Genomic DNA, 57,671 nt, shown 5'->3' with positions numbered 1-57,671 from the left:
GCCTGGCTGCTGCGTCCCGAAGACAAGGACAAGAAGCCGGGGCGTCTCGCACGCTGGTCCGAAGGCGGCTTTGCGCGCGTGCTGCGCGTCTACGAGCATGCGCTCGACTGGGCGCTGGCCAGCAAGGTGCTGGTCATGATCATCCTGCTGTTTACGGTCGGCCTGAACATCTACCTGTTCACCAATGCGCCGAAAGGCTTCTTCCCGCAGCAGGATTCCGGGCAGATGAATGGCGGCATCCGCGCCGACCAGAGCATCTCGTCGCAGGCGATGCAGAAGAAGATTTACCAGCTGGTCGAGATCATCCGCAAGGATCCGGCCGTTGAAACGGTCGTCGCGTTCACGGGCGGCGGGCGCGCCGGCGGCGGCTTCATGTTCGTCAACCTGAAACCGGTGCGCGAGCGCGATGTCGCGGCGCAGGCCGTGATTGCGCGCCTGCGTCCGCAACTGGCCAAGGTCACCGGCATCACGATCTTCCTGAACCCGGTGCAGGACTTGCGCATGGGCGGGCGTTCGAGCAACTCGACCTACCAGTACACGCTCAAGAGCGACAACGCGGAAGACCTCAAGCTGTGGGCCGCCAAGCTGGCCGAGGCGATGAAAGCGCAACCGGCGCTGGTCGACGTCGACACCGACCAGGCCGAAAACGGCGTGGAAACCTACGTCACGATCGACAAGGAAAGCGCGGCGCGCATGGGCATCACCACGCGCGACGTCACCAATGCGCTGTACAACGCGTTCGGCCAGCGCCAGGTGGCGAACATCTACGATGAGCTGAACCAGTACCACGTCGTGATGGGCGTGGCGCAGAAGTATGCGCAGTCGCCCGAAGCGCTGAAGGACGTGCACGTGCCGGCGCGGGCCGCCGGCGGGAGCCAGAACGTGGTCTCGTCCAGCACCGGCACGGCCGCCGCCGCCGGCGCTGCGGGTGCGGCGACATCGGCGACCGCGAGCCTGACGGCGGCGCGCGATCCGTCCGGTGGCCAGGCGCTGGCCGACAATGCCGCGACGATGGTGCCGCTGTCAGCGATTGCCAGCTTTGCCGAGAGCGCCACAGCAACCTCGGTCAGCCACCAGGATGGCGAACTGGCCACCACGGTGTCGTACAACCTGAACGAAGGCTTCACGCTGACCGACGGCGAAGCCGCCGTGCGCCAGGCCGAAGCCGACATCGGCATGCCGATCAATGTGCGCGGCAGCTTCCAGGGCACGGCCGCGGCGGCGCAGGCATCGAGCCAGGAGCAGCCGCTGCTGATCCTCGCGGCCATCGTCGTCATCTACATCGTGCTTGGCATTCTGTACGAAAGCCTGATCCACCCGATCACCGTGCTCTCGACGCTGCCGTCGGCGGGCGTGGGCGCGGTGCTCGCGCTGTTGATGTTCAAGATGGAATTCTCGATCATCGCGCTGATCGGCGTGTTCCTGTTGATTGGCATCGTGAAGAAGAATGCGATCCTGATCATCGACTTCGCGCTGGAGGCCGAGCGCGCGCGGGGCCTCACCGCAATGGAAGCGGTGCGCGAGGCCTGCATGCTGCGCTTCCGCCCGATCCTGATGACGACGCTGGCCGCCGCGCTGGGCGCGTTGCCGCTGGCGATCGGCTTCGGCGAAGGCTCCGAATTGCGCCGCCCGCTGGGCATCGCCATCATCGGCGGCCTGGTCGCGAGCCAGCTTCTGACACTGCTTACCACGCCGGTCGTGTATGTCCTGCTCGACAAGCTGCGCACCCGCAAACCCGATGAACACGCGTTGAGCCGCCACCCGCACGACGTCGATCCGACGCCGGGTAGCGGCCCATCGCTCGCCAAACCATGATGCCCATGCAAATCTTTACCTCCCTGCGCCTGACCCTCCTTGCCATGGCCCTCGGCCTTGGCGGCTGCGCCGTCGGGCCGGCCTATGAACGGCCTGCGGCGCTGCCTGCCGGCCCGGTGCCGGCATCGTACAAGGGCGTCAACGCGCCCTTGCCGGGCTGGGCGCCTGCCACGCCCGCCGACGCCCTTGAGCGCGGCCCCTGGTGGCAGCTGTTCAACGACCCGGAACTCGATCGCCTGAGCCGCCAGGTGGAAGTGGCCAACCAGAACATCGCCGTCGCCGTGGCCAATTACGCGCAGGCGCGCTCGATCGTCGCGCAGCAGCGCGCATCGCTGTTCCCGGTGGTGTCGCTTGGCGCCGGGGGCGACCGCGCCGGTGGTGGCGGCGACAGCACAAATAATCGCGGCGCCGCCAGCGCCTACCGCCTGCAGATCGGCGCGAGCTGGGAGCCGGACGTGTTCGGCCGCCTGCGCACGGCGGTCGATGCGGCCGAGGCCAGCGCCCAGGCCAGCGCCGCCGACCTGGCCAGCGTGCGCCTCGCGGCGCTTGGCGAGCTGGCGATCAACTATTTTTCGCTGCGCCAGACGGATGCCCAGATCGGCATGCTCGCGGCCACGATCGAAGGCTACGAGCGCGTGCTGCAGATCACGTCGAACCGTTTTGCGGCCGGCGTCTCGGCGCGTTCGGACGTGCTGCAGGCGCAGACGCAGCTGGCCACGGCGCGCAGTGATGCGCTGGGCCTGCAGCGCTCGCGCGCCGAACTCGAACATGCGATTGCGGTGCTGGTTGGCCAGAGTCCATCGAGCTTTGCGCTGGCGAGCACGCCATGGCAGGTCGTGGTGCCGGCCGTACCTGTCGGCGTGCCGTCCACGCTGCTGCAGCGCCGGCCCGACATCGCCGCCGCCGAACGCGATGTGGCGGTGGCCAATGCCGACATCGGCATCGCCCGCTCGGCCTACTTCCCGACCTTTGGGCTGTCTGCTTCGTATGGCAACAACACGAGTCGCGTGGGCGATTTGTTCTCGCTGTCGAATGCGGCCTGGTCGTTCGGCTTGTCGGCGGCGCAGACGCTGTTCAATGCCGGCGCCACGCGCGCCAGCGTCGAAGGCGCCGAGGCGCGTCACCAGGCCACCGTGGCCAACTACCGCCAGGTGGTCCTGACGGCATTTGCCGATGTCGAGAACGGCCTGGCCGCTACCCGCGTGCTCGAGCAGCAGCAGCAGTTGCGGGTCGAGGCGGCCGAAGCGGCGGGCCTGGTCGAGCAGCAGATCCTGAACCGCTACCAGGCGGGGCAGGTGAGCTATACCGAGGTGGTGCAGGCGCAGGTCACGGCGCTCAATGCGCGCCGCCAGCTGGTGCAGGTGCAGGCCGACCGCCAGACGGCGGCGGTGTCGCTGATCCAGGCGCTGGGTGGTGGCTGGACCGATGGCGCGTCGATGGCTGTCAATTGAGCCGCGCCAGGGCTTACAATGACGCATCCGAGGCCCGACAGACATCATGAAAAAATGGATTGACCGTATGCTGGGCGCCGACAAGGCGCCGGCACCCGATGCCAGCGAACCGCCGGCTGGCGAAGCGGCGCACGACCTTGCCGTGCAGGTCGACGCTGCCTATTACCGCTGGCTGACTGCTTCGGCCGGCTACGAGGCCACGCCGGAAGTCGAAGAGCACCTGCTGGACCTGGTGCGCACGCTGGCGCTCGACCCGGGCGCGGCCAGCGGCCTGGTGCCGCGCATTCCCGAACTGATCCCCGAACTGCTGCGCGACCTGGCCGACGACGCCGTGTCGCAGGGCGCGCTCGCGCGCTCGGTCGAGCGCGACACGGTGCTGGTGGCCGAGGTCATCCGCGAAGCCAACAGCGCGTATTACCGCCCGCTGCAGCCCATCAAGTCGCTCGATGCCGCGCTGTTGATGCTCGGTCAGAACGGTCTGCGCATGCTGCTGGCGCGGATCGCGTTCCGCCCGCTCTTGCGCATGGCCGACACCGGCTTCGCACGCCACGCCGCGCCGCTGGTATGGCATCAGGCCGAGAAGTGTGCGCTGGCGTCGAGCCTGATGGCGCCGGGCATGGCTGCCGGCGTGTTCGAGGCCTACCTGGCCGGCCTGATGCAGAATCTGGGCTTGCTGGTGGCCTTCCGCCTCGCCGAGCGCGCAGCCGAAGCGGGCAAGATTCCCGGCTCGAGCGAATTTGGCGCCCGGCTGTTCGCCGTGAGCCGGGGGCTGTCGGCGGCGATCGCGGCGCACTGGGAGTTCCCGCCGGATGTCGTGCACGCCATCGCCACTTCCAGCACGCCAGCCGCATCGGTGCTGGCCCGGGCGCTGGAGCGGGGCGACCAGATCGCCAAGCTGCGCCTGTTGATCGATGCGCACGTCGTCGCAGAGGACGACAGCCTCGTCACCGCTGGCCTGGACAGCTTCGAACGGCGCTGCCTGGGCAAGCTGGCCGACAGCCGCGCTTAGTCAAGTCGCAGGGCAAATCCGGTTGCGCCCATCCTGCTTGGCCGTGTAGAGCATCGCATCGGCCTGCACGAACAGTTCGTTTTCGCTGCGCTGCGCCGGAAACGTGGCCAGCCCGCCGCTGAACGAAAAGCGCCGCTGGTCGCCTGGCGCCACCTGGAAGGCGATGGCGCCAAAGGCAGTGCGCAGCGCGTCGAGCCGCGACCAGGCCTGCGCCAGCGTGCAATCCCAGAACACCACCACGAATTCCTCGCCGCCAAAGCGGCTGAGCAGATCGCGCTCGCCCATCTGCGGCGCCAGGCACAGGCATAACCGCTTGATGACGATGTCGCCGAAATGGTGGCCCCAGGTGTCATTGATGGTCTTGAACTTGTCGATGTCGATGACGCCGAAGGCCAATGGCTTGTCTTCCAGCGTGGCCTGGCGGATCAGGTCTTGTGTTTTACGCCGCAACCCGACCTTGTTGAGCAGGCCCGTGGCGCGGTCCTTGCCGATCAAGTCCTTGTTGACGCGGATCTTGGCGGCGCGGTTGGCCAGTTGCGCTTCGAGCATGCCCGAGCCGGTGTCGGGCAGGACCGCGTCGAAGCCATCGCCCAGCGCGCGCCGGGCCAGGGCATCGTCCGGGCGGCGCTGCAGCAGCACGATTTCGCGCACCGGATCGGCCTCGATATTCTTTTGCATCACGCGCGCCAGGGCGTCTACCCGCAGGTAATCGCTGTCGGGGATCAGCACCAGGTCGGGCTGCAGTTCCTTGACGCGCAGGTGCAATGTGGACGGGTCGGCGTGGTAGCTGACATCGATGCGCTGGTCGCGCAGCGCCGCGTCATCGAGGCTGCCGGGCAGGCCCAGCGTGATCAAGGTGACGGCGTCGCCCCGCTTGCTCTGCACGAACAGGTTGAACAGCTTGTCGACCAGCACATCGTTGGCGATCGGCTTTTCGGCATACGCCAGGCAATGGCTGTCGACCAGCCGCTGCTGCAGCAGGAAGCGGCTGCCCTGGCGGCTCGATTGCAGGTACACGTAGCTGTGACCGGGCGGCAGGCGGGCCAGCAGTTCACCCAGCATCAGCGTCTTGCGCGCGTCGTGCAGGTCGGCCTGCATATTGTGCAGGGTATCGAGGTCGATCACGAACAGGCTGCTGCCGCGATCGGCGTCGACGGCCGCGATAAATTGCGCCAGTTCGCTGAAGAAGCGGATATCGAAATCGTATTTGTGCGCGTGCAGCAGCAACTCTGCCCGGTTGTCCTTGATGAAGAAACTCTGGCAGAGATACAGAACAGTATGTCGGTACAGCGACGCCTCGCTTGTCATGTTTGCATGCCTTCCCTGGATGCCTGTCTTGCAAAACGACAATATTACATCCTGCCAGACCAATATGACGGGGTGTTGACGCCACCGGTGCGGCGGTCGCATCACCATAAATCGCCACGGCCGGGATACAACGGCGATATACTCCCGCATTGCTTTTTTCATCCAGGGTGTTGTCTTGTTCAAATCGATTTTCCTGCCTGTCGCCCTCCTGGGCGCCGCGACCGCCGCCTTTGCCGACGAAGGCCAGTGGCAACCGCACCAGCTGCCGCAGCTCTCGTCCGAACTGAAACGCATCGGCATCACGATGCCGGCCGCGAAGCTGGCCGACCTGAGCAAGCATCCGATGAGCGCCATGGTGTCGCTCGGTGGCTGCTCGGCTTCGTTCGTCTCGCCCGATGGCCTGGTGGTCACGAACCACCACTGCGCCTACGGTGCGATCCAGCGCAATTCGACCCCGGAGCAGAACTACATCGTCAATGGCTTCCTGGCCAAGACCCGCGCCGAAGAACTGCCGGGCGGCCCGAACACGCTGATCTACGTGACCGAAAAGGTCGAGAACGTCACCAGGCGCGTGCTGGATGGTTTGAGCCCCACGCTGTCGGGCAGCGAGCGCCATGCGCTGGTGGCCGCGCGCGTGAAGGCCTTGATCGCCGAATGCGAGACCGACAAATCGACGCGCTGCTCGGTGCCGGCGTTTCACCGCGGCCTGGAGTATTACCGCATCAAGCAGCTGATGATCCGTGACGTGCGTCTGGTGCACGCGCCGTCCGACCGCATCGGCAACTTCGGCGGCGACATCGACAACTACGAGTGGCCGCGCCAGACGGGCGATTACTCGTTCCTGCGCGCCTACGTCGGCAAGGACGGCCGTCCGGCCGACCCGTCGCCGGACAACGTGCCATACCGCTCGAAGGACTTCCTGGTGGTGTCGGCCGAAGGCCTGAAGAATGGCGATCCGATCCTGCTGGCCGGCTACCCGGGCCGCACCAGCCGCTACAAGCTGCCAAGCGAGATCCGCTTCGCACGCGACGTCGATTTCCCGGCCAAGGCAGCCACGATCACGGCCGACCTGGCCATCATCGCTGCTGCAACCAAGGACAATCCGGCCTGGGACGTGCGTTATGCGAGCGTGGCCAAGAGCCTGAACAACGTGCTGAAAAAGACGCAGGGCCTGATGGACGGCTTCGCGCGCAAGGACATCGCCGCCATCAAGGACGTGCAGGACGCCGAGTTCCGCACCTGGCAGCAAAGCCACGCCGGCGCCAACAAGAACCTGCTGACCGAACTGGATGCCGTGATCGCCCGCGACATGGCCCTGCAACGCCAGGAAGCTGCCTGGAATGAGGCGACCCACAGCGACCTGCTCAAGAGCGCGCGCACGCTGTACCGCCTGGCCCTCGAACGCCAGAAGCCGGATGCGCAGCGCGAAGGCGGCTACCAGGAACGCGACCTGTCGTTCATCAAGGCGCGCCTGACGCGGCTCGAGCAATCGTTCGTGCCGAGCGTGGACGAAGCGCGCTACAAGGCCGCGTTGGCCCGCTATGCACGCATCGACGGCGCCGTGCGCCCGCAGGGCCTCGATGCACTGCTGCCGACCGAAGCGGCGCTGCCGGCAATGTACCGCAGCAGCGAGCTGGCCGATACCGCCAAACGCCTGGCCTGGATCGGCAAGGACCCGCAGGCGTTCCGCGCGTCGAACGACCCGTTCATCGCTCTGGCCGTGCGCCTGCACGACGCCGGCATGGCGCTGGAAAACGGGCGTAACGAGATCGACGGCAACCTCGAACGCGTGATCCCGCAATACATGGCGGCCGTGATCGCGTTCAAGACATCGCAGGGCAAGCCGGTCTACCCGGACGCCAACTCGACGCTGCGCGTGACCTACGGCACGGTGTCGCCGTACTCACCGCGCGATGGCCTGCTGAAAGGGCCGTTCACGACCGTCGAAGGCATTCTTGAAAAAGAAACCGACAAGGATCCGTTCATCGTTCCGGCCGCGCTCAAGCAAGCCATCCAGGGCAAGCGCTACGGCGTGTTCAAGGACAAGGCACTGGGCACCGTGCCGGTCAACTTCCTGTCGAGCGCCGACACCACGGGCGGCAATTCGGGTTCGGCCGTCATGAACGGGCGGGGCGAGCTGGTGGGCCTGAACTTCGATTCGACCTATGAATCGATCACCAAGGACTGGTACTTCGACACCGCCATCACGCGCGCGATCCACGTGGATATCCGCTACATGCTGTGGGTGATGAAGGAGGTCGACCATGCCGACAACCTGCTCAAGGAAATGACGATCAAGTATCCGAAGAAGTAAGCCGGCGACGTCCGCATGAACGAACCCCTTGTCCTCGCCGGCCTGGTGACGTCGCCACTCGAACTGATCTCGTTCCTGCTGGCCGTCACCACCGTCGTGCTCAACATCCGCCAGAAACACTGGGCCTGGCTGTTCTCGATCGCGTCCTCGGCCACCTACGCGGTGGTGTTCTTCGATGCGCGGCTGTATGGCGACATGGGGCTGCAGTTCGTGTTCATCATCGCGTCGGTCTGGGGCTGGAGCATGTGGCTGCGCGGCGCCGGCAATGGGCCGCTGGTCGTCAAACGCCTCAATCCCGGCACCCGCGCCTGGGTGCTGGTTGCCTGGTTCGCCGGCTTCGTGGTGCTCTCGACCTTTCTTGATCATTTCACCGACACCGACGTGCCGCACGCCGATGGCTTCCTCACCGCCGGCAGCCTGATGGGGCAACTGCTCCTGGCGCGCAAGAAGCTCGAGAACTGGCATATCTGGATCGCGGTCGACATCCTGTATGTCGGCCTGTATGTCTACAAGGGCCTGATGCTCACGGCCGTGCTGTATGGCGTGTTCGTGCTGCTGGCCATTGCCGGGCTGCGCGCCTGGGCGGCGCATGTGGAGCAGCGGGCATGAAGATGCCGGTTGCCGGTGTTGACGGAGTAGCCCGGATTGCGATCCTGGGCGCGGAATCGTCGGGCAAGTCCACCTTGTCCGAAGCGCTGGCGCGCCGCTACAGCACAGTCTGGGTGCCCGAATACTTGCGCGAATTCGTCGACGTCCATGCGCGCGTGCCGCGTGAGGAAGACCAGTTCGGCATCGCGCGCACGCAACTGGCGCGCGAGGACGCGGCCGCCCGCGTCGCCCAGCGCTACCTGTTCTGCGATACGACCGCGCTGATGACGGCAGTCTACAGCCGCGTGTACTGGGACCGTGTGGATGCGCAACTGGCGCAGCTCGCCGCGGATCACGCCTACGCCATCACGCTGGTGACGGCGCCCGATGGTCCGTGGGAGCCCGATGGCTTGCAGCGTGAATCGGAGGAGGTGCGCCAGATGGTGCACCGGCTGCTGCTCGAGACGCTCGACACGCGCGGCATCCCGTACACCTTGCTGGCAGGGGACCTGCCGCAACGTTTGCGGCAGGTGGAGCAGCTGCTCGGGCCACCGTAAGCGAGATCGTCGGCAGGCTTGCCACGACGTTTGATCACCATCATGTGCTTGTCTCGCGCTGCGCCGATAGGACAGAGACTGGCAGGGTGACGGTAAATAGTTTCATGGCGGCGTCATTTTGTTTCTTTGTGGCATTACAATATGCCACTTTCTGAACATGGGGCGGGACGCGATGAAAAATTGGATTGGTCGCTTGCTGGGCGGCGCCGAGAAGGAAACCGCCGCGCCAGCACCGGTCAGCGCAACGCTGACGTTCGACGACGGTCAAGCCATGGCGACCGAGGTCCAGGCCACGTATTACCGCTGGTTGACGGGCACCAGCCGCTGCACGGCGTCCCCCGAACAAGAGGCGCAGATCTTGCGCGAAGTGCGCTCGCTGGCCGCTGATCCCGTCTGCGCATCCGGCCTGGTGCCACGCATCCCTGAACTCATTGCGCAGCTTCTAACTTCGCTGTCGGACGAGAACATCTCGACCGGCGCGCTGTCGGCCCAGGTGGGACGCGACCTGGTGCTGGTCGCTGAAGTCATCCGCGAAGCGAACAGCGCCTATTACCGCCCGGTGACGCCGATTGAAACGCTGGAAGGTGCCGTCACCATGCTGGGCCTGAACGGCCTGCGCATGCTGCTCGCACGCATCGCGTTCCGCCCGCTGCTGCGTGTGACGGTGCAGGGCGTGGCGCGCCAGGTCGCGCCGATCGTCTGGAAGCATGCCGAACGCTGCGCATTCGCCGCCAGTGTGATGGCGCCGGGGCTGTCGGCCGGCGTGTTCGAAGCCTACCTGTCGGGCTTGATGCAGAACCTCGGCTTGCAGGTGGCGTTTCAGGTGGCCGACCGCATCTGCGAGGGCAAGGTGCCAGGGTCCGGCGAATTCGGTATCGCGTTCTTTGCCGCCAGCCGCGAGCTGTCATCGGTGATTGCCAGCCACTGGGATTTTCCGCCGGATGTGGTCAAGGCGATCGCGCATGCGCACGAGCCGGAGGGGTCACATCCGGCGCAGGCGCTGGCACTTGGGGACCGGATTGCGACGCTGCGCTTGCTGCTGGACGCTGGTGTGATCGGTGATGATGATCCGCTGGTGATGCAGGGGTTGAATGGGTTTGAGCGGCGGTGTCTGGGCAAGTTGCTGGAGTTGTCGGAATAAGTCCTGGTCCAGTTCAGGCGTGCAGCAGGAGGGCGCTGCGTTCCTGTCAAGTTTCTGTTCTGCCTCATCAGAAATTCACCCGTTATCTTGGGAACGATACGTCCCGTGATCAGGAAAATATGTGGTGCCGGATCGACACGCCCTCGTGATTTCTCTTCCTAACCAAGAGTTCGCTCAATAGTCGGCACGGCGGTATTCCCAGTGCATGGACAGTCAAATACCTCAAAGTTACGATCTCTTCCTTCTAGCCGACAAGAAGTTGACAGATCCTGCGCTCCTCATCGCAGCGACTTGACATGGCGGTGACGACCTCAATTCAGAGATGGAGGTTACCCAAGCATGGACGGTCCGCACCCATCCCAGTCTCTTCGCCAGGCACTGATTGCCCAGCACAACCGACTTCTCAAACTCACCACGATTCTCGGTGATGACATGATGCTGCCGCAGCGTGTGATGGGACATGACAGATTGGGTCGCAGCTATGAGTACGTGGTCGACACGGTCTCAGTGCGCAGCGATATCGAGCTAAAAAAGCTCATCGCGCAGCCAGTCACGCTGTGGATCCAGCAGGCGGACCGGTCGTATCTGCCAATCAGTGGTTATGTCCATACCGTCAAACGATTGGGAAGCGACGGCGAACTCACTTTTTGCCAACTGACGTTCGCGCCCTGGCTGCACTTTCTGAGATTCCGCCGCGATGCCCGGTTATGGCAAGAGAAGCCCGCCGACGACATCCTGGCCAGTGTCTTTGCCGCTCACCCGCAGGCCCGGGGGCATTTTCGTTTCGAGATCAGAACACCGGTATTGCGCCGTTCATATTGCACCCAGTATGAAACGGACTGGCACTTTGTACACCGCTTGATGGAAGAAGAAGGCTGGTACGGTCATCACGAACATAAAAGTGATGGCTCCGGCCATATCCTCGTGATCACCGATTCGCCCTATCAGTTGGATCCATTGGCGCAGAAGCGCGTTTTTTTTCATGGTGCCGCGACAGACGATGAAGCACACAAGATCGTGCATTGGAGCGCGAGTCGCTGTTTGACGTCGGCCCGGCTTACGACTCAATCGGACAATTACAAGTCCCCCAATTCTTCGATGCGCACCGAAAGTTGGGTGTTTCCGGAGCATGGCGACCTCCCAAGCCAGCTGGAAATTTACGAATACACGGGTGCTTATTCATTTTCAAAACATGATCAAGGCGTGTGGCGAGCGCGGGTTCGTATTGAGCAGTGGGAGTCGAGCATGAAACGCTTCTACGGCGTTTCGTCCACGCGTTCGATGCAGGTGGGTCGCTGGTTCATACTGGAAGACCATCCAGTTCACCGGTACGATACGGACGAAGATCGGGAGTTCATGATCATTGCGGTTGATTGGTGCATTGAGAATAACTTGCCGTTATCGAACCGGGTGCGCGAGTTTCCCGGTAGTCTCGCAGCGCAGGTCGAGGCATTCAAGGAGTCCATTGGGCGCGATGTCCAGAATGGACCAGCCAATAGCCCAAGCGCTACGCGTAGGGCGCAAACAGGCCATTGCTTCAATCGTTTCGAAGTCCAGCGCCGTAAAATTCCCTTTCGAAGCCCGTTCGAGCATCCGAAGCCGACGCTCCACCCGCAGACCGCAGTCGTGGTCGGGCCGGAAGGTGAGGAAATTTTTACCGACCAGCTCAACCGCGTGAAAGTCCGGATGCGCTGGGATCGGATCAATCCCAGCAATGAAAGAGCCTCATGCTGGGTACGTGTCAGCTACCCAAACGCGGGTCAGCATTGGGGTGCACTGAATGTGCCGCGCATTGGACAGGAGGTCATCGTCACCTTCCTGAACGGTGACGCAGACCGCCCCGTTATCACTGGTCGCCTATACAACGACCTCCAGGCACCGCAGTGGCATTCAAATGGCAGGCTGTCGGGTTTCAAGTCCAAGGAATTCGAGGGTAGCGGTTTCAATCAGCTTGTAATGGATGACACGAACTCTCAAAACCGGGTGCATTTGTATAGCACCAATACCCATGCACAGCTCAATCTCGGTTACCTAGTAAGTCAAAGCGGCAACGAACGCCGACGCTTTTTTGGGGCCGGTTTTGCTCTGAGTACCGATGATTACGGCGCAATCGTCACGCACAAAGGTCTGTATATCAGCACGTATGGTCGCCCCGGTGCGCAAGGTACCCAACTCGATGCGATCGAAGCGACAACCAGACTGAAGGCAGGCGCCTCGCTGACCAAAGCATTGTCTGACACTGCAAGCAAGGCAGGGGCCGACGCGTTGGTCGGGCAGGGCGCACTCAACCATTTTATTGAGGCAACGCAGGAGCGTTATCCGGTTCACGGGCAAGGCGACGCGAACCGGTTCAAGGAAGCGATATTGCTGGCCGCCTCCTCGGATGGACTTGGTCTCACGAGTGCAAAAGGCACGCACGTGCATGCTGGGGAAGAGGTGACGGTGTCGTCAGGCTTGGACACCAATATCGCCGTGGGCAGGAGCTTGCTTGCCAGTGTCGCAGAGAAGGTCAGTCTGTTCGCTGCAAACGCAGGCATCAAACTGTTTGCGGCGAAGGGCAAAGTCCAAGTCCAGGCCCAGAGCGACGATCTTGACATCATTGCGGAGAAAGTCCTGCGTCTGCTGTCAACCACGTCTCGCGTCGAGATTCATGCGAAAGATGAAGTGATGCTGTCTGCCGGTGGCTCGTCCATCAGAATCAATGCAAGTGGCGTCACTGAATCGACTTCCGGCACATCGACTGCACATGCATCGCTACACACCATGCTTGGGCCGGCAACGTCGAACTATGTGATGCCGCACGTGGAGAAGGCTGAAGTTGGAAAGACCGACTTGGAATTTCGGCATTTGACCGATTGGGGCGTACCCCTCGCTGGCGCCGCCTACAAGGCGACCTTGAGCGATGGAAGCACCCGCGAGGGCACACTCGATGCGATGGGCATTGCTCGTATCAGCGGCATGCCTGCAGGGGCGGCGGCGAAGATCGAGTACGACTATCGGCCGTTGGATGCCAGCTCGACTGTTTCTGTTGAACTCGATGACGATATAGATGAGTTGCTGAACTGGACAGCCGCAAATGCTAGCAAGAAGGGGGGCGCATGAATAAGCCAATCCCGAAGCCAGACGACGATTCGATTCTCCACGATGCTTGGGGCCGCGTTGTCGGCTGCATGACATGGCTGCAAGCGGTCCTCTACGGCGAGTTTGCCGATCATCGGCCACTGTCGGCCGTCATCGCAGACATGCTTCTCAGCTTTGCACCGGGGATAGTGATCGTCACCAGTGCACGTGATGCAGTGGCCATCGTCTTGCGACTGGCATGCCATCCTGAAAAACGCGAAGAGTTGATGGAGTGGGTACTGCTTTGCTCCTGCCTGATCGTGATTGCATTGCCGATAGCGATGGCAGCAGGCGGCGCACTAGCAGCAGGTGCTGGCGCCGCCGTCGGAGGAATCGTGGGCTCCGAGCTTGCTGCTGCCCTGCGTGCAGTCATGCTTTTGATGATCAGGAAGTCGTCGACGTTGGTTGAGCTTGTGCTGTTTTTGCAAAAGTTCATCAAAGGCGATGTGTTGAAACTTCTGCGTGCTGTGAAGTTTGTAACGTATGAAAAGGTTCTCCTTCAGGCACTGAATAAGATCATTGGCAAGCTTCGCGGCATTGTAGGCTCGCTTCGAGCGCATCTGGAAGGCCTTCGGTATTTTGATTCCGTCAAAGTCACGATTGCCAGATTAACGGAGTGGGAAGGCAGGTTCTACAGTCTCCAGCAGGATGCGCTACGGCAGATTCCGAGGGCGCTGGGCGAGCTCGATGCACGGTTGGCGAAGGTACTAACAGAAACCTCCCCAAAGGAAGCGCATACCATTGCATCCGGCGTTCAGGTGGAGAAGCAAGCTTTAACGGAGCCTCAACGTTATCGAGTTCATGATACGCCAGGCAAGATATTAGCGAAAGTCGACAATACAACCCCTGAGGCTGCCACTGCACTGCATCCGAATTCTGAACCCAAATCGTTGCTCAAGGGTAAGCCTAGCGCTGATTCTACTGCGCATGCCAGAAAAAATCCTGATCCAATCAAACCTCCTGAAGAAGGAGCGAATACCAAAAAGCAGGTTGCCGCTGATGCCGCCGCTGCAGCCGATCGTAAAAAAATTACCGAACTATCTGATGAGGCGCGCTCGGCAGAAAAAAGTGGTAATAAGGTACTGGCCGATGCAAAGATAAAACAAGCACGGGATATATTGGAGCCTTACTTGCCAAAGAATCCAGACGACAGTTGGGCTGAGGTGATCAAGCGGCTGGACGTGTCATCGCCAAAAGACCTTGCAGTTTTTTGGTCAGGTGATAACGCTGCAGCGAAAAGATTTGCGGAAAGCATCGGCGGAGTAACGTTGGAAACTACCGCAGGCGGACGAATAATAGATAATTGGCCCGCACTGGACAAGTACTCTTGGAGTGTTGACAATGGCGCACCTCCATATGCCCGTGACCTTTGGGCGGGAGTGTCAAGTGAATATGCGAAAGGTGCGATGGGTAGGATAAATGTGGTACAAACCACATATAAATTAACTGATAGTCGCACCTTATGGCACAATGTCGAAAAAAATATTTTGAAGACCAAGATGTTGTCAGGCGATATAAGCTCTATAAAAATACACGAAATAACCGATCAAGGAAAAATAAATATTTTGGACAGCGGTGTTATTAAATCTTTGTTGAATCTTAAGGGAACTGCTCCATTATGAATGCGAATCCAACTTCAGGATTGGAAAGGCTGTACAGGTTTTTTCAAAAAAAAGACTCTGAACGGTTGCATGGACTAGACGAAAGTTATTTTCTTGGTCTTGCCCCAATCGAAAAAATTCAGGCTTGGAATTTTATTTCAAACTCTTCTAGATTGTCAGACGAAAGAATAGGCGGATTATTTCTATTGGATCCAGATCGTGCCATTGAATTTTTTAAAAAGATTTGTTTAAGTCCTATCGAGGAATCTGATTTTCCGGCGGAGCGTAGGGCATTTGAACGGGCTCGCCTTGCGTTGTTGTATTATATAAATTTGGTTGAGCCAAGTGCCGAGTATATGAATAAAATGTGCAATTTCTCTTCAAGCAAATTCGAAGAAATCAGGATAATGTTTGCGACATCGGTGCCAGAAAAGGTGACTACCCCAGAGATCATCAGTGCGTTGAAAAGTATGATTTTTACTGAAACTGATGAGATGGCAGTAAGTTCTGCGGTTATGAAGTTTATGGCGATCTATGGAATGGAATTTGATGCTGACAACGAAGATTACAAGATAATTTATAATTCATTACTGGGTGGCGACGGAAGCGGAAAATTGGCTGCTATGAAACGGCTAGAGAAAATTAGTAATCCCAATTTTATTTAGCTATCGCTTGGATTTTCTGTCTGGATTTGGTTACATGACGCCGCTTTTCCCTGCTGCAGATTGAGGTGGTTTATGAGCCCGTATTCACTAAAAGAAGTGATGGTTGACCAAGATGTCTTTCAATATCCTTCGTTGCGATGCAAGCATTTTAACTGGTAATGGTGTCACGGGTCTTATACCAAGCTATTAGAGAAATATACGCCCGGCGTTGTATTAACTACGGTTATTTTAGAAACCGTAGTTAGGTATTCAATCAAATCAAAAATCAATCTGCGCCGACACCCTGAATGTCCTTGGCGCCCCTGGCAGCAAATACCCACCGAGCGACTGCGTCACATCGCGCCAGTAAAACTTGTCGAACGCATTGTCCATCCGTGCCCGGATGATCGCGTTCAACCCACCCGCGCGCAGCAGGTACGATGCGCCAAACCCGGCCACGTGGTACCCCGGCACCTTGACCCGGTTGGCCGGATCGAACACCTTGTTGCCCGAATACTGCCACTGCGCGTCCAGCTTGAGCCCAGCCACTTGCGGCACTTCGTACTCAATCCACGCAGACGTGCGCAGTTCCGGCACATTGGTTACGCGCTTGCCTTCAGTGCTGGCGTCGCCTGTGTCCTTCTGGTCCGTATCGAGCGCCATCAGCGACAGGTTGTAGTTCAGGCCGGGCAGGGCGCGGCCCTGGGCCGACAGCTCGACGCCGCGGTGCGTCTGCTCGCCCGCGCGCACGAAGACGTTGGCGGCATTCGTGTACTCAAGGCCCTGGGTGATTTCAAACACGGCGCCCGACAATGCCAGCTGCTCGTTCACATTGCGCTTGACGCCAAACTCGAACTGCTTCGAGCGGCTCGGCGAGAGCACCGTGTTCTGGTTGACCGTCTCCATCGGGGCGATGCCGCCGTATTGCAGGCCATGGCTGATCGAGCCGTAGACGCGCCAGTCCGGCGCCGGCGCATACACGAGCGCCACGTTCGGCAGTGCGAACGAGTCTTTCGATTTAACGCGTGCCTGGTCGATTTCTTCCAGCGCATCGAGCTTGAGCTGGACGTAGCGCACACCGGCGTGCAGCGTCCAGTCCGGTGACAGGGTCAGGATGTCCTGCACGAACAGCGAACGCTCTTCCGTCGCGCGGCGTTCCATCACCGGACCGGTCACGCGGCTGCTGTCCACCGGCGGCACGATCTGGTTCTGCCAGATATTGCTCGAGCCGACGTAGTCGTAGACGTATTCGCCGAAGCTGTCGTGGCGTTCGGCGTAAGCGCTGCCGATCGTCAACGCGTGGCGCACCGCGCCCGTGTCGAAGCGGCCCTGTAGCATCGCTTGCGCGCCCCATGGTGTCTTGCGCTCGCCGGTGCTCTGGAAGTCATACACGTCATAGTCGCCATTGGAGCAGTAGCCCGGATAGTAGCCGTCGCCCTCGTTGCTGCAGCCGTACGGGAACGCGGTGAAGTCGTCGCGCTTGAACCAGTGCTTGTTGGCGTTGACGGTCGCGGTCCAGGTGTCGCTGATGCGGTACTCGAAGCGCAGGCCAAGGTTGCTGCTGTCGGTGTCGACGGGGCGCGTCCATGGCTGGTCGTTGAGCAGCGTTTTCGCCGAGATCCCGGTGGGCAGGACTTCGTTGCGCAGCAGCTGGTAGCCGGGGGCGGTGACCTGCGCCTTGTGCTGGTGGTCGACGTCGATCTGGAACAGCGCATCGGGCGACATCTGCCAGTCGAAGGCGGCCGAGATGAACTGGCGCTCGCCGTCGGCGCCGCGCACATACGATTTCAGGTCTTCGGCAGCGGCATTGATGCGGTAGCCGAAACGGCGGTCGGCGAAGCGTCCGCCCAGGTCGACCGCGCCGTACACGGTGCCGCGTTCGCGCACTTCGACGGTGGCCGAGCGCAGCGGCGCATTGGTCGGGCGCTTGGTGACGAAGTTGAGCATGCCGCCGGGCGCCGCGACGCCGGCCTGAAGGCCCGCCAGGCCGCGCAGGACTTCGATGCGCTCCTTGTTCTCGAGCGGGATCTGCGTGTCGCCCGAGATCGCGATCATGTCCTTGCGGTAGCTGGTCGCGTTGTCCAGCGTGAAGCCGCGCACCGAGAATTGTTCGGCGTAGCCGATGGCATTGTAGGCGTCGCCGATCGAGGCATCGTAGCGGCTCGCATCGCTGACGCTGCGGATCGACAGGTCCTGCATCTGGCCCTGGCCGATCGAGGTAATCGACGCCGGCGCGTCGAGCAGCTGCGTTTCGGCGAAGCCGCCGACGCTGGCGCGGTCGAGCGCGATCCATTTGCTGCTGGTGACGACGACCGAGGGGATGGCGTCCTGCGCAAATGCAGCAGGCGTGACAACGAAGGCCTGCACGATGGCGCAGGCAAGGACTGGGTGCTTCAGAGTGAAGGTCATGGTGTGCTCGTGTTTGCGCGCCACGAAGGCGCGCCGCTTTGAAATCAAGCCGGAGCCAACGTGGGGGAAGGGCAAACGAACGGGAGGGCTGCTTTGCGCTTTCCTTCGCTGGCATTATCCAGATCAGGTACGAAGGGTATGTCTCACCCGGAACAACGTTCCAGGACCCCTAGCGAAGGCGCGAGTGTAGCACGGCGCTTGACCGCCGTGGTGAATCTGGCAAGCGTCGTGGCCGTGTCAGGCTTGTGCGATGGTGCGGGCGTTGGTGACGGCGGCGGGCGACGGGACCGACGCCATGCAGCGCAGCAGCGCGCTGTGGGCGGCTTCGGCAATCGCGCGCCATTGTTCGCGGCGCTGGGCGGCGCGCTTGCGGTGCTTCGATGGCATGTCGGCCAGTGGCTTGAGGTAGAACGGCAGCGTGATCTGGTAGTGGCGCGCATCGTATTCGGCGCCGCCGAGAATGCGCCAGAAGCCATCGTAGCCGCTCTCGAAGGTCGCGTGCTGGTCTGCTTGGTAGGCTGGATGCGCGGTGGCGCGCAGCGCGAGCACGCGGTCGATGCCCAGCGCCTGCGCCGCGCCCTGCAGGGCGGCAAACGCAAAGAAGCTGGGCGAGTTGTTCGGGAAGGCGCGTTCGAACGCATCGAAGGCCGGGCCGGCATTGCGCCACAGGCCGGCGTTGTGGGTCACCAGCGGCACGCTCGCCACCGGAAGCGCGAGCTGCGCACCGTCGGTCCAGGTCCAGGACAGGCGGTGCAACACTGCGTCATTGGCGAGCAGCGTCAAGGTCAACCCATTCTGCAAATCGTCGCGCTGCGCCGTGCGCAGTTGCAGCGCGAAGTGCCCATGCTCGCCATCGTGCTGCCACAGTATCAGGCCGGCGCTGCCATGCACCGCATCCCGGTACGTCCGGTTGAAGGTCGTCTCCTCGAAGCGGGCGTGGGAATCGAGGGACTGGTGCGCGCGCCAGTGGCGCAGGGCGTGCCAGCGTTGGGTCAATCGCGCGATGATCATGGGCGCTCCATTGGACAGAAAGTGATGGTCGAACTTTATTAAATTAGTTCCTCAGTGCAATTATGTTCCCGATTGCCAACGTGTGCTTGGAGAAAGTGTAATGATTCGTCAGGAACCAACAGGATTGGGGGCAGTCGCCCTGCTAACGAGGTTCATCCCCCTGGACGGCGTTGCTCAATAGCCACAATCGGTCCATGTCTGTGGCGCGCCACGCTTGTCGCGTCACGTTGACCGCCGCGAATACCCGCTTGCCATCGGGAGCAGGTCATAATGGCGGCACTTATTTATCAGCACGAAAGAACATCCATGACGCACAACCAGCCGCCAGAAGGCGCCCTCGCGCAGGGCCCTGTGACCGGGAAAGAATCTGTCGAAGATGGCGTGTCAGCAGCAAGCACCGCTGCGGACATGGCGCAGTCCCGCAGCATGCACCGCACGGCGTCCAGTCGCGTCGTCGGCCAGGCATCGCGCGCTGCGCCAGCCAGGACGGCCAAGGGCAAGGACAAGGACAGCACGGGCAGTCCGCAAAGGCCGAACGCCAGCCAGGTCTCGGCATGGAAGAAAGAAAACAAGGCCTCGATTGCAGAAACGGCCAAGCATTTCAACCTGCCGCCAACGATCGCCAAACGGTGGTGCGCCGTCGCCTGAAGACAGGCAAAGTCCGCATGGCCGGCGTACCGTGCTTCCCGGCCTTCCTGTTCGGTCTACCATGACTTTTCTCCATCAACAGGAAAAACAATCATGGTGCATCCCTACGAACTGTTTTACTGGCCGTCAATCCAGGGCCGCGGCGAATTCGTACGACTGGCGCTGGAAGAAGCGGGCGCCGATTACGTCGACGTGGCGCGCCGCGATGGCGGTGTCGATCTGCTGATGTCCGCGCTCGAAGTCGGCGACCATCCTTCCTTTGCCCCGCCATTCCTGAAAGCCGGTGAGCAGACCATCGGCCAGGTGGCCAACATCCTGCTGTACCTGGGCGAACAGCATGGCCTGGCGCCACGCACCGAACCTGGCCGGCTCTGGGTCCACCAGCTGCAATTGACGATCGCCGACCTGGTCACCGAGGCGCACGACACGCATCACCCGATCGCCTCGATGCTGTACTACGAAGACCAGAAACCCGAGGCCAAGCGCCGCGCGGCCGATTTTGTCGAGACGCGCATCCCCAAGTTCATGGCCTATTTTGCGCGGCTGCTGGCCAATCCCGAGCCGCGCGACTACCTGCTGGGCGAGCGCGTGAGTTACGCCGACCTGTCGCTGTTCCAGGTCATCGAAGGCTTGCGCTATGCATTCCCCAACGCGATGAAGAAGGTCGAGCAGGAGCATCCCGAGCTCACCGGCCTGCGCGACCGGGTGGCGGCGCGGCCGAAGATCGCGGCCTACCTGGCATCGCCGCGCCGCATTCCGTTCAACCAGGACGGCATCTTCCGCCGCTATCCCGAGCTGGACGCGTAAGCAGGTCAGTGCAGCGCGACCGTTGCGGTGGTCATGCCTCTCGCAGGCACGCCGTCGCGCCGGTCAAGCCACCCGGCCAGCGTCGTGAGCAGCAGGGCGCCCACGACCACCAGCGCGCCGATCCACGGCGTGGCCATCAGGCCGAGGTGCGCGACAATCAGGCCACCGCCCCAAGCGCCCAGCGCGATGCCGACATTGAAGGCAGCGATGTTCAAGCCGGACGCCACATCGACCGCCTGCGGCGCATCGCGTTCGGCGCGCCGCACCACATACACCTGCAGGCCCGGCACGTTACCGAAGGCGACTGCGCCCCAGGCCAGCACGGTGATCAGCACCAGCGGTTTGCTCGGTGCCGTAAAGGCCAGCACGAGCAGCACCAGCGCCAGCAGCGCAAACACGATCTGCAGCGCGCGCACCGGTCCTAGGCGATCGGCCAGCTTGCCGCCCCAGATATTCCCGGCCGCGACCGACACGCCATACACCAGCATCACGAGGCTGACGGTCGACGCGGCGAAGCCGGACACTTGCTGCAGGATCGGGGCCAGGTACGTGAAGGCGATGAAGCTGCCGCCGTAGCCAAGCGTCGTGATCGCATACACCAGCAGCAGGCGCGGCTTCTTCAGCACCGCCAGTTGCATCAACAGCGGCGCCGGCTTGCTGCCGGCGATATCGGACGGCACCAGGATGGCGCTGCCGATGACGGCAATCACGCCCAGCAGCGACACCGCGAGGAACGTCGCCTGCCAGCCGAAGTGCTGGCCGATGAAGGTCCCGAGCGGCACGCCAGTAACCAGCGCCACGGTCAGGCCGGTGAACATCAGCGCAATCGCGCTGGCGGCTTTTTCCTTCGGCACCAGGCTCGTGGCGATGGTGGAGCCGATCGAAAAGAACACGCCATGCGCCAGGCCCGTGAGCACGCGCGCGGCCATCAGCGCCGTGTAGTCCGGCGCCATCCAGGCCACCAGGTTCCCGATCGTAAACAGCACCATCAGGCCGAGCAGCAGCTGCTTGCGCGGCACGCGGCCCGTCATGGCCGTGAGCAGGGGCGCGCCGATGGCCACGCCCAGTGCGTACAGGCTGACCAGGAGGCCCGCCGAGGGTACCGACACCTGCAGGCTGGCGGCGATGGTGGGGATCAGGCCGACGATGACAAATTCGGTCGTCCCGATGGCAAAAGCGCTCAATGCGAGCGCCCAGAGTGCGAGTGGCATGGTGTTCTTTCTTAGAGATGGCAGGCGTGCAGTGTGCCGCCTTTGCCAGCCCGGAAAAACAGGTCCCGCTACAATGGACTTTTGATTCGGAGTCATCAATGATCGACGTGGATGCGCTGATTGTGTTTTCGGCAGTCATGGATGCAGGCTCGTTTTCACGGGCTGCCGAGCGTCTGGGACAGACGCCGTCGGGCGTCTCGCGCACTATCTCGCGCCTCGAGGGCAGCCTGGGCATGACGCTGATCCAGCGCACGACGCGGCGCCTGCAACTGACCGAGGAGGGCGCCTGGCTGCTGGGCCGGGCGCGGACCATCCTGGCCGACCTGGCCAACACCGAGGCCGAAGCGGCGGCGCGCCGTTCGCAGCCGGCGGGCCTGGTGCGCGTGAATGCCGCCACGCCGGCGCTGGGCCACCTGCTCGCGCCGCTGGTCGCCGAGTTTCTGGATGTGTATCCCCTGATCGCGCTGGAACTGGTCAGCGGCGAAACCTATGTCGACCTGATCGAAGAGCGGGCCGACCTGGCGATCCGTATCGGCGCGCTGCCCGATTCGACGCTCAATGCGCGGCGGCTGGGCGCGGCGCGGCTGCGGGTGCTGGCCTCACCTGCCTATCTCGAACGCCATGGCGCGCCGCTTGACACGGCGGCGTTGGCGGAGCATCGCACGTTGGGCTTCACGGCGCCGGCGTTATTGAATACCTGGCCGCTGCGCCATAGTGGCGGCGAAGGCTGGACGATCACGCCGCAGGTGGTGGCGTCGAGCGGCGAGACGCTGCGGCAGCTGGCGCTGCATGGCGCGGGGATTGCATCGCTGTCGGACTTTTTGACGCGCGCGGATGTCGCGGCGGGGCGGCTGGTGCCGGTGCTGGAGGAACACACCCTGCCTTGGACACAGCCCGTGTGGGCCGTGTTCTACAAGCAGGGTGCACTCGCGCCGCGGGTGGCGGCGCTGGTGGACTTCCTCGCCCACAGGCTGGGCGAGGTGCTGGATCGCTAACTCAGAACGCGTAGGTGGCGCGGCCGTAGATATAGCGGCCCGACCGACCGAACGGCGCATACGTCGAGAATGGCGTGTTGCCGGTGGTGTTGAGCGACGGCGGCAGTGTCTCGGGATACTGGTCGAACACGTTGTCCGCGCCCAGCGCCAGGGTCAGCTTCGGCGTGACCGCCAGGCGGCCTTCCAGGTCGACCGTGGTCCTGGCGCCCATCTCGAAGTCGAACGCCGCCGTGGTGCCCGGCGAGAGCACTTCGCCGTAGCGCGTGGCGCGCAGCGTCGCACCCCACTGGCCCAGCTTCCAGTTCACGTTGGCGCTGACCTTGTTCTTCGGCTGGCCTTTTTCCAGCGACAGCACGTTCAGGCGATCAAACAGCACCGGCGCCGGGCTCAGGTTCGAGAGCTGCTCAGTCGTCGGCGTCTTGGTCACTTTGGTGTCGGTGAAGTTGGCCGCCAGCGTGAAGTCCAGCTTGCCCGCGTCGCCGGCGTTGTACGGCATGCTCAGCACGATGTCGACGCCCTTGGTGGTGGTGTCCACGCCGTTGATGAAGAAGCGCCCGCCGCCCACGCCGATGAAGCCCTGGCTGGCGATGTAGTTGCGCACGTTCGTCTGCGTCAGGTTCTCGGACAGGATGATGCGGTCGTCGATGTCGATGCGGTAGGCGTCCACCGTCAGGCTGACAGCGCCCAGACGCATCACGGCGCCGAGCGACGCGTTGATCGATTTCTCGGCGTCGAGCGGCTTGGCGCCCAGCGCGACAGCGACCGGATCGTCCGGGCGGAAGGTGGTGATCTCGAACGGTACGCCGTTGATGAAGTTGGTCGAGGTCGCGGTAAAGTTCTGCTGCTGCGGCGAAGGCGCGCGGAAGCCGTTCTGGATCGCGCCGCGCACGGCGAAGTTCGGGTTGAAGTCGTAGCGCAGCGCGAGCTTGCCGGCCAGGCTGTTGCCGAAGTCCGAATAGCGCTCGCCGCGCACGGCCACCGATGCTAGCAGCTCAGGTGTGACGTTCGCTTCGAGGTCGATGAAGGCGCCAATGGCGTTGCGGTGCGCGTCGACTTCGTTCGATGGCCGGAAGCCCGGGAACACCTGGGCGCCCGGCGCCGTTGGCGTACCGTTCGGCAGCAGCGCGCCGCCGAAGCTGTATGACTGCTCTTCGCCCGCAAACAGCTCATAGCCTTCGCGGCGCGCTTCGATACCCACGGCCACGTTCAGCGGCGACGAGAAGGACGCCATCTCGACGCTGCGCACACCGGTCAGGTTCAGCACGGCCTGATCATACGAATAGCCGCCTGCGTAGAACGCCGTCTTGCTGGTCGGGCCAAGGGAGCGATTCAGCGTGTTCTCGATGGTGTACTCCATCTTGTTCTTGCCGTAGCCGAGCGAGGCGTCCATGTCCCATGCGCCGGCAACCCAGGTCACGCCGCCGGTGGCCGAAAAGTCTTTCACGGTCGGCGAGATCAACGGCAGGAAGCCGTCCGGGTAGATCGACTGGATGTTGCGCGCGTCCTGCGGGATGCGGGCATAACCGGCCGACGTGGCATCGCGGTCCTGGTAGCTTGCCCAGCCGTACACCTTGACGCCGCCGCCCATGTCGTTGCCGGCGTTGGCAAACAGCGTGGACTGCTTCATGTCGGGTTCACCGGTCCATGCATTAAAACGGTTGATCGTGTTCTCGCGCGGATCGAAGGCGCCGTTGACCAGTGCGTACTGCTGGCGCATGTCGTAGCCGGCACGCTCGGTGCGGTTCTGGTCGCGGAATTCGCCGGCGATCGTCAGGTAGCCAGTCTCGCCCAGCGCCAGGCCTTTCCAGATGCTGACCGTGGCGGTCTGGCCGTCGGTGCGCTTGCGCGAGGCCGGCGCGGTCCAGGTGCCGCCGGCCGGTGGCGCTGCGTTGTACAGATCGTATTCGGTCTTGTTCGCGCCATAGTTGACGGTCGCTTCGCCGCCCGTGCGGTCGGTGCGCAGGCGCATGTTGACGACGCCCGAGATCGCGTCCGAGCCATACTGGGCCGCAGCGCCGTCACGCAGCACCTCGACCGTTTTGACGATCGCGGTGGGGATCGTGTTCAGGTCGACCGCCGCCGAGCCGCGGCCAATCGAGCCGTTCACGTTCACCAGCGACGACGCATGGCGGCGCTTGGAGTTCACCAGCACCAGGGTCTGGTCAGGGGACATGCCGCGCAGGGTGGCAGGGCGGATGGTGTCGGTGCCGTCGGTCAGCGCTGGCCGCGGGAAATTCAGCGAAGGCAGGGCCATCGACAGCGCCTGCGTCAGTTCGGTGCTGCCCGAGTTCTTCAGGGTCTCGGCCGAGATCACGTCGACCGGTGCAGTGGTATCGAGCACGGTGCGGTTGGCTACGCGGGTGCCGGTGACGACGACTGTCGCGGACGCTGCGGTGGTTTCGGCTTGCGGCGCCTCCTGGGCATGGGCAAAGCCTGCGCACAGCGCGGCAATGGCAAGGGCAACTGCTGTCTTTTCCGTCTTGGCTCTCTGCATGGTGCAATCCTTTGATATTCAAACGCGGGTGTTCCACTGGGAAGGGCGAGGCCGGGACCTCGATTCCATACTGCTCAGCGCTTGCCATGGTGTCAATTCGTGCTAATCGCGAATGACGTAATTACAACAATGGCGGGATGTCAGGTTCATGTAAGTGCGTTACGCAACGCGCGGGCGAGCGCGTGCCGATGCCTGCTTCATAAGGTGATGCAGCGTGGTTGCCAGCGCGCTGGATTCACGGCACGATGGCAGCACGATCCAGCCTCTCCAAGCAATGAGCCAGCCAACATCAGCGCGCCGGGCCGAGCCCACATTTCCACCGGACCCCCAGCTTCATTCACTCCTCGGATGGGGATTTCTGCTCGTCGGCATGGCGATCAGCGTGTTCATGTGCATGACCCTGCTCGACAAGTACGCGGCCTGGGACTGGCCAAAGGCGCGGGCGCAGATCACCAGCAGCACGCTCTACAAATCCACAGGCCGCTCGACCCAATGGTGCATACAGCTGCGCTATCGCTACACTGTGGGTGGCCGGGAATTCACCGGCCGGCGCCAGGCCACGTCGTGGCTGAGCGGCGTGCAGTGCGACCGCGCGCACGCCGTCATGCAGGCGCGTTTCGCCCACCAGCAGCCGGGTGATCCGATCACGGTCCGCTATCAGCCCGGTAAGCCCGGGCGCGCCGTCGTCTACGCGGATGGGATGAGTCCCGCGGAGTGGTTTTTTGTGGCGCTGGCGATCATGCTGGTTGCGGGCGGCATCGGGACGCTGCGCGTTGCGGCCCGGCTGCGACGCGAGGCGCTCGTGCACGCGGCAGAGCGCACGGCAAGGATGCAGCGTGCCGCTGCGCTGCAGGGGCACCGGCTTGTATAGTGGTGGCGCTACGAAACCCATCAAGCTGCATATCAGCACGGCAGTAACGAGACGAATAACGAGACCAATCACGAGATACCATGACAGACCTGTTCCCCCATTTTCGCGCCCTGCAAGTCGAGGTCGATCCGACCGTTACCATCAACGCCAACGTCGGTGGATCCGGCCCGCCGCTCCTGCTGCTGCATGGGCACCCGCAAACGCACGCCATCTGGCACCGCGTTGCACCGCACCTGGCCGAGCACTTCACGGTCGTGGCCTGCGACCTGCGTGGCTACGGCGAGTCGTCCAAACCGCAGGGCGCGCCGGACCACGCCAACTACAGCAAGCGCGCGATGGCGGCCGACATGGTGGCGGTGATGCAGTCACTGGGATTTGCCACGTTTCGCGTGCTGGCGCACGATCGCGGCGCGCGCGTGGCGCACCGGCTGGCGCTGGACCATCCACAGGCCGTCGAGCGGATGGCGCTGCTGGACATCGCCCCCACGCTCGCGATGTACGAGCAAACGTCGGACACGTTTGCGCGCGCCTACTGGCACTGGTTCTTCCTGATCCAGCCGGCGCCGCTGCCCGAGCGCCTGATCGAGGCCGACCCGGCTGCGTACGTGCGGGACGTGATGGGCAAACGCAGTGCAGGCCTGGCGCCGTTCGACCCGCGCGCGCTGGCCGAGTACCAGCGCTGCCTGGCGTTGCCGGGCGCGGCGCACGGCATCTGCGAAGATTACCGCGCTGCGGCGACGATCGACCTCGAGCACGACCGGTCTGACCGCGATGCTGGAAACCGTCTGGCGCTGCCTCTGATGGTGCTGTGGGGGGAGCAGGGCGTGGTCGGGCGCTGTTTTGATCCGCTTGCGGAGTGGCAGCGGGTGGCGGCTGACGTGCAGGGTGGGGCGCTGCCGTGCGGGCACTATATTGCCGAGGAAGCGCCGGATATGCTGCTTGAACGGGTGCTACCGTTCCTCGCGCAACGCTGAACCGGAGGATAAACAGCATCGAGATAGGCAGTCGATATCTGCGCAGTAGTGACTCTCACCGAATGCGAGGCGGAGCGGCTTGTCGGCGAGCACGAAAAACTTGCGCGATCGCCCTGGCATTTCGCGATCACGAATGGTATTCGCGAAAACACGCTTGCTGTCTGCTTGAATAAAAAACTACAGCTAGCATGCGATTCTGTGCGAGCGCCTTGTTGGCCAGTAGATCCGTCGGTGGAAACCTGACCGGCCAGGCCGCCGTCGACCCCTTGCTCCGCGAGCACCAGGTCGACGTGGCTCAGTTCACCGCCAACGATGACGGTAGCGCTGACGACATAGAGGCCTGCTAAAGTGCACCTACTTGTTCTCCCGAGACCGCATAGTCCGGGTCCGGGTTAGGTGGGAGATAACTTTGACCATGTCGGCGTTGTTCTAACAGGGCACGCTAGGAATCCCCTTTCCACTGATTAGATCGACACCGACCCAGCACCGATAGCCCATGCCTGTCTCAGAAGCCTTGAGCGCTGTGAAGGTACACTGAACTGCCCCTTTCGCCCGCTCACGGTCGCCGTTCGACGTGCTGCACATATCTTGCGCACGTGCGTCGGGACCAATCGAGTCAAAAATTTCCTTGGCCGCCTGCCCCCTGAACAGGATGCTCAATTTGCGATCTTTAGCCGTAGGGGCCTCACTGTACGCGACAGTTTCGCCGGAAAATATTCGATAATTTGCCCCGGGTATCGGAGTCCACCCGCCTAGCGTATCGGACGCCAGCGCAGACAGCGTGGCCAATCCGCACACGGCGATTGCTGAGATAGCGCGTCGCATATCATCCCCTTAGTCCGACATGAAAGTGGTCGTGATGGCCCCGCATGGGGCGAACGAACGGTATCGACATGTCGTTGTACCAGACCACTTGGACTGGTGTGAACGCACGAAACAACTCGATAATTTTGGTAGTTGCTGCTCGGTCATACTGTGGAGAGAAGCAGCTTACCGGACATTCGACGCCGTCTTTGCGAATAGGCCGTAAGTCAACTTGTAGCCCATCCAAATGAGTAGCATGCTCGCCATCGTCGCGCATGTCGGCTCGGCTGATATTGCCAACACCAACGCGGCGCGGATCTATCTTCTGCCATTCGTGCGCTACACGCAGGATGGCGGTCATCATGATCGGGTGGGCGTATTGGTACCCGCCACGATCAGGTCTTTTATCCATCGTACCGTAGGTGTAATAACCAGCATCACGAGCCGCTCGCGGCAGCATGAAGAACCCGCGCGAATCTAGGCCGCAGCGGATCAGGTTTCGGGTCAGTCATGATCACTCCGGGTAAGCGCACGATTTGTTGCAGGACAGACCCCATCCATCAGCAGTTTGGCCGACGACGCCGCCGATTCTCTGCTGCGAGTTTTTCCATTTCACTTTGCTAAATTGCAGGGAGACGTGGTCAATCAGAAGCATCCCCTCGGTCGCCTAGATATGCAAATAGACGTCGATCGCCATGTTGAGCTTTCAAGAAATGGGGAGATAGCCAATTTTGAACTCATCCCTTGCAGCGAAATTTGGCGTGCCGCAAGGTAGTCCGCGTTGTTGCTCGGACTCCAGTCCGCCGAGATGCGACGCTTGAAGGTCGGTGTACTTCGCCAGAACGTCTGTATAAGGTACAACTTGATTGCTGAGCTACGCGACCAACTCTCGGTGCGGCGACTGTGCAAAGTCCTCGAAGCGCATTTGAAGGGCTTCCATGTCTGGCGGCTAAACCCTGAACGCAAGCGTGATCTCCGCACATTGATCACGAGTTCGAGCTGCACCAGCGGCTCGACAGCCATTGACGCCAGCGCTGGGCCCGGCAAACCGGTTACAGACCCAGCAGCCTGCGCAGCCGCAGTGCATCCATGCCGTCGTGGTAATACGCACCATAACGTCCGAACACAACGTAGCCTCGCTTGCGAAACAGCGCGAGCGAGGCGGCGTTGTCTGTCCGGACTTCGAGGCGCACTTCCACGCAGCCATGGGCCGCAGCCCAGTACTCGGCCTCAGTCAGCAGGCGCGCAGCCACGCCGCAGCCCAGGTGGGCCGGATGCGTCGCCACGGAATAGACGCGCGCGCCCCGCCAACCGGTGCGTAGCATCAGCATGATGTAGCCCCGCACGACGGCCCCGTCCACGTCGACGAAGGTCACGCTGTTGGCCTGTGTGAGCAGGTAGCGAAAGCGGCGCCGGTCGAGCCGGTCGCCGGGAAAGCTGGCGTTTTCAATGGCCACCAAGGCCGCGATGTCGCCCGTTGTTGCCAGCCTGATGGCGCTGTCCGTGTAGTCGTTCGTTGAAATGTCTGCTGCGCGTCGCGCAGTCGGACCATGAGGTGTTGCGTGCCGCACGATCACTCCCTCTGCGTTGCAGTGTTACGGATAAATGAATTGCAAAGAGTGGCGCGCCGCGCGTAAAAACAGCGTCAGCACCTTCAGCGCCAGAGCGCATGACCCGCGCCCACTTGTGCTTCCATCGAATGCGCCATCGTCGGCAGCGTGGCGTAGACCTCGTCGTACAGTGCCTGCATTTCGGCGGCGGCGTCCGGGTCACAGGCCGCCGCATCCGATACGCAGCGCCCCAGGCCGTAGTTGACGTCAGCCGGCGCGTGCAGGATGGTCGATGCCAGCGTGGCGTTCTGCACCCGACTCACGTGCGCGAGCACGGCGGCGCGCTCGTTGGCGTCCGGCCCGTCCGGGCCACTGACGGCGACGAACAGCACCCGCAGGCCAGGATTCAAAACGCGCGCACCGTTCAACCGCGCCAGCAGGCGGTATTGCAGGTCGAGGTCGAGCGCGCTGCCGCGCACTGGCACCACCACCAGGCGGCTGGCTGCCAGCACGCAGCGGCAACCGTCGGTGTCGCGCGCACCGGCGTCGATCAGGATATCGTTGAACAGCGGGCGCAGCGCGGCCAAACGCGTTTCGACGGCGCGACTGCCCACGTGGCGCGTGTCGATCCAGGGCCGCACGCCGGCGCTGCTGCGGTCATTGCACCAGTCCCTGTCCGCACCTGCGGCGGTGGTCATCAGGCATACGCGTCTGCCGCTGCGTGCGCGCAGAACCGCCAGGTTGCGCGCCACGACGGTGCGTTCCGGGGTGCCGTGCTGGTTGACGATGGCGATGATCATTGAAACCCTTCCGAAGTTGATGCGATGTTCGCCAGCGTAGCGGGGCACCCGTAAAAACAGGACAAAAGGGGCGGGCGCCTCCGTCAATGCCGTGTAAACGCGCCCTGTCGCGGCCTGCGGGGCAGGGCTAAGCTGCGCGCTTTTCCAATGCGAAGCGAGCCACGTCATGACCCCAATCGACCCTGTCAGCCTGGTGACTCCACGCCTTTACCTGCGCGTGCCGACGGACGCCGACACACATGGCTTGCTGGCGCTGTATGGCGACCGCGAGGTGATGCGCCACTGGAGTCACCCGGTGTGGACGTGTCCTGGGCAGGCGCGCGCAGCGATCGCCGAAGCGCGGACTGACCTTGCACGGGGAAGCGGGCTGCATCTGGTCATCGTCAGCCGCAGCGATGGCGGCCTGGCGGGCAGTTGCGCGCTGTTCGACATCCATCCGCAGCATCGTCGCGCCACGCTCGGCTATCTGCTGGCGCGGCCGTACTGGGGGCAGGGCCTGGCCGGCGAAGCCGTGCGCGCGCTGCTCGCGCACGGCTTCGATGCGCTCGACCTGGTCCGCATCGAAGCTGAAGTCATCCCCGGCAACGACGCATCGACGGCGCTCCTGGCTCGTCTTGGATTTCGCTGCGAAGGGCTGCTGCGCGCGCGCTGGCGTGTTGATGAAAAAGCGATCGACGTTCAGTTGTGGGCCTTGCTGCGCCCCGACCGGCCTGCATGAAACCTGCGCGAGGTGATGAGCGCCTCATTTACGCGGGCTTGTCGCGCTGCGCCGTTTTTTTTACGCGGTTTTTACGGGCCAATCGCTACAGTCTGGACAGCGCCGGCCATCGAGCCAGGCGCCCGTTTCGATCCACCCCCGATCAACTCCGATACCGTCAATGACCACGCTTCGCATGATTTCCCCCGCCATCACGGCGACCCAGGCAGCGCCTGCCGAACCCGAACCTGATGGGCCCACCTTCCTGATCATCGTCGACCGTGCCGGCGACTGGCGCGCCGCGCGCCCCGGTTGCACCGTCATCGAAGCCGATGACTTCCTGGCCAACCCTGTGCTGGACGCAGACATCCTGGTCATCAACCTGTGCCGCAGCTACAAGTATCTATCCGTCGGTTACTACTGCTCCCTGATGGCGCAGGCGCGTGGCCAACGGGTGCTGCCGTCGGTGAAGACGATCAACGACCTGTCGCGCAAGGCGATCTATTCACTCGACACGGGCGAACTCGATCGCGCCCTGAATGATGTCTTGGGCGCCGATGGCAGCGCCCCGATGCCGGTCGAGTTTTCGATGGACATCCGGTTCGGCCGCACCGACTACACACCGTTGGCAGCGGTGGCGCGCAGCATTTTCGAGATCTTTCCAACGCCGCTGATGCGGGTCGAATTTGCGCGTGGCGATGAGCGCGGCGATGAGCGTGGCGAAGCGTGGCATATCGCGGCGATCCGCACCCAGGGGCTCAAGTCGCTGGGCGAGCAGGGCCGCGCGGCCTGCGAGGCGGCCCTCGGTGCATTCGCGGGCTTGCCGCAGCCGGCGCCCGGCGCGCGGCGCTACCGCTACCGCATCGCGGTGCTGCACGATCCCGATGAAGAGCTGGCGCCGAGTAACACCGGGGCGCTGGCGCGGCTTGGCGCAGTGGGGCGCGAATTGAGCCTGACGGTCGAACTGATCGGGCGCCAGGACTTCGCGCGCCTGGCCGAATTCGATGCGCTGTTTATCCGCGAGACCACGGCCGTCAACCATCACACCTACCTGTTCGCCAAGAAGGCCGAGAGCGAAGGGCTGGTGGTGATCGACGACGCCGGTTCGATCTTGCGTTGCACCAACAAGGTATACCTGGCCGATCTGCTGCGCCTGCACGGCGTGCCGACACCGCGCACCTTCACGCTGCAGCACGCCGATGCCGACGCGCTGGCCGCGATCGAGGCGCAGATCGATTATCCGATGGTGGTGAAAATCCCGGATGGCGCGTTTTCGCGCGGCGTGATGAAGGTAAAGGATGCGGAGGAATTTACCCGCGTGGCCGAAGAACTGCTGCAGCAATCGGCGCTGATCCTGGTGCAGGAATACATGTTCACCGAATTCGACTGGCGCATTGGCGTGCTCAATCGCCAGGTGATCTTCGCCAGCAAGTACTGGATGTCCAAGGGCCACTGGCAGGTCGCCAAGCGCGACGCCAATGGCAAGGCCGAATTCGGCATGGCAAGCGCCGTGCCGCTGGACGAGGCGCCGGCCGACTTGCTGGCCCACGCGCTGCACGCGGCGAACCTGATCGGCGACGGTCTGTACGGCGTTGACATGAAGATGACGTCGCGCGGCCCGGTGGTGATCGAAGTGAACGACAACCCGAACATTGACGCCGGCGCCGAAGACAGCGTGCTCGGGGACGAGCTGTACCGGATCGTGCTGCGCGAATTCGTGCGCCGGCTGGACGTGCTGCACCGCCCGGCGCCGGGCGCGCCGTGCTGACAGTTTTGCCCAATTTTTGACAATATTTTTACGCGGCGCTGCGTAGAATCGCGGCCACGATCAATTTCGCATGACAAGACCGTATGACTATTCGCCCAGACATCGCCAGAGGGAGCAACCCTGGCCAGCGCGCATTGAAGGAGCCGATCCGTGAATGAAGTGGCGGCGCGCATCAACTGCACCGTGTACCGAAAGGGCGTCAAGCTGGAAGAGATCCGGATTGAAGACGTCAGCGTCGCGCTGGAGGACGAGGACACCTTCGTCTGGCTCGGCCTGTTCGAGCCGGACAAGGAATTGATGGACATGGTGCAGGACGAATTCGACCTGCACGACCTGGCGGTGGAAGACGCGCGCAAGGCACACCAGCGGCCCAAGATCGAGGAGTATGGCGAGAACCTGTTCGTCGTGCTGCACACGGTGTCGCTGGTCGAGCAGGCGCTCCACTTTGGCGAGACGCACGTGTTTGTCGGGCCGCGCTTCGTGATGACGATCCGGCATGGAACGTCCAACGGGTACCGCGCGGTCCGCGAACGCGCCGAGAGCGTGCCCGCCAAACTCGCGACGGGGCCCGGGTACGTGCTCTACACGATCATCGATTTCATCGTCGACCATTACCAGCCATGCATGGATATGCTGCAGGACCGGTTTCGCCAGGTGGAGAAGGCATTATTTCTGCCGAATCCATCGTCGGATAACCTGGAAGAGTTCTACAACCTCAAAAATGAGCTGCTGTCGGTGCATGGGGCGGCTGCACCGTTGATCGACATCTGCAACGAACTGCTGCGTTTTCACGGCGACATCATCCCGGCCGGAAACCGCATCTATTACCGCGACATCCTCGACCATGTTGCGCGCGTGACGCAGACGGCAGACCGGATTGGCGAGATGATCAATGCCGCGATGCAGGTGTCGCTGGCGCAGGTGACGATTCGCCAGAATGACGTCGTCAAGCGCCTCGCCGGCTGGGGTGCGATCCTGGCGGTGCCGACGATGGTGTTCAGCCTGTATGGCATGAACTTCCAGCACATGCCGGAGCTGGCCTGGCGCTGGAGTTATCCCGCGGTACTATTCGGGATCGTCGCCGGTTGCACGCTGCTGCACCGGCGCCTGAAGCGCGTCGGCTGGCTGTAGGCAGCGCCTGGAGAGCTAGCCCACGGCGCCAGTGAACGTGATGGTCGCGCACACGCCGCGCCCATGCTCGCCATCTTCCAGCGAGATCATCCCGCCGTTCCTTGCAGCGCCCCGTTCGGCAATCGCCAGCCCCAGCCCGGAACCCAGCTGCTCCTGCCCCGGCACCCGATAGAACCGCTCGAACACCTTGTCGCGCAAATCCGGTGCAATGCCCGGCCCGCCGTCGCAGATCGCCAGCCGGTAGCCGTGCGCAGCGCGGGTCAGGCGCACGGTGATGCGGCCGTCGTGCGACGAATACTTGATCGCATTGCTGATCAGGTTATCGACCGCCGACGCCATGCTTTCCAGGTGCAGCGGCAGCGCGCCACCGGCGTCCAGGGCGGCGTCGAATTCGATCTCGATATTGCGTTGCACCGCCAGGTGCGCCGCCGTCGCCACGCGCTCGCGCACGAAGTCGGCCACGCTCGTCAGTGGACATGCCTGCGCCACCTGCGGTTCGGCCCGGGCGCGTTCGAGCGCCAGCAACTGGTGCACCGTGTGCGTGGCGCGCGCGACGCCGCTGCGCAGGCCGGCCGCCGGCTCGGCGCAGCGCTCGGCCATTTCGGCGCCAGCGCGGCTCATCAAGACGTGGGCGTTGATCTGGATGGCCGCCAGCGGCGTCTTGAGCTCGTGCGCGGCGTCGGTCAGGAACTCGTGCTCGTGTTCGATGCGCTGAGAGAGACGATGCATCAGGCCGTTGATCGCCACCACCAGCGGCGAGAGTTCCTTGTACTTCGAGTCGGGCAGCGGCGTCAGGTCGGCATCCGTGCGCTGGGCGATGCTGGATGCGATCGAGCGCAGCGGCCGCAGGCCGATGCCGACGATCAGCCACGCCGGGATCAACAGCAGCGGCAGGCTGAAAAAGGTCGACGACAGTAAAAAGCTCACGCCCCAGATGGTCAGCATCCATTCGTCGTCGACTTCGTGGCGGCGCTCGACGACGATGCGGTTGCTGGCGTCGTGCGCCGTCCAGCGCACCCACGCGTAGGTGCCGCGCGCGGCCACCTCGGGCAGTACGTCCGGCAATTGCGGCATCGAGTTGTAGAGCAGGCGGCCATCGAGCCAGACCCGCACGCGCACGCGCGAGTGGTAATCGAGCTCCCTGAACATGCGCTCGCGGTTTACCTCGATCGCCGCGAGCGCCGGCAGCATGCGCGCGGGCCGCGCGCCTGTGTCGACCAGGTGCGACAGGATGTTTTCCGTGTGCGCCTTGTTTTCACTGAAGGTGCGCGTACGCTGCGTGACCTTGGCCTCATAAAACATCCACAGCACGCCGATGATTGCGACGCTGACGATCACGCCGGCAAAGCTGAACATCAGGCGCCGGAACAGCGAGGACTGTCTAAACGTCACGCTGCACCATGTAGCCGACGCCGCGCACGGTGCGGATCACGCCTTCGCCCACTTTCTTGCGCAGGTTGAAGATGTGCACGTCGAGCGTCTGGCTCTGGCCTTCGCCGGAGGGCAGGGCGCGCCGTTCGAGTTCGACGCGCGTGAGCACGCGGTTGGCCTGCTTCATCAAGGTGAGCAGCAGCGCGAATTCGGTTTTTGACAGCGTGACGCTCTGGCCGCCGCGCGTGACGAGCATGCGGTTTTCATCGAGTTCAATGTCGCCCGCCACCCACAGGTTCTCTTCCAGCGCGCCGTGGCTGCGGCGCACGATCGCGCGCAGGCGCACCAGCAGTTCGGGAATCTCGAAGGGCTTGATCAGGTAATCGTCGGCGCCCAGGTCGAACCCCTTGAGGCGGTCCTGCAGGCTGTCGCGCGCGCTGATGATCAAGACCGGCAGGCGTACGCCCTCATCGCGCAGCGCGCGCAGCACGTCGGTGCCGTCGCCATCGGGCAGACCCAGGTCGAGCACCACGGCGTCGAAGGATTCGCTGCGCATGCGCGCGGCCGCGCCCTGGGCCAGGCGCAGCCAGACTGCCGTGTGGCCTTCGTCCTGGAACACCGACAAGAGGGCCTGGCCGATCGCCAGATCGTCTTCGATCATCAGAATTTTCATGCCGGAAGTGTATCAGTGCGCTGCGCTTCGGGCGTCGCAGCGAATCTTCAGATTCGCTTCAGCCGTGCATTGACCGCGCAACCCCGATGCCGGACTATCCGGGGCGACCGCTTTCAGGTTGAAATTGCAACAGAAAACAAGACGAGACAGGAGACGAAGGATGCGTACCAGTTTATTGAAGATGAGCCTCGTGGCGCTGGGCATGGTGATCAGTACCGGCGCGTTCGCCGCCGAAGACCTGATGGCCACCGTCGAGTCACCCGGCAAGGTGCTCAAGGTGTCGTTGCAGGTCGCTCCGGACGGGCGCCTGTCGTACCAGGTCGAGCGCAATGGCCAGCCGGTCATCGCGCCGTCGCGTCTGGGCTTCGTGCTGGCCAGCGACAAGCCGCTCGATGCCGGCTTCGCGATGGAGCGTCATCTGGTTACCTCGCATGACAGCACCTGGGAGCAGCCGTGGGGCGAGCGTCGCACGGTGCGCAATCATTACAGCCAGATGCGCGTGGACGTCCACCAGAAGAAGGATGGCCGGCGCCTGGCGATCGTGTTTCGCGTGTTCGACGATGGCGTGGGCTTCCGCTACGAATTCCCGAAGCAGGCCAATAACCGCGCGGTGCACATCGCTGACGAGCTGACCGAATTCGTGGTGGCGCAGCCGGCCACCGCCTGGTGGCAGCAGGCCGGTGAAGTCTGGGCGCTCGAATACCCGATCCAGAAAACGCCGCTGCGCGAAGTGGGCATGGCCAACACGCCGATGACGGTGCGCATGGAAAACGGCACGCACATCGCCTTCCACGAAGCGGCGCTGGTCGACTACGCGTCGATGTGGCTGCGCCGGGTCGAAGGCCAGCGCCTGCGCGCGCACCTGACGCCGTCCGCCAATGGCGCGCCGGTCGTGCGCACCGGGAGCTTCACGACGCCGTGGCGCACGATGCAGATCGCGGGTGACGCGGCGGGCCTGTACATGTCCGACCTCGTGCTGAACCTGAACGAGCCCAATAAACTGGGCGACGTCTCGTGGGTCAAGCCATCGAAGTATGTCGGCGTCTGGTGGGACATGCACCTCGAAACCAAAACCTGGGCCGCGGGCGACCGGCTCGGCGCGACGACCGACTACACGAAGCGCTACATCGACTTCGCGGCAAAGAACGGTTTCCGGGGCGTGCTGGTCGAAGGCTGGAATCCGGGCTGGGACAGCGACTGGGCCGGCAACGGCGCGGACATGGACTTCACCCGCCCGAACCCGCGCTTCGACCTGCCGGCACTGGCGGCGTACGGCAAAGCGCGCGGTGTGCACATCATCGGCCACCACGAGACCGGCGGCAATATCGCGCACTACGAGAAGCAGCTCGATGCAGCGCTGCGCCTGTATGCAAAAAACGGCGTGGACAGCATCAAGACCGGCTACGTGACCGATGGCGGCGCTGCGCAGTTCATGGGCAAGAATGGCAAGGTCCATTTCGGCTATACGGATTCGCAAGAGGGCGTGCGTCACTACCAGAAGGTGGTCGAGGATGCGGCGCGCTACAAGATCGCGATCAACACGCACGAGCCGGTGAAGGACACGGGCCTGCGCCGCACGTATCCGAACTGGATCTCGCGTGAAGGCGCGCGCGGCGTGGAGTACAACGCCTGGGGCAATCCGGTCAACAGCGTCGAACACGAGGCGAACCTCGTGTTCACCCGCATGCTCAGCGGCCCGCTCGATTACACGCCGGGCATCCTGAGCCTGGAGGGCAAGGACAAGAAGCCGTTCAACTCGACCCAGGCCAAGCAGCTGGCCAACTTCGTGGTGATCTATTCGCCGGTGGTGATGGCGGCCGATCTGATCGAGCATTACGATCGCTATCCGGGCGCGTTCAAGTTCATCCGCGACGTGCCCACCGACTGGGACGATACGCGCGTGCTGCATGGCGCCGTGGGTGAATACGCGACCATCGCACGCAAGGACCGCAACTCGAGCGCCTGGTACGTGGGCTCGGTCACCGATGGCAATGCGCGCACGCTCGACCTACCATTGTCGTTCCTGGATGCCGGCAAATCGTACGTGGCCGAAATCTACCGCGATGGCGACAAGGCCGACTACCGCAGCGAGCGCCGCTTCGACCTGGTGATCGAGAAGCGCAATGTGAAGAGCACCGACACCATCAAGATGGTGCTGGCGCCGGGCGGCGGGCAGGCGATCCGGCTGGTGCCGGCCGACTGATCGCCGATAGGTGAAAAACCGGTAGTCAAAGAACCGGCGCCCGCGGGCGCCGGTTTTCGCATATCCTGTCGGACTGTTCTGTCCACCCGCGTCGTCCATGTCCACATCTTCCTCGCCGTCCAGCACCACCTCCGCAGTCAGCCCGGCCGTCCCGGGTGCGGTCATGCAGATCCTTCTCTCGGTTGCCTTCGTCCACCTGCTCAACGATTGCGTGCAGGCGGTGCTGCCGTCGATCTACCCGCTCCTGAAGCACGAATTCAACCTGACCTTCACCCAGGTCGGCCTGATCACGCTGACGTTCCAGTGCACCGCCTCGCTGCTGCAGCCGTGGATCGGCCTGTACACCGACAAGCGGCCGATCCCATTCCTGCTGCCAGCCGGGATGTGCGTGACGCTGTTCGGGGTGGGCCTACTGGCGTGGGCCAACAGCTATCCGATGCTGCTGGTTGCTGCCGGCATGATCGGTGTGGGCTCGTCGACCTTCCATCCGGAAGCCTCGCGCGTGGCACGCCTGGCGTCGGGCGGACGCTTCGGGTTTGCGCAGTCGGTGTTCCAGGTCGGCGGCAATGCCGGCTCGGCCCTGGGGCCATTGCTGGCCGCAGCGATCGTCGTCGGGCGCGGGCAGGCCGAGATTGCCTGGTTCATGCTGCTGGTGCTGGTCGCGGTGGCGGTGCTGGTGGGCGTGAGCCGCTGGTACAGCCACCACCTGATGAACATGGTCAAGAAGGCCGCGCTGCATGCCGGCCCGGCGCTGCCGCGCAAGAAGGTGATCCAGGCGCTGGCCGTGCTGGCGCTGCTGGTGTTTTCCAAGTACATCTATATGGCGAGCCTGCAGACCTACTACACCTTCTTCCTCATCGAAAAGTTCAAGCTGCCGGTGGGCACCGCGCAGATGTACCTGTTCCTGTTCCTGGCATCGGTGGCGCTGGGCACGTTCGCGGGCGGGCCGATCGGCGACAAGATCGGACGCAAGCGCGTGATCTGGTTCTCGATCCTGGGCGCGGCGCCGTTCACCATCGCGCTGCCATACGCCGACCTGTTCTGGACCGGCGTGCTGTCGGTGATCATCGGCCTGGTGATGTCGTCGGCGTTCTCGGCCATCGTCGTGTTCGCGCAGGAGCTGGTGCCCGGCAAGGTCGGCCTGATCTCGGGCATCTTCTTCGGCCTGATGTTTGGCATCAGCGGCGTGGGCGCGGCCGCAATGGGCACCATCGCCGACGTGCACGGCATCGCACAGGTGTACCAGATCGCCTCGTTCCTGCCACTGCTGGGTATCCTGGCCGTGCTGCTGCCGCGCATCGACGCCCGGCGCTAGCGGCCTGGCGCTATGATGGATGTTTCCAATCACTGAGGAAGCATCCATGCGCCAGGACATTGAACTTCTCGCCGCCTTCGACGACCACGGCCAGGGCGGAAATCCGGCCGGCGTCTGGATCGGCGCTGCCTTGCCGCCGGTTGCCGAGATGGCCGCGATGGCGCGCGACGTCGGATTTTCCGAAACCGCGTTTGCTGCGCCGGAAGGCGAGGGGTGGCGCGTGCGCTATTTTTCGCCTGCTTCCGAAGTGCCGTTCTGTGGCCATGCAACCATTGCTCTGGGCGCCGCCCTGGCGCGCCGACATGGCGCTGGCCGCTTTGCGCTGACCCTGAACGCCGCCACCATCAGCGTCGAGGGGCGGCAGGATGGCGCCCGGCTGCAGGCGGCCCTGCAGTCGCCGCCCACCCGCAGCCGGCCCGCGCCGGCCGATCTGGTCGACGCCGCGCTCGCGTTGTTCGGCTACGTGCACGCTGACCTCGACCCGCGCCTGCCACCCGCATGTATCCACGCCGGCGCCGACCACCTGTTTCTGGCACTGTCCAGCCGCGCTGCGCTGGTGGCAATGGCGTACGCGCTCGACGCGGGCCGGGCGCTGATGGCCGCCCATGGCCTCGTAACGATCATGCTCGCTTGGGCTGAACACGATAATCTGTTTCATACACGCAACGCTTTTGCCTCCGGTGGCGTGCTGGAAGATCCGGCGACGGGCGCCGCGACGGCGGCGCTGGCCGGCTATCTGCGCGATCTCGACTGGCCCCATGGCGGCCGGATCGAGGTCGTGCAGGGCGAAGACATGGGCATGCGCTCGCTCATTTTTGCCGAATTCGGCAATGAAACTGGCGGCTCGATACGGGTCTCGGGCAGTGCGCGGATGCTGCGATGATCGCCGCCGTTATGCAATGCACATGATCCTCGTGACGCAGCCATTTTTCCCGGTTTCCCGCTCATTCAAACTGAAGGTGAAAAGTACGCCTGCTCCGCAAATAGATTCTCCGTAAGCGGATTGATAATTTACTCCAGTAAATTTCTGTTTCAATCAATCAACCCAGGAGTCCCGCCATGGAGCAGTTCACCGCCGCCGTCATCAACCCAGCCACGCTGTCGCGACCACGTTCCGTGCGTCCCCCGGTCGCCGGCAGCGTGACCGAACGATTGCCGTTCACGATCCGCCGGGTACAGACCCAGGCCGACCTGCTCAAAGCCGTGCGGATCCGGCACGCTGCCTATGCGCGCCACGTGCCGGATTTCGCACGCACCCTGGCGCAGCCTGAAGCGGCTGACTTCGATGCCGACACGATCGTGCTGCTGGCCGAGTCCAAGCTCGACGGCACGGCGATCGGCAGTACCCGCATCCGCACCAACCTGCACCGGCCGCTGGGCGTGGAAGAATCGGTGGTGCTGCCTGACTGGCTGCAGGGCAAGCGGCTGGTCGAGGCAACCCGGCTTGCCGTCGACGAAGGGCGGGTGGGGCGCATGGTAAAAATTGCATTGGTCAAGGCGTGTTTCATGTATTGCGAAGACAACGCCATCGACTTCTCGGTGGCGACGGGCCGCCCGCCGGTCGACCGGCAATACGAGCAGATGCTGTTCGTCGATGTGTTCCCGGAAGATGGCCTGGTGCCGCTGCGCCACGTCGGCAACATCCCGCACCGCGTAATGGCCTTCGAGATCGCCACCTTCCAGCAGCGCTGGACCGAGGCGCGTCATCCGATGCTCGACTTCTTCTTCAACACGGTGCACCCGGATATCGACATCGGCCCCGTCGTCGTCCCATCCGCACCGCAATGGCCGGCACGGGAAGAACTGGCCGTTGCCTGAGACCGCATTGCACGGCGCGAGACCGGCGGTTGTTCAACTACGAAGGGCATGACGGCATTACACTAAAGCTGTATCCTTGCGCTTTAGTGGCCGTCGTTGCCTGCACGGTGGTCACGCGTATTACCAAGGCCGCTCATGCCCAAGCTTTCCCATCAGTTTCGTGCTTCGCTGCCAGCCGCGTTGCAAGCGGCGGTCGAACTGATTCTGAAGACCTTTTCTTACTACCTCATCCCGATCGGGATCGCGGTGGTGTCGCTGATTGCGCTCGTTTTCTGGCACGACGAATACCGTACCAGCGGCGACGTGCCGCTGACGATGCACGTGCTGGCCGATCCGGCCGGCACGCTCGATCCTGCCAGCGCACTCGGGCCGGCGCGCGAGCGCCCACTGACCAATACGCATGACACCCATCTGTCCGAAGCGCCGGTCTGGTTCGTCGTCGAGCCGATGCCGCGCCCGGGCGCACAGGTGCTCGAATTCCCGTCGCGCCATGCGCTCGATATCGCCTGCTGGAACGCCGCCTCGCTGGCCCCGCTGGGCACGGCCAGCCGCAGCGACAGCACCGGCCTGCTGCGCGCCGACAAGGCCGGCTTCGCACTGAGCGTTGCGCCGTTGCCGCGCCAGCTGCTGTGCCGCGGCACGTTCGCGGGCCCGGCGCGCCTGACGGTCGTGCAGTGGCCCATCGAACAGTACGCGCTGTCGGTCAAGCAGTACCACCGCAAGTCGGGGCTGCTCGACGGCGGCATGATCGTGCTGGCGCTGTTCATCCTGATCACGGCACTGATCAACCGGCAGCCGGTGTACGTCATGTTTGCCGGCTGGCTGATCCTGAACCTGCGCGTGGGGGCGCTGTCGGCCGGCTGGGACATCCAGTGGCTTGGCCAGGCGGTGCCGTCCGACTGGCTGCTGCGCAGCCGCGCCGTCACGTTCACGATGTACGGCATCGCGACGCTGACCCTGTACCAGGCGCTGCTGAAGGATCACCTGGCCGAGATGCGCTACGTGGTGCCGATGCGCGTCATGCAGTGGCTGTGCATGCCGATGCTGGCCGCTGCCATCCTGGTCCCGTATGGGATGTACCTGCCGCTGATGTGGGGCATCCTCGCGTGCTGCTTCTCGCTGATGACGATCGGCCTGTTCAAGATCATCGTCGAATCGCGCACGCGGGTCGCGGCCTGGTTCGCGGCGTCGTTCGCCGTCACCTTCATGGCGTCGCTGGCCGAGGTCGCGTCGGCCGCGTTCGGCATGCGCGAGCTGCTGGGCGTGATCAACAGCGTCACCGCGGCGCTCGCGTCGAGCCTGCTGGCGGCACTGGCCGTGGCTGAACAGATGCGCATGGAAACCGAGAAGCGCCAGGAAGCACAGGAAGAACTCGAGCATGCGTACAAGGCGATGCCGGTCGGCCTGTTCACGCTCGATATCTACGGCCACTTTTTGAGCGTGAATCCGGCGCTGCAGAAAATGCTCGGCATGACCGACTTCACGGCGGGCCGTACGGCGTGGCGCCAGTACTTCACTGAAGCAAGCTGGGCCGCGCTGCACGAGCAGGTCCATGCGAAAGTCGAAGCCGAGATGGAGCTGACCAGCCGCGACGGCGGCCAGCGCTTCCAGGTCAGCGCCACGCTGGCCAGGTCGCGCATCGAGGGCGTGCTGCAGGACACCACCGAAAAACACAAGGCCACCGAGCAGTTGCGCTTCATGGCCAACAACGACCCATTGACCAAGGTCTTCAACCGGCGCGGCATCGAGCGCGAGTTCAGCAATGCCAGTGCGAGCCTGGCCGCCGGCCGGCCAATGGCGCTGGCATATGTCGACCTCGACCGCTTCAAACTGATCAACGATCTGTTCGGGCACGGCGCCGGCGACGAAGTGCTCAAGCAGGTGTGCGAACGCATGGGGGCCATGTTGGCCGGTGGCCAGCAACTGGGCCGCGTGGGCGGTGACGAATTCGTGATCGTGATGCCCGAAACAGCGATTCCGCTGGCCTCGATCATCATTCGCGGCATCGTCGACCGGCTCGGCAGCACGCCCTACCGCGTGGGGGACAAGGCGTTCCACGTGCGCGCGTCCGTCGGCCTGATCGAGGTCGTGCCGGGCATGCCGATGAAGGATGCCGTCTCCACCGCCGACCGCGCCTGCCGCGAAGCCAAGACCGGTACGGGCGACGGCCTGGTCGTGTACGAGCGCGATGCCGATGCATTCCGCCAGCGCGCCGCCGAACTCGATCTGGTCGAGCGCCTGTCGGGGCCGGCCGCCACCGATGGCCTGCTGCTGGAAATGCAGCCGATCATGTCGCTGCGCACGCCGCTGGAATCGCTCAATTTCGAGGTATTGCTGCGCATGCGCGAGCCCGATGGCCGCGTCGTGCCGGCCGGCGCCGTGATTGCCGCCGCCGAAAAGAGCGGGCGCGCGAGCGTGATCGATCGCTGGGTGCTCACGAGCACGCTGGCCTGGATCGCCGAACACAACGATACGCTGGTCAACACGCGCTTCGTCTGCATGAACCTGTCGGGTGCATCTCTCAACGACGAGCGCTTCGTGCAGGACACGTTCGACATTCTCGGCCGCTACGTGCACGTGGCTAGCCGCCTGTGCCTCGAAATTACTGAAAGCGTGGCCCTGCACGACCTGGACAACACGCGCCGCTTCATCGACCAGGTGCGTGGCTTCGGCGTGAAGGTGGCGCTGGATGATTTCGGCGCCGGCTACACCTCGTTCTCGTACCTGAAAGAGCTGCCGGCGGACGTGCTCAAGATCGATGGCAACTTCATCGTCAATATCAATGCGCATCCGGCCAACGTGGCAATTGTCGAGGCCATTGTCAGCCTGGCCGTGAACCTGGGCATGAAGACGATCGCGGAGTGGGCCGAGGATGCCGCCACGGTCCAGACGCTGCAGGAAATCGGTGTCGATTATGTGCAGGGATTCGTCGTGGCGCGCTCGATGCCGCCCGAGCGCATCCTGGAAGGCCGCTCGAGCGCCAGCTTCATCCAGGATCCAGCATTGCTGGCGTTGCTGAGCGAGTGGGACAAACCACCCACGTCACATCTGGCCAGCGTCACGCGCTTGCATTAGCCGGCAACATCTTCTGCAGCTCGTTCAGCCAGTAAAAATGCCGTTCAGTTTGCGCTGAACGGCATCTCCCGATGGTGGGTGAATGGCTATGACGAAGCAGGGGCAATCAGGCTGCAGTCCTGACGGCGTTACGGCGGCGGCGGGCCGTATAGCCCATCAGCGCGAGGCCGGCGCCGATCAGCATGCCACTTGCCGGCTCCGGCACTTCACCGTCAGGCGGGCCGTCGATGGCATCCGTATTGAACGTGATGGTGCCAAAATTCCAGACACCGTCAGGCGAAATCGCCGCATCGTCGAAGTCTTCGTAAAATTCGATGCGCAGGATGCCATCGGCATCCACGCTGAAGGTCAGCTGTTCTGCAACCAGATCCAGCACGTTCGTGAATGTCTCCGTACCCGGCTGGTCAAAGCCGGGGCCCGGATTCAGGAGTACGCCTTCCGTAAAAGCGCCATTGCTGAACGCGAAGGCCATTTCTGACAACCAGCTGGGGGTAAATGCGGTGATATTGAAGTTGTAGCTGATGCTGGTGATTGTCGCATTGGCGCCAACATTGATTTCGTACACGTCGTTAGCTTCGTTGCCAAGCTCACCAATACTCCGTGCGCCCGTCACGTCAAACGTAAATGGTGTAGCAAAGGCAGAAGTGGAAGCGAGAAGTGACAGGCCGACCAGCAGCGTTTTGAATGAGCATAGTGACACGATAACCTCCGATAAATGTGTGCTTGTCAGTAACGCAAGTACCGTGCCAACTTTCTATTAGTTAATAGGTTATTGATTTAACGACGTATTTTGATCGCGATCAGGTCGGTCATTTATTTGATGTAAATTGTTTCGACAGTTTTCTGCGTTCAGGGTCAGTCCAGACCCGCCAGTGCCGGGGTAGAACGCACGTCGCTTAACACGAACTGGGCGCGCGCCGCCTTCAGTGTGGCAACATCGCTGGCCAGCGGTTTGGCGGCTGCACGCGGGGCCGGGGCATACATACGTTGCATCACGCGCGGCGGCGGCAATACGCTGGCGTCGGCGACCAGGGGGTAGGCGGGAACACGGGTCACGCCGTCATTGGCAGGTTCGCTCGCCATGCGCACGGTGGTCGCGCCGGCTTCACAAGGCCGGTCGGTCAATGTCACACGTCCTTCGTCATCCACGCACTTGACGATGCTGGTCTCGGAAAACGCAACCGGCGCCGCCATCGTGGTGGCGGCCAGCAGCAACAGTTGGCAGAAATGACGCTTCATGATCGACTCCTCGGCTTTGCTTTAATTTCAACAATTTTATTGTCTTATTTGCATCATTATGCTTCTGTGCGCCAATTCACACAGGCTTGTAGGCCTGCGCGCCGTCCGTTTGACAGCGTGCGACGGTATGACTGTCCTTATTCCGCCCGAGGGCGTATAAGGACTTGACCATCATCCAGCAGGAGAATCGTTTGAAAACAGCCGTATTCAGCGCACGTCGCTATGACAAGACCATGCTGGCGCAGGCCAACGATGGCGTCGGCCATGCGTTGCTGTTCATCGAAGAGCGGCTCACCGTGCAGACGGCGAGCCAGGCGGCAGGGTGTGTGGCAGTCTGCGTATTCGTCAATGACACGGTCGATGCTGCAGTACTGGAGATCCTGTCGCGGCAGGGCACGCGCCTCGTGGCCACGCGCTCGACCGGCTACAACCACATCGACGCCGCCACCGCGCGCCGGCTCGGCATCGAGGTCGTGCGCGTCACCGACTATTCTCCCAATTCGGTCGCCGAGTTCGCGGTCGGCCTGTTGCTGGCCGTGAACCGCAAGATTGCGCGCGCCAGCGTGCGCACGCGTGAAGGCAACTTCGACCTCGACGGCCTGATGGGCTTTGACTTGCATGGCAAGACGGTCGGCGTGATCGGCACCGGCAAGATCGGGTTGATCTTCGCCCGCATCATGGCCGGTTTCGGTTGCACGCTTGTGGGCCACGATCTGTATCCGACGCCGGCGTTCGAGGCGCTCGGCGGCCGTTACATGGGCGTGGACGAGCTGCTCGCCTGCAGCGATGTCGTCTCGCTCCATTGCCCGCTGCTGGATGCGACACACCACATCGTCGATGCGGCTGCACTGGGGCGCGTCAAGCGCGGCTGCGTGCTGATCAACACCAGCCGCGGTGGGCTGGTCGATACCGATGCCGTGGTCCAGGCGCTCAAGACCGGCCAGCTGGGCGGGCTGGCAATTGACGTCTACGAGCAGGAAGCGAGCCTGTTCTTCCAGGACCTGTCGTCGACGATCATCCTCGACGACGTGATCCAGCGCCTGGTGTCGTTTCCGAACGTGATCGTCACGGGCCACCAGGCGTTCTTCACGGTCGAAGCGATCGGCCAGATCATGCGCACGACCATCGACAGCATCAGCGCATTCGAGCGCGGCGAAGCGCTGATCAACCGAATTCCCGGCTGATGCGAGGTGCATGAATCGCCCTTGGTGCTGGACAGCTTACCCGGCGTGGGTTACCGTTCAGTGAGCAAGTCAAACATGGGAGAGAACACATGTACATCGAGACGGTCCGCTTCGAGCGGGTATTCGACGTCCAGTCGGGGACATTCAGTTTTGAGGCGGGCGGCAAATGCGAGTTCGCCGTCGTGTTCGATCACAAGCGCGTGCCAACTGCAGGATCGACCTTTGCCGTTGTGCTGAGCGAGCCGGGTAACTGGCAGAAGGTACTCGGCTGGCGCGATCTGTCCAGTCCGACCGTCGGATTCACATACAGCCCCTGGTTCATGGCCATCGATCTGGTGCTGGATCTGTATTTTCTCGGTATCGCAGTGTTTGCCGCGGCCTGGTTGTTTGGTGGCCCCTGGGCAGCGCTGGCGGCGTTCGCTGCGATGGTGCTGGGTGAGGCCGGCCTCGTCGTCTTCAGCGCCCTGCGCAACCGCCAGATCGGGCAGGCGCTGCTTGCTGTCTCGCCGGCGCAGGCTGGCGCGGTCGGGACCCTGGGTTTGACGACAGGGTAGGCGCTCGCTAGACTGTCTGGTCTTCCAGACATCCGACCACCATCCGCGCCCCTGAAAGGACCTCCGGCATGACCATGCTCCAGCTTCCCACGTATGACGACGTCGTCCAGGCCGCCGAACGCATTGCCGGCGCCGCGCACCGCACGCCGGTGCTGACTTCGCGCACTGTCAACGAGGAGTTCGGCGCCGAGGTGTTCTTCAAGTGCGAAAACATGCAGCGCATGGGCGCCTTCAAGTTCCGGGGCGGCTATAACGCCTTGGCAAAATTCAGCCCTGAGCAGCGGCGCGCCGGCGTCGTGGCGTTCTCGTCGGGCAATCACGCACAGGCGATCGCGCTGTCGGCGCGGCTGCTGGACATCCCGGCCACGATCATCATGCCCGAGGACGCGCCGGCTGCGAAGGTCGCCGCCACGCGCGGCTATGGCGCCACCGTCGTCACCTACGATCGTTATACCGAGGACCGCGAGCAGATCGGCCGCGCGCTGGCCGAGCGCGACGGCTTGACGCTGATCCCGCCATACGACCACGCGGACGTGATTGCAGGGCAGGGCACCGCGGCCAAGGAACTGTTCGACGAGGTCGGCCCGCTCGACGCGTTCTTCGTGTGCCTGGGCGGCGGCGGCCTGCTGTCGGGTTCGGCGCTGGCCACGCGCGTCTTGTCGCCGGGGTGCCTGCTGTATGGCGTCGAGCCCGAAGCGGGCAACGATGGCCAGCAGTCGTTCCGTACCGGGCAGATCGTTCACATCGACACGCCGCGCACGATCGCCGATGGCGCGCAGACGCAGCACCTGGGGCAATTAACGTTCCCGATCATCCAGCGCGACGTCGACGACATCCTGACCGTCAGCGATGACGAACTGGTGGCCTGCATGCGGTTCTTTGCCGAGCGCATGAAGATCGTTGTCGAGCCGACGGGTTGCCTGGGCTTTGCGGCGGCGCGCAAGATGAAGGACACCTTGCGCGGCAAGCGGATCGGGGTCCTGGTCAGCGGCGGGAATATCGATCTGGCCCGGTTCGCGAGCCTGATCGGGGCCTGACTCCGCTAAACGCTCAGGCCGCCAGCGGCAGCGCCACCTGCAGCAGGAACCCGCCACCGTCGCGGTTGCTCACTTCGAGCCCCGCATTGTGGCGCGTGAGCACCCGCTCGACGATGGCCAGGCCCAGCCCGGCGCCATTGGCCTGGCCGCGCGCGCTGTCCAGCCGCGTGAAGGGCTTCATCAGTTGCGCGATCTGGTCCGGCGGCACGCCGACGCCATGGTCGCCGATCTCGATCACCGCGCGCCGGCCGTGGCCCGTCGCTTTCACGCGCAGCACGATATCGATCTCGGTGTAGTCCTGCCCCGGCGTGACGCCGTAGCGGCGGGCGTTCTCGATGATGTTGTTGATCACGCGCCGCAGGTCGGTCGCGTTGCCCTGCACGTGCACGTCCGGCACCAGGTCGGTCCTGATGCGCAGGCTCGGGATGCGGCCCGCGTCGCGGCCGATGTCCGCCAGCAGCTCGGACAGATCCACCGGCACGAACGTGGCCGCTTCGGTCGGCTTGGCATAGTCGAGGAACTGGCCGATGATGGCGTCCATCTGCGCGATGTCCGACTGCATGCCGTCGCGCGCTTCCTGCGACAGGTTGGCCATCTCGACCTCGAGACCCATGCGCGCCAGCGGCGTGCGCAAGTCGTGCGAGATGCCGGCCAGGATCACGGCGCGGTCCTTCTCGACCTGGGCCAGGTCTTCGACCATCTGGTTGAAGCTGCGGTTGGCCTCAATAATCTCTTGCGACCCTTTTTCGGGCAACGGCGCCGGGCGCTCCCCCTTGGCGATGGCGCGCGCAGCCGACGTCAGGCGCGCCAGCGGCCGATTGACGAGGCTCGAGATCAGCGCTGCCCCCAGCACCGACAGCAGGCCGACGACCACCGCCCAGCCGAGCCACTGCACGCGCGTCAGGCCTGCCAGGCGTTCGCGCTCGAGCATCAGCCAGTACTTGTCGTCCTCGATATTAAAGCTGATGTAAAAGCCGGGCACGCCGTTCACGCCGCTGGAAAAGCGGGTGTCGGCGCCAAGCCGCTCGCGCACGATGGCGGCGATCTCGGGCATCAGGGGATTGTGCGGCGGCGGATCGATGATGTCCGTGTCTTCGAGCGTGAAGATGCGGATGCCTTCGTTCGAGGCCAGCTCGAGCAGCAGTTCAAGCCGCAGGTCGGGCGCAGAGTGCGTCAGCGCAGCCTTGGTGATGGTCACTACGGACACGACCGTTTCGGCCGTTTGCTGCACTTGCGGGCCGCGCTGGTAGACGTTGATCATGCCGATCCAGGCGCCCATCGAGACGGCGGTGAGCACCGACATCAGGAAGAACGTGCGCCAGAACAGGCCGCTCTTGAACCAGGCAAAGCGCACGGCGCGATGCGCCGCCGCGAGCGACGTAAATGCAGGAGGCTTCACTAGCGCGGCTGACCCTCAGGGATGAACACATAGCCCAGGCCCCAGACGGTCTGGATGTACAGCGGGCTCGAAGGATCGGGTTCGATCAGCTTGCGCAGACGCGAAATCTGGACGTCGAGCGAGCGGTCGAACACTTCGTATTCGCGGCCACGGGCCAGTTCCATCAGCTTTTCGCGCGACAGCGGCTGGCGTGCATGGCGCGCGAACACCTTGAGCACCGAGAATTCGCCGGTGGTCAACGGCACGGTCTCGCCGTTTTTCTTCAGCGTGCGCGTGCCCAGGTCGAGGATGAAGTCGCCGAACTCGAAAGTTTGCGGAGTTTCCGATGGCGCGCCCGGGATTTCGTCGGGGCCTTTGCGGCGCAGCACCGCGCCGATACGGGCCACCAGTTCGCGCGGGTTGAACGGCTTGGGCAGGTAGTCGTCGGCGCCCATCTCGAGGCCAACGATGCGGTCGACGTCTTCGCCTTTTGCAGTGAGCATGATGATCGGGGTCTGGTCGCCGGCGCCGCGCAGGCGGCGGCAGATCGACAGGCCGTCTTCGCCTGGCAGCATCAGGTCGAGCACGAGCAGGTCATAGCGTTCGCGCAGCCACAGCTTGTTCATGGCGGGTGCGCTTTCGGCAGTCACGACCTGGAAACCCTGTTCGGTGAGATAGCGGCGCAGCAGATCGCGCAGGCGCACGTCGTCATCCACGACCATGATCTTGGCGGAGTGGCCGCCCTGCGTGCCCGTACCCACGTTAATGTTCGAAGTCGATGAAGTCATGGAACTGTCCAGAATTGTCAGATGAATGTCGCTATGGTAACTTCTTATGGCTGCGCCGCAGGCACGACTCAGCTCAGCCATTACAATGTGTTACAAACTTTACCCAATTAGTCTTACCCCGCCTGCGCGATCAACCTACACTGGCGTCAAGTGATCAACACAGCTTATCCGTTTATCAGGCATCACGGAAGAGGAACACCATGAACCACGCGCTCATCGACAATCCAGTAGCACCCGGCACCGCTCGCGGCCGGTTCGCCCGGCTTGTGCGCCTTGGTGTGTTCGCCTGCGCGCTTTCAGCAACTGGCGCCGGCGCATTGGCCCAGGACCAGGACCGCAACCGCCGCAGCGACGACGTCCAGGCGCGCGAGCGTTACGATATGCAGGCCCTGCGCGACGCACGCGCATTCGAAGTGCGGGAGCAGGGCCGCCGCAATGCCGAGGTCCAGCAGGACACGGTGCGTGAAGAGCGGCCTCGCGGGCGCCTGTCGCCGGACGAGCGGCGCGACCTGCGTCGCCAGATCAAGGAAGGTGCGGATCTGTATCCAAATTCGCGCCGCCGCTGATACGCGGCCGCTTCAGCAAAGACAACGGCGCCTCTGGCGCCGTTGTCGTATCTGGCGTTGTATTGGTCTCAACGCATGGGGCGTTACCTGCGTTGACATCTCCTTGTTCAATCGTGTCCATTTTCTTTTTCGCAAATACTATTGCTATATGTTTATTTAATTTGCGCAACATGCTATGTTGGCGGGCGCCTTACTGTTGGTAAGGTTTTTCGCCAATAATATCCGTCACCTGGAGCGCAAACGTGTCCGATATCGCCTTGTCTTCTGCAGCACGCTTTGCCTCTGACGGACCCGCGCATTGCATCGTCCAGCGCGAAGACGGCGTGTATGCCGACCCGGAAGCGCTCGGCACGACACTCGCGGCTGCGCTCGACAACTTGCTGCGCGCCGGCCACTATCTGGCGGGGCTTGATTACCCGGTACTGATCAAGGCCCTGTATGACCATGGCCCGGCGTTGCCACGCGATGCTGCGGGCCGGGTGCAGGTCTGCATCGCCAATGACATCCTGCCGTTCACACCGGCACGCCAGGCGCTGTACCGCTCAGCCAAAATCACGGACGGCCAGGCCGAGTACTACTTCGAACCAGTGGTCGAACCCGATCCCGACGGCGGCGAGCGGCCAGCCGCGCTCGATGCCGACGAATTCGTGGCCGACCTGTGGATCAAGGGAATCCGCTTCGGCGCCGATGTCGCCGCCATTGCCGAGGCCATCGGCAAGGGCGCGGCCGGGCGCTGCGTGGTGGCGCGCCGCCTGGCGCCCATCGACGGCGACGCCGCGCGCGTCGAAGAAGTCACGAGCGAACTGCACCGCAGCAATGCGCCGCTCCAGCTGGCCAACGGCAAGCTCGATCTCATGAGCTTCCAGAACCGCTTCCCGCAAGTACGCATGGGTACGCGCCTGCTGCGCAAGGTGCCGCGCACGGCCGGGAGTCCCGGCTTCGAGCTGACCGGCATCCCGCTCCCGGCCGAAATCGGCAAGGACCTCGACCTGGCCGCGTACGCCGCCGAAGGCACCGGCATCGACATCGTGCCCGCCGGCGAGTTTTTGATCGCGCGCCGCGACGGCTTTTTAAATGTCGATCCCGACAGCAGCCGCATCGCCATCTCCGACAAGATCGTCAGCCGCGACGGCGTCAGCGCCAGGACCACGGGCAACCTGAACCTGAGCGGCGACTACGAAGAATTCGGCGAAGTCCAGGAGCAACGCACCATTGAAGGCGACAGCATCACCGTGCACGCGAACGTGTATGGCCACGTGCTCTCGCGCGGCGGGTCTATTCGCCTGGAGCGCAATCTGGTCGGCGGCAGCGCGCGCAATATGAACGGCGGCGTGCGCGTGCTGGGCGTGGCCTCCAGCGCGACGATCCAGGCGGCCCGGGGCGACGTGGTGCTGGGACGGGCCGAGAACTGCGTGATTTCCGGTGCCCGCATCCGGGTCGATACCGCGATCAACTGCGAAATCATGGGCGACGATGTCGAGGTCACGCACGCCGAAGGCAGCGCGATTGCTGGCCGGCGCGTCAGGATCGGCCGCGCCGCGCCCTGGAAGCAGGGCGAGATGCTGGTGTATCTGCTGCGGCCCGATTGCGCGCGCATCGACGATGCGATGGCCCAGGTGCGCGAGCGCATCGGACAGTTTGGCCAGCTCGCGGCGCGCCACCGCGCATCGATCGAGATGCTGACGGCCCAGCCGCACCTGAGCACCTACCTGAAGATCGCGCCGCGCATCCGCAACGGCGACCTGGTCCTCAAGCCCGAGCAGGTACCGCAATTCCAGCGCATGACCGATACCGCGGGGCCGGCGCTCAAGGAGCTTGGCCGTTTGTCGGACGAAGCAAAAAAGCTCGACGCCGAACGGCAGTCGGGGATGGCGGTGCTGGGCCGTCTGGAAGCGCAGCGCTACGACCGCGTCGGCGCGGCGCAGATTGCGCTCCAAGCCATTGCCGGCGAGGTGCAGGTGCGCGCGTTGCCGTACGAGCCGGATCTTGGCTGCATCTGGGACCAGGGGCCGCGCGACATCCGGCTGCGCCTGCGCGACGCCATCGGCACCGAATTGCTGCATGCAGCCCGCGAGGGCGCCTGGGCCTGGGATTCCGCATCCCCGACCTCCATGGGATGATCCTCCACGCCCGGGGAGCGGCCAGTCTGAATTGATGGTAGTCAACATCAGGCTGGGAGGCAGGCATACGATGGTGGTCGGACTGACGAAGGATCCACCATGCACACCACATCGCGCGCCCCACGGTCTGGCGCACCCCGGGATTACCTCAGCTTCATGCTCGACGGGCAGGAGTACGGACTCGATTGCGCGCGCGTGCAAGAACTCAAACTGCTCAAGTCCCTCGAACGCTTCGCGGAAGACGGCGACATCATCGGCGGCGTGGCGCTGTCGCATGGCGTGATCCTGCCGGTGATCGACATGCGCACTACTGCCAGCCAGGGCGTGCATCCCGATACCGACGTGATCATCCTGCGCCTGTCGAGCGGCCTGGTGGGAATGGTCGTAGAAGGGGTGACGGGCATCGTGCACGTGCGCCCGGAGGCCGTGCAAACCGTTTCGGGCGAAGCGGGCGCCAGTTACCTGATCGGCATTGCCCGCATCGACGGCCGGTGCGTCGTGTTGATCGACATCGATGGCCTGATGTCGTTGTCGCCGCGGCGGCCGCTCCGGGCCGCCTGACGGCGTCGTACTGTCAAATCAGCGTCTTGCGCTACCGGCTTACGCCAGCGCTTCCAGCTGTTCCTGCAATTCCAGCCACTCCATCTCGAACGTTTCCAGATCGCGCGCCACGAACGCCTGGTCGGCCACCAGCGTCTTGAGGCGATCCTTGTTCTGCGCATCGTAGATCGTCGGGTCGAGCAGGGCGGCATCGATCGTGGCCTTCTTGGCCTGCAGCTTGGCCATCTGCTCGTCCAGACGCTTGACCTTGTTCTCGATCGGCTTGCGCTGCGCGGCATTGCGCTGGCGTTCTTCGGCGCCCAGGCGCTTCTGTTCCTTGCGCTCGGCCGGCGTGGCGCTCGGCACCGGCGCGACGGGCGCGGCGGCCTTGGCCAGCGGCAGGATGTCGGTGCCTTTGCCCAGCTTGGTCTTGAACAGCCAGTCCTTGTAGTCGTCCAGGTCGCCGTCGAACGGTTGCAGGCGGCCGTCGGCCACGATGATGAATTCATCGGTCGTCGCGCGCAGCAGGTGGCGATCGTGGGACACGACGATCAGCGTGCCTTCGAACTGCGCCAGCGCCATCGTCAGCGCTTCGCGCGTTTCCAGGTCCAGGTGGTTGGTCGGTTCATCGAGCAGCAGCAGGTTCGGTCGCTGCCAGACGATCAGGGCCAGCGCCAGACGCGCCTTCTCGCCGCCCGAGAACGGCTTGATCGAGCTGGTCACCATATCGCCAGGGAAGTTGAAGCTGCCCAGGAAGTTGCGCAGTTCCTGCTCGCGCACGGTCGGCGCGATCTTGGCCAGGTGCCACAGCGGCGACTCGTCATGGCGCAGCATCTCCACCTGGTGCTGGGCGAAGTAGCCGATCGACAGGCCCTTGCCGATTGTCGCTTCGCCGGTCAGCGGCATCAGCTCGCCGGCGATGGTCTTGATCAGCGTCGACTTGCCGGCGCCGTTGACACCCAGCAGGCCAATGCGCTGGCCGATCGTCAGCGAAAAGTCGATGTGGTTGACGATGGTTTTCTTGCCGACCTTGTCGCCATGCTCGTCGAGCAGGAAGTAGCCGGCGTCGACCTTGTCGAGCACCAGCAGCGGATTCGGGGCCGACAGCGGCTCGCGGAAGTCGAACGAGAACTCGGCTGCGGCGCGCAGCGGCGCCAGCTCTTCCATCTTGGCCAGGGCCTTCATGCGGCTCTGGGCCTGGCGCGCCTTGGAAGCCTGCGCCTTGAAGCGGTTGACGAACGACTCGAGGTGCGCGCGCTGGCGCTGCTGCTTCTCGAGGGCGCCGGCGGCCAGGATCATCTGGGCGGCGCGCTGGCGCTCGAAGCCCGAGTAGTTGGCCGTGTAGCGCTTCAGCTTGCGCTCGTCGATGTGCACGATCACGTTGACGACTTCGTCGAGGAAGTCGCGATCGTGGGAAATGATGATCAGGGTGCCCGTGTAGCGCTTGAGCCAGTCTTCGAGCCAGATGATCGCATCCAGATCCAGGTGGTTGGTCGGTTCATCGAGCAGCAGCAGGTCGGACGGGCACATCAGCGCCTGCGCCAGGTTCAGGCGCATGCGCCAGCCGCCCGAGAAGCTCGCCACCGGCTGGTTCATCTGCGCCAGCGAAAAGCCCAGGCCCAGCAGCAGCTGTTCGCCGCGCGACTGCACCGTGTAGCCGTCAGCATCGGCCAGCATGCCGTGCAGCTCGCCCAGGCGCATGCCGTGGGCGTCGACGTCCGGGTGCGATTCCAGTTCTTCCAGCTCGGCCTGGAGCTTGCGCAGGCCGACGTCGCCGTCAATGGCGTAATCCAGCGCCGCGCGGTCCAGCGCTGGCGTTTCCTGCGCCACGTACGCCATACGCCATTTGGCCGGGAAGTCGATCTGGCCCTGGTCCGGGTGCAGCTCGTTACGGAGCATGCCGAACAGGCTCGATTTGCCGGCGCCGTTGGCGCCGATCAGGCCGATCTTGTCGCCCGGGTTGAGGGTCAGGTCGGCATCGACGAGCAGCGGCTTGGTGCCGCGCATCAGGCTGACGTTCTGGATACGGATCATGGTGTCGCTATCTTGTTGTGTGGCCGGCTGTGCCGGCCACGCGGTGATGGTTATGGGTTCCGGCTTTGTGCCGGATGATCTTGCTGGTATCGATCACCGCGTGGTCGGCGTAGCCGACCACCCTACGATCAATGAGCGGCAGGGGTGTTGTTAAACGTTTTGCAGCTGTTCGGCCGTCAGCAGGAACACGGCGTCGTCGCCGATGCTGGTGGTCAGCCAGGTCAGGCCCAGGTGGCCGAACGCGGCTTCGGCGTACTCGCGCTCGTTGCCGATTTCAACGACCAGGATGCCTTCCGGCGTCAGGTGCTCGGCGGCGCCGGCGATGATCTTGCGCACCAGGTCCATGCCGTCTTCGCCGCCGGCAAGCGCGATCTGCGGCTCGACCATGTATTCCTGCGGCAGCGTGCGCATCGATTCGGCATTCACGTACGGCGGGTTGGTGATGATCAGGTCGTATTTCTTGAACGGCACGTTCTCGTACAGGTCGGACTCGATCGGGTTCACGCGCCCTTCGAGTTTGTATTCGCGGATATTCGTTTCGGCCACGGCCAGCGCATCCTTCGAGATGTCGATCGCATCGACCACCGCATTGGCAAACGTATCGGCCATCATGATCGCCAGGCAACCGCTGCCGGTGCACAGCTCGAGCACGTTTTCCACGCCATCCGGGTCCACCAGCCATGGGCTGAACTGCTGCGGAATCAGCTCGGCGATGAACGAGCGCGGCACCAGCACGCGTTCGTCGACATAGAAGCGGTATTCGCCCAGCCATGCCTCTTTGGTGATGTAGGCCGCCGGCACGCGCTCGGTCACGCGGCGCTCGATCACGGCCAGCACCTGCAGCACTTCGTCGTCCAGCAGCCGGGCGTCGAGGAACGGCTCCAGGCGGTCGAGCGGCAGCTTCAGGGTGTGCAGGATCAGATAGGCAGCTTCGTCGAACGCTTCGACGCTGCCGTGGCCGAAGAACAGCTTGGCGCCGTTGAAACGGGTGATCGCATAGCGCAGCAGGTCGCGCGGCGTGGAGAATGAGGTGGTGGTCATGGCCTGGATGATGGGTTGTAGGGCTTCAAGCGGCCAGCAGGCGCTGGAGCGTACGGCGATAGATATTCTTCAGGGGATCGATGTAGCGCAGTTCGATGTGCTCGTCGATTTTGTGAATGCTGGCGTTCGGTGGCCCGAATTCTATCACCTGAGGGCAGATGCGGGCGATGAAGCGGCCATCCGAGGTCCCGCCGGAGGTCGATAATTCGGTGTGGACGCCCAGTTCGTCGCTGATTGCGGTGCAGACGGCGTCCGACAGCGTGCCTTTCTCGGTCAGGAAGGGCAGGCCCGACAAGGTCCAGTCGAGATCGTAGTCCAGACCATGGCGATCGAGGATCGCATGCACGCGCGCCTGCAGGCCCTCGGCCGTGCTGGCGGTCGAGAAGCGGAAGTTGAAGTCCAGACTCACGCTGCCCGGGATCACGTTGTTGGCGCCGGTGCCGGCGGCGATGTTCGACACTTGCCAGCTGGTGGGCGCGTAGTACTCGTTGCCTTCGTCCCAGACTTCCAGCGTCAGCTCGGCCAATGCCGGCGCGGCCTGGTGGATCGGGTTGCGCGCCAGTTGCGGATAGGCGATGTGGCCCTGGATGCCCTTGACGGTCAGGTGGCCCGACAGCGAACCGCGGCGGCCATTCTTGATCGTGTCGCCCAGCACGTGGTTCGAGGTCGGCTCGCCCACCAGGCAATAGTCGGGCGCGACGCCCCGTTCTTCGAGCAGGTCGCAGACGATGGCGGTGCCGTCGACCGCCGGGCCTTCTTCGTCGCTCGTGATCAACAAGGCGATCGAGCCGCGGTGCTCAGGATAGGCGGCAATGAACTCTTCGCAGGCGACGACCATGGCCGCGATCGACGTCTTCATGTCGGACGCGCCACGGCCGTACAGCTTGCCGTCGCGCTGCGTTGGCATGAACGGCTCGGATGTCCACTGGTGCAGCGGACCGGCCGGCACCACATCGGTGTGGCCGGCAAACACGAACAGCGGCGCATTCTCGCCCTTGCGGGCCCACAGATTGGTCA

At 63.4% G+C, this 57,671-nt stretch carries 46 protein-coding genes and 1 riboswitch (2 of these 47 cut by a window edge); of the genes, 30 read left to right on the top strand and 16 right to left on the bottom strand.

All coding sequences use genetic code 11. From position 1 onward, the window contains the following. The 3 genes in view from AC56LV_RS09365 to AC56LV_RS09355 are tightly spaced (at most 46 nt apart) and all read left to right on the top strand, a layout consistent with a single transcriptional unit that may run on beyond the window. A protein-coding gene (locus AC56LV_RS09365; protein ID WP_499557114.1) for an efflux RND transporter permease subunit crosses the window boundary here: on the top strand, positions 1-1,815 show its 3' portion. The gene continues 1,467 nt to the left of window position 1, outside the view; only the last 1,815 of its 3,282 coding nucleotides appear in the window; the start codon falls outside the window, past its left edge; the stop codon is at positions 1,813-1,815. A 5-nt stretch (positions 1,816-1,820) separates the two neighbouring features. Continuing rightward, positions 1,821-3,266, top strand: a complete 1,446-nt coding sequence (locus AC56LV_RS09360; RefSeq protein ID WP_499557112.1) for an efflux transporter outer membrane subunit — start codon at positions 1,821-1,823, stop codon at positions 3,264-3,266. A gap of 46 nt (positions 3,267-3,312) precedes the next feature. Continuing rightward, a complete protein-coding gene (locus AC56LV_RS09355) occupies positions 3,313-4,275 on the top strand; it encodes an HDOD domain-containing protein (RefSeq protein ID WP_499557110.1) in 963 nt (320 codons plus the stop codon). Here the strand turns inward: AC56LV_RS09355 and AC56LV_RS09350 are convergent, their stop codons facing one another. Then, positions 4,276-5,583, bottom strand: coding sequence for a GGDEF domain-containing protein (locus AC56LV_RS09350; protein WP_499557108.1), 1,308 nt, complete (start codon positions 5,581-5,583; stop codon positions 4,276-4,278). It lies immediately after the preceding gene. Positions 5,584-5,758: 175 nt separating this feature from the next. Between AC56LV_RS09350 and AC56LV_RS09345 the strand changes: the two genes are divergently transcribed. The 7 genes from AC56LV_RS09345 (at position 5,759) to AC56LV_RS09315 (ending at position 15,569) form a co-directional block, all read left to right on the top strand. Further along, entirely contained in the window at positions 5,759-7,897 is a 2,139-nt protein-coding gene (locus AC56LV_RS09345; protein WP_499557106.1) for a S46 family peptidase, read from the top strand. A 15-nt stretch (positions 7,898-7,912) separates the two neighbouring features. Next, positions 7,913-8,506, top strand: coding sequence for a nicotinamide riboside transporter PnuC (gene pnuC / locus AC56LV_RS09340; RefSeq protein ID WP_499557104.1), 594 nt, complete (start codon positions 7,913-7,915; stop codon positions 8,504-8,506). Beyond that, positions 8,503-9,042 carry an AAA family ATPase gene (locus AC56LV_RS09335; RefSeq protein ID WP_499557102.1) on the top strand — a complete coding sequence of 180 codons (540 nt, stop codon included), beginning with the start codon at positions 8,503-8,505 and terminating at the stop codon, positions 9,040-9,042. The genes pnuC and AC56LV_RS09335 overlap by 4 nt, the downstream gene beginning before the upstream one ends. Before the next feature lie 172 nt (positions 9,043-9,214). Continuing rightward, positions 9,215-10,183: an HDOD domain-containing protein gene (locus AC56LV_RS09330; protein ID WP_499557100.1), complete on the top strand. Its 969-nt coding sequence runs from the start codon at positions 9,215-9,217 to the stop codon at positions 10,181-10,183. 339 nt (positions 10,184-10,522) lie between these two features. Continuing rightward, positions 10,523-13,285, top strand: a complete 2,763-nt coding sequence (locus tag AC56LV_RS09325; protein ID WP_499557098.1) for a type VI secretion system Vgr family protein — start codon at positions 10,523-10,525, stop codon at positions 13,283-13,285. After that, positions 13,282-14,925 (top strand): hypothetical protein, encoded by a 1,644-nt coding sequence (locus AC56LV_RS09320; protein WP_499557096.1) that lies wholly within the window; start codon positions 13,282-13,284, stop codon positions 14,923-14,925. Before AC56LV_RS09325 ends, AC56LV_RS09320 begins: the two co-directional genes overlap by 4 nt. Then, complete coding sequence (locus tag AC56LV_RS09315) at positions 14,922-15,569, top strand: hypothetical protein (RefSeq protein ID WP_499557094.1); 648 nt, start codon at positions 14,922-14,924, stop codon at positions 15,567-15,569. The genes AC56LV_RS09320 and AC56LV_RS09315 overlap by 4 nt, the downstream gene beginning before the upstream one ends. Positions 15,570-15,827: 258 nt before the next feature. Here the strand turns inward: AC56LV_RS09315 and AC56LV_RS09310 are convergent, their stop codons facing one another. Beyond that, positions 15,828-17,957: a TonB-dependent siderophore receptor gene (locus AC56LV_RS09310; RefSeq protein WP_499557092.1), complete on the bottom strand. Its 2,130-nt coding sequence runs from the start codon at positions 17,955-17,957 to the stop codon at positions 15,828-15,830. A gap of 83 nt (positions 17,958-18,040) precedes the next feature. Further along, positions 18,041-18,138: riboswitch (TPP riboswitch) on the bottom strand. A 56-nt stretch (positions 18,139-18,194) separates the two neighbouring features. Continuing rightward, positions 18,195-18,968 carry a DUF535 family protein gene (locus tag AC56LV_RS09305; RefSeq protein WP_499557090.1) on the bottom strand — a complete coding sequence of 258 codons (774 nt, stop codon included), beginning with the start codon at positions 18,966-18,968 and terminating at the stop codon, positions 18,195-18,197. Between the two features lie 306 nt (positions 18,969-19,274). On the opposite strand from AC56LV_RS09305, the gene AC56LV_RS09300 reads away from it, so the two are divergent. Then, a complete protein-coding gene (locus AC56LV_RS09300; RefSeq protein ID WP_499557088.1) occupies positions 19,275-19,616 on the top strand; it encodes a hypothetical protein in 342 nt (113 codons plus the stop codon). 93 nt (positions 19,617-19,709) lie between these two features. Next, the gene (locus AC56LV_RS09295; RefSeq protein WP_499557086.1) at positions 19,710-20,423 is read left to right on the top strand and encodes a glutathione S-transferase; all 714 of its coding nucleotides are present in this window, start codon (positions 19,710-19,712) and stop codon (positions 20,421-20,423) included. 5 nt (positions 20,424-20,428) lie between these two features. On the opposite strand, the gene AC56LV_RS09290 is transcribed toward AC56LV_RS09295, so the two are convergent. Next, positions 20,429-21,634 carry an MFS transporter gene (locus AC56LV_RS09290; protein WP_499557084.1) on the bottom strand — a complete coding sequence of 402 codons (1,206 nt, stop codon included), beginning with the start codon at positions 21,632-21,634 and terminating at the stop codon, positions 20,429-20,431. A gap of 98 nt (positions 21,635-21,732) precedes the next feature. On the opposite strand from AC56LV_RS09290, the gene AC56LV_RS09285 reads away from it, so the two are divergent. Beyond that, positions 21,733-22,629, top strand: coding sequence for a LysR family transcriptional regulator (locus tag AC56LV_RS09285; RefSeq protein ID WP_499557083.1), 897 nt, complete (start codon positions 21,733-21,735; stop codon positions 22,627-22,629). Position 22,630: 1 nt separating this feature from the next. Here the strand turns inward: AC56LV_RS09285 and AC56LV_RS09280 are convergent, their stop codons facing one another. Further along, on the bottom strand, positions 22,631-25,123 hold the full coding sequence (locus AC56LV_RS09280; RefSeq protein ID WP_499557081.1) for a TonB-dependent receptor plug domain-containing protein: 2,493 nt from the start codon (positions 25,121-25,123) through the stop codon (positions 22,631-22,633). Between the two features lie 370 nt (positions 25,124-25,493). Between AC56LV_RS09280 and AC56LV_RS09275 the strand changes: the two genes are divergently transcribed. The 3 genes from AC56LV_RS09275 to AC56LV_RS09265 all read left to right on the top strand — a co-directional run bounded on the left by AC56LV_RS09275 (position 25,494) and on the right by AC56LV_RS09265 (position 28,253). After that, a complete protein-coding gene (locus tag AC56LV_RS09275) occupies positions 25,494-25,994 on the top strand; it encodes a DUF3592 domain-containing protein (protein WP_499557079.1) in 501 nt (166 codons plus the stop codon). 80 nt (positions 25,995-26,074) lie between these two features. Next, the gene (locus tag AC56LV_RS09270; RefSeq protein WP_499557077.1) at positions 26,075-26,968 is read left to right on the top strand and encodes an alpha/beta fold hydrolase; all 894 of its coding nucleotides are present in this window, start codon (positions 26,075-26,077) and stop codon (positions 26,966-26,968) included. A gap of 1,060 nt (positions 26,969-28,028) precedes the next feature. Then, entirely contained in the window at positions 28,029-28,253 is a 225-nt protein-coding gene (locus tag AC56LV_RS09265; RefSeq protein ID WP_499557075.1) for a hypothetical protein, read from the top strand. Positions 28,254-28,824: 571 nt separating this feature from the next. Here the strand turns inward: AC56LV_RS09265 and AC56LV_RS09260 are convergent. Both AC56LV_RS09260 and AC56LV_RS09255 read right to left on the bottom strand, forming a co-directional pair. Next, positions 28,825-29,229 (bottom strand): GNAT family N-acetyltransferase, encoded by a 405-nt coding sequence (locus AC56LV_RS09260; RefSeq protein ID WP_499557073.1) that lies wholly within the window; start codon positions 29,227-29,229, stop codon positions 28,825-28,827. Positions 29,230-29,426: 197 nt separating this feature from the next. Continuing rightward, positions 29,427-30,122: a hypothetical protein gene (locus AC56LV_RS09255; RefSeq protein WP_499557071.1), complete on the bottom strand. Its 696-nt coding sequence runs from the start codon at positions 30,120-30,122 to the stop codon at positions 29,427-29,429. 166 nt (positions 30,123-30,288) lie between these two features. Between AC56LV_RS09255 and AC56LV_RS09250 the strand changes: the two genes are divergently transcribed. The 3 genes from AC56LV_RS09250 to AC56LV_RS09240 all read left to right on the top strand — a co-directional run bounded on the left by AC56LV_RS09250 (position 30,289) and on the right by AC56LV_RS09240 (position 33,718). Further along, positions 30,289-30,840, top strand: coding sequence for a GNAT family N-acetyltransferase (locus AC56LV_RS09250; protein ID WP_499557069.1), 552 nt, complete (start codon positions 30,289-30,291; stop codon positions 30,838-30,840). Between the two features lie 160 nt (positions 30,841-31,000). Next, on the top strand, positions 31,001-32,587 hold the full coding sequence (locus AC56LV_RS09245) for a RimK family ATP-grasp domain-containing protein (protein ID WP_499557067.1): 1,587 nt from the start codon (positions 31,001-31,003) through the stop codon (positions 32,585-32,587). A gap of 150 nt (positions 32,588-32,737) precedes the next feature. Then, positions 32,738-33,718 carry a magnesium and cobalt transport protein CorA gene (locus AC56LV_RS09240; protein ID WP_499557066.1) on the top strand — a complete coding sequence of 327 codons (981 nt, stop codon included), beginning with the start codon at positions 32,738-32,740 and terminating at the stop codon, positions 33,716-33,718. 15 nt (positions 33,719-33,733) lie between these two features. On the opposite strand, the gene AC56LV_RS09235 is transcribed toward AC56LV_RS09240, so the two are convergent. After that, complete coding sequence (locus tag AC56LV_RS09235; protein ID WP_499557064.1) at positions 33,734-35,110, bottom strand: ATP-binding protein; 1,377 nt, start codon at positions 35,108-35,110, stop codon at positions 33,734-33,736. After that, positions 35,100-35,762 (bottom strand): response regulator, encoded by a 663-nt coding sequence (locus AC56LV_RS09230; RefSeq protein WP_183557893.1) that lies wholly within the window; start codon positions 35,760-35,762, stop codon positions 35,100-35,102. Before AC56LV_RS09230 ends, AC56LV_RS09235 begins: the two co-directional genes overlap by 11 nt. A 160-nt stretch (positions 35,763-35,922) precedes the next feature. On the opposite strand from AC56LV_RS09230, the gene AC56LV_RS09225 reads away from it, so the two are divergent. The 5 genes from AC56LV_RS09225 to AC56LV_RS09205 all read left to right on the top strand — a co-directional run bounded on the left by AC56LV_RS09225 (position 35,923) and on the right by AC56LV_RS09205 (position 44,173). Next, positions 35,923-37,965: a glycoside hydrolase family 97 protein gene (locus AC56LV_RS09225; protein ID WP_499557063.1), complete on the top strand. Its 2,043-nt coding sequence runs from the start codon at positions 35,923-35,925 to the stop codon at positions 37,963-37,965. A gap of 163 nt (positions 37,966-38,128) precedes the next feature. Beyond that, a complete protein-coding gene (locus AC56LV_RS09220; protein WP_499557988.1) occupies positions 38,129-39,280 on the top strand; it encodes an MFS transporter in 1,152 nt (383 codons plus the stop codon). Positions 39,281-39,326: 46 nt separating this feature from the next. After that, positions 39,327-40,163, top strand: coding sequence for a PhzF family phenazine biosynthesis protein (locus tag AC56LV_RS09215; protein WP_499557061.1), 837 nt, complete (start codon positions 39,327-39,329; stop codon positions 40,161-40,163). 176 nt (positions 40,164-40,339) lie between these two features. Next, positions 40,340-41,098, top strand: a complete 759-nt coding sequence (locus AC56LV_RS09210) for an N-acyl amino acid synthase FeeM domain-containing protein (RefSeq protein WP_499557059.1) — start codon at positions 40,340-40,342, stop codon at positions 41,096-41,098. A 135-nt stretch (positions 41,099-41,233) separates the two neighbouring features. After that, positions 41,234-44,173, top strand: a complete 2,940-nt coding sequence (locus AC56LV_RS09205; RefSeq protein ID WP_499557057.1) for a putative bifunctional diguanylate cyclase/phosphodiesterase — start codon at positions 41,234-41,236, stop codon at positions 44,171-44,173. 106 nt (positions 44,174-44,279) lie between these two features. Here AC56LV_RS09205 and AC56LV_RS09200 read toward each other — a convergent pair whose 3' ends face one another. Continuing rightward, entirely contained in the window at positions 44,280-44,873 is a 594-nt protein-coding gene (locus tag AC56LV_RS09200; RefSeq protein WP_499557055.1) for a PEP-CTERM sorting domain-containing protein, read from the bottom strand. A gap of 155 nt (positions 44,874-45,028) precedes the next feature. After that, positions 45,029-45,412, bottom strand: coding sequence for a DUF4124 domain-containing protein (locus AC56LV_RS09195; RefSeq protein WP_499557053.1), 384 nt, complete (start codon positions 45,410-45,412; stop codon positions 45,029-45,031). Between the two features lie 191 nt (positions 45,413-45,603). Between AC56LV_RS09195 and AC56LV_RS09190 the strand changes: the two genes are divergently transcribed. The 3 genes from AC56LV_RS09190 (at position 45,604) to AC56LV_RS09180 (ending at position 48,187) form a co-directional block, all read left to right on the top strand. Continuing rightward, positions 45,604-46,596: a 2-hydroxyacid dehydrogenase gene (locus tag AC56LV_RS09190; RefSeq protein WP_499557052.1), complete on the top strand. Its 993-nt coding sequence runs from the start codon at positions 45,604-45,606 to the stop codon at positions 46,594-46,596. 89 nt (positions 46,597-46,685) lie between these two features. Next, on the top strand, positions 46,686-47,150 hold the full coding sequence (locus AC56LV_RS09185; RefSeq protein ID WP_499557050.1) for a hypothetical protein: 465 nt from the start codon (positions 46,686-46,688) through the stop codon (positions 47,148-47,150). Positions 47,151-47,218: 68 nt separating this feature from the next. After that, entirely contained in the window at positions 47,219-48,187 is a 969-nt protein-coding gene (locus AC56LV_RS09180) for a threo-3-hydroxy-L-aspartate ammonia-lyase (RefSeq protein WP_499557048.1), read from the top strand. A 13-nt stretch (positions 48,188-48,200) separates the two neighbouring features. On the opposite strand, the gene AC56LV_RS09175 is transcribed toward AC56LV_RS09180, so the two are convergent. After that, positions 48,201-49,586: a sensor histidine kinase family protein gene (locus AC56LV_RS09175; protein ID WP_499557046.1), complete on the bottom strand. Its 1,386-nt coding sequence runs from the start codon at positions 49,584-49,586 to the stop codon at positions 48,201-48,203. Beyond that, entirely contained in the window at positions 49,586-50,353 is a 768-nt protein-coding gene (ompR, locus tag AC56LV_RS09170; protein ID WP_258834804.1) for an osmolarity response regulator transcription factor OmpR, read from the bottom strand. Before ompR ends, AC56LV_RS09175 begins: the two co-directional genes overlap by 1 nt. A gap of 200 nt (positions 50,354-50,553) precedes the next feature. Here ompR and AC56LV_RS09165 point away from each other — a divergent pair, with 200 nt between their 5' ends. The 3 genes from AC56LV_RS09165 (at position 50,554) to AC56LV_RS09155 (ending at position 53,600) form a co-directional block, all read left to right on the top strand. Beyond that, on the top strand, positions 50,554-50,919 hold the full coding sequence (locus tag AC56LV_RS09165; protein ID WP_499557044.1) for a hypothetical protein: 366 nt from the start codon (positions 50,554-50,556) through the stop codon (positions 50,917-50,919). Between the two features lie 242 nt (positions 50,920-51,161). Continuing rightward, positions 51,162-53,039: a flagellar assembly protein A gene (locus AC56LV_RS09160; RefSeq protein WP_499557042.1), complete on the top strand. Its 1,878-nt coding sequence runs from the start codon at positions 51,162-51,164 to the stop codon at positions 53,037-53,039. Between the two features lie 99 nt (positions 53,040-53,138). After that, entirely contained in the window at positions 53,139-53,600 is a 462-nt protein-coding gene (locus AC56LV_RS09155; protein ID WP_499557040.1) for a chemotaxis protein CheW, read from the top strand. A gap of 39 nt (positions 53,601-53,639) precedes the next feature. Here AC56LV_RS09155 and AC56LV_RS09150 read toward each other — a convergent pair whose 3' ends face one another. The 3 genes from AC56LV_RS09150 to dapE all read right to left on the bottom strand — a co-directional run. Continuing rightward, positions 53,640-55,613: an ATP-binding cassette domain-containing protein gene (locus AC56LV_RS09150; protein WP_258834801.1), complete on the bottom strand. Its 1,974-nt coding sequence runs from the start codon at positions 55,611-55,613 to the stop codon at positions 53,640-53,642. Positions 55,614-55,763: 150 nt separating this feature from the next. Continuing rightward, positions 55,764-56,654, bottom strand: a complete 891-nt coding sequence (prmB, locus tag AC56LV_RS09145; RefSeq protein WP_499557038.1) for a 50S ribosomal protein L3 N(5)-glutamine methyltransferase — start codon at positions 56,652-56,654, stop codon at positions 55,764-55,766. Positions 56,655-56,679: 25 nt separating this feature from the next. After that, positions 56,680-57,671 carry the 3' portion of a succinyl-diaminopimelate desuccinylase gene (dapE, locus tag AC56LV_RS09140; protein WP_332531128.1) on the bottom strand. It continues 145 nt past the right edge of the window, so the window shows 992 of its 1,137 coding nt (coding positions 146-1,137); its start codon lies beyond the right edge, outside the window; the stop codon is at positions 56,680-56,682.

The organism is Telluria sp. RB2R28 (assembly GCF_059685835.1).
Note: the sequence above shows the minus strand (reverse complement) of the source record. Positions and strands in the feature narration are given on the sequence as shown.

What these genes read in the sequence shown, in the direction of transcription:
- AC56LV_RS09360 (WP_499557112.1), top strand. Translation starts at nt 1,821, where the DNA reads ATGCAAATCTTTACCTCCCTGCGCCTGACCCTCCTTGCCATGGCCCTC.
- AC56LV_RS09355 (WP_499557110.1), top strand. Translation starts at nt 3,313, where the DNA reads ATGAAAAAATGGATTGACCGTATGCTGGGCGCCGACAAGGCGCCGGCA.
- AC56LV_RS09350 (WP_499557108.1), bottom strand. Translation starts at nt 5,583, where the DNA reads ATGACAAGCGAGGCGTCGCTGTACCGACATACTGTTCTGTATCTCTGC.
- pnuC (WP_499557104.1), top strand. Translation starts at nt 7,913, where the DNA reads ATGAACGAACCCCTTGTCCTCGCCGGCCTGGTGACGTCGCCACTCGAA.
- AC56LV_RS09335 (WP_499557102.1), top strand. Translation starts at nt 8,503, where the DNA reads ATGAAGATGCCGGTTGCCGGTGTTGACGGAGTAGCCCGGATTGCGATC.
- AC56LV_RS09330 (WP_499557100.1), top strand. Translation starts at nt 9,215, where the DNA reads ATGAAAAATTGGATTGGTCGCTTGCTGGGCGGCGCCGAGAAGGAAACC.
- AC56LV_RS09325 (WP_499557098.1), top strand. Translation starts at nt 10,523, where the DNA reads ATGGACGGTCCGCACCCATCCCAGTCTCTTCGCCAGGCACTGATTGCC.
- AC56LV_RS09320 (WP_499557096.1), top strand. Translation starts at nt 13,282, where the DNA reads ATGAATAAGCCAATCCCGAAGCCAGACGACGATTCGATTCTCCACGAT.
- AC56LV_RS09315 (WP_499557094.1), top strand. Translation starts at nt 14,922, where the DNA reads ATGAATGCGAATCCAACTTCAGGATTGGAAAGGCTGTACAGGTTTTTT.
- AC56LV_RS09310 (WP_499557092.1), bottom strand. Translation starts at nt 17,957, where the DNA reads ATGACCTTCACTCTGAAGCACCCAGTCCTTGCCTGCGCCATCGTGCAG.
- AC56LV_RS09305 (WP_499557090.1), bottom strand. Translation starts at nt 18,968, where the DNA reads ATGATCATCGCGCGATTGACCCAACGCTGGCACGCCCTGCGCCACTGG.
- AC56LV_RS09300 (WP_499557088.1), top strand. Translation starts at nt 19,275, where the DNA reads ATGACGCACAACCAGCCGCCAGAAGGCGCCCTCGCGCAGGGCCCTGTG.
- AC56LV_RS09295 (WP_499557086.1), top strand. Translation starts at nt 19,710, where the DNA reads ATGGTGCATCCCTACGAACTGTTTTACTGGCCGTCAATCCAGGGCCGC.
- AC56LV_RS09290 (WP_499557084.1), bottom strand. Translation starts at nt 21,634, where the DNA reads ATGCCACTCGCACTCTGGGCGCTCGCATTGAGCGCTTTTGCCATCGGG.
- AC56LV_RS09285 (WP_499557083.1), top strand. Translation starts at nt 21,733, where the DNA reads ATGATCGACGTGGATGCGCTGATTGTGTTTTCGGCAGTCATGGATGCA.
- AC56LV_RS09280 (WP_499557081.1), bottom strand. Translation starts at nt 25,123, where the DNA reads ATGCAGAGAGCCAAGACGGAAAAGACAGCAGTTGCCCTTGCCATTGCC.
- AC56LV_RS09275 (WP_499557079.1), top strand. Translation starts at nt 25,494, where the DNA reads ATGGCGATCAGCGTGTTCATGTGCATGACCCTGCTCGACAAGTACGCG.
- AC56LV_RS09270 (WP_499557077.1), top strand. Translation starts at nt 26,075, where the DNA reads ATGACAGACCTGTTCCCCCATTTTCGCGCCCTGCAAGTCGAGGTCGAT.
- AC56LV_RS09265 (WP_499557075.1), top strand. Translation starts at nt 28,029, where the DNA reads ATGCTCGCCATCGTCGCGCATGTCGGCTCGGCTGATATTGCCAACACC.
- AC56LV_RS09255 (WP_499557071.1), bottom strand. Translation starts at nt 30,122, where the DNA reads ATGATCATCGCCATCGTCAACCAGCACGGCACCCCGGAACGCACCGTC.
- AC56LV_RS09250 (WP_499557069.1), top strand. Translation starts at nt 30,289, where the DNA reads ATGACCCCAATCGACCCTGTCAGCCTGGTGACTCCACGCCTTTACCTG.
- AC56LV_RS09245 (WP_499557067.1), top strand. Translation starts at nt 31,001, where the DNA reads ATGACCACGCTTCGCATGATTTCCCCCGCCATCACGGCGACCCAGGCA.
- AC56LV_RS09230 (WP_183557893.1), bottom strand. Translation starts at nt 35,762, where the DNA reads ATGAAAATTCTGATGATCGAAGACGATCTGGCGATCGGCCAGGCCCTC.
- AC56LV_RS09225 (WP_499557063.1), top strand. Translation starts at nt 35,923, where the DNA reads ATGCGTACCAGTTTATTGAAGATGAGCCTCGTGGCGCTGGGCATGGTG.
- AC56LV_RS09220 (WP_499557988.1), top strand. Translation starts at nt 38,129, where the DNA reads ATGCAGATCCTTCTCTCGGTTGCCTTCGTCCACCTGCTCAACGATTGC.
- AC56LV_RS09215 (WP_499557061.1), top strand. Translation starts at nt 39,327, where the DNA reads ATGCGCCAGGACATTGAACTTCTCGCCGCCTTCGACGACCACGGCCAG.
- AC56LV_RS09210 (WP_499557059.1), top strand. Translation starts at nt 40,340, where the DNA reads ATGGAGCAGTTCACCGCCGCCGTCATCAACCCAGCCACGCTGTCGCGA.
- AC56LV_RS09205 (WP_499557057.1), top strand. Translation starts at nt 41,234, where the DNA reads ATGCCCAAGCTTTCCCATCAGTTTCGTGCTTCGCTGCCAGCCGCGTTG.
- AC56LV_RS09195 (WP_499557053.1), bottom strand. Translation starts at nt 45,412, where the DNA reads ATGAAGCGTCATTTCTGCCAACTGTTGCTGCTGGCCGCCACCACGATG.
- AC56LV_RS09185 (WP_499557050.1), top strand. Translation starts at nt 46,686, where the DNA reads ATGTACATCGAGACGGTCCGCTTCGAGCGGGTATTCGACGTCCAGTCG.
- AC56LV_RS09180 (WP_499557048.1), top strand. Translation starts at nt 47,219, where the DNA reads ATGACCATGCTCCAGCTTCCCACGTATGACGACGTCGTCCAGGCCGCC.
- ompR (WP_258834804.1), bottom strand. Translation starts at nt 50,353, where the DNA reads ATGACTTCATCGACTTCGAACATTAACGTGGGTACGGGCACGCAGGGC.
- AC56LV_RS09165 (WP_499557044.1), top strand. Translation starts at nt 50,554, where the DNA reads ATGAACCACGCGCTCATCGACAATCCAGTAGCACCCGGCACCGCTCGC.
- AC56LV_RS09155 (WP_499557040.1), top strand. Translation starts at nt 53,139, where the DNA reads ATGCACACCACATCGCGCGCCCCACGGTCTGGCGCACCCCGGGATTAC.
- AC56LV_RS09150 (WP_258834801.1), bottom strand. Translation starts at nt 55,613, where the DNA reads ATGATCCGTATCCAGAACGTCAGCCTGATGCGCGGCACCAAGCCGCTG.
- prmB (WP_499557038.1), bottom strand. Translation starts at nt 56,654, where the DNA reads ATGACCACCACCTCATTCTCCACGCCGCGCGACCTGCTGCGCTATGCG.